At 40.1% G+C, this 53,350-nt stretch carries 42 protein-coding genes and 1 tRNA gene; 13 read left to right on the forward strand and 30 right to left on the reverse strand.

Annotation, left to right across the window (positions count from 1 at the left end):
- Nucleotides 1-677: 677 nt before the first annotated feature.
- The 3 genes from CXF60_RS08220 to CXF60_RS08230 are packed head-to-tail and all read right to left on the reverse strand — an operon-like array spanning nucleotide 678 to nucleotide 2,447.
- A complete protein-coding gene (locus tag CXF60_RS08220; protein ID WP_101205274.1) occupies nucleotides 678-971 on the reverse strand; it encodes a hypothetical protein in 294 nt (97 codons plus the stop codon).
- Complete coding sequence (locus tag CXF60_RS08225; protein ID WP_101205273.1) at nucleotides 968-2,212, reverse strand: tyrosine-type recombinase/integrase; 1,245 nt, start codon at nucleotides 2,210-2,212, stop codon at nucleotides 968-970. Before CXF60_RS08225 ends, CXF60_RS08220 begins: the two co-directional genes overlap by 4 nt.
- 19 nt (nucleotides 2,213-2,231) lie before the next feature.
- Complete coding sequence (locus tag CXF60_RS08230; protein ID WP_011513303.1) at nucleotides 2,232-2,447, reverse strand: hypothetical protein; 216 nt, start codon at nucleotides 2,445-2,447, stop codon at nucleotides 2,232-2,234.
- Nucleotides 2,448-2,643: 196 nt separating this feature from the next.
- Here CXF60_RS08230 and CXF60_RS08235 point away from each other — a divergent pair, with 196 nt between their 5' ends.
- Nucleotides 2,644-2,868 carry a helix-turn-helix domain-containing protein gene (locus tag CXF60_RS08235; protein ID WP_062844818.1) on the forward strand — a complete coding sequence of 75 codons (225 nt, stop codon included), beginning with the start codon at nucleotides 2,644-2,646 and terminating at the stop codon, nucleotides 2,866-2,868.
- A gap of 426 nt (nucleotides 2,869-3,294) precedes the next feature.
- On the opposite strand, the gene CXF60_RS08240 is transcribed toward CXF60_RS08235, so the two are convergent.
- A tRNA-Gly gene (locus CXF60_RS08240) sits at nucleotides 3,295-3,369 on the reverse strand.
- Between the two features lie 260 nt (nucleotides 3,370-3,629).
- Between CXF60_RS08240 and CXF60_RS08245 the strand changes: the two genes are divergently transcribed.
- The 3 genes from CXF60_RS08245 to CXF60_RS08255 all read left to right on the forward strand — a co-directional run bounded on the left by CXF60_RS08245 (nucleotide 3,630) and on the right by CXF60_RS08255 (nucleotide 7,897).
- Entirely contained in the window at nucleotides 3,630-5,300 is a 1,671-nt protein-coding gene (locus CXF60_RS08245; RefSeq protein ID WP_102091550.1) for an alpha-keto acid decarboxylase family protein, read from the forward strand.
- 191 nt (nucleotides 5,301-5,491) lie between these two features.
- Nucleotides 5,492-5,827: a GlpM family protein gene (locus CXF60_RS08250; RefSeq protein ID WP_224737711.1), complete on the forward strand. Its 336-nt coding sequence runs from the start codon at nucleotides 5,492-5,494 to the stop codon at nucleotides 5,825-5,827.
- Between the two features lie 279 nt (nucleotides 5,828-6,106).
- Nucleotides 6,107-7,897 carry a potassium/proton antiporter gene (locus CXF60_RS08255; RefSeq protein WP_102091551.1) on the forward strand — a complete coding sequence of 597 codons (1,791 nt, stop codon included), beginning with the start codon at nucleotides 6,107-6,109 and terminating at the stop codon, nucleotides 7,895-7,897.
- 16 nt (nucleotides 7,898-7,913) lie between these two features.
- Here CXF60_RS08255 and CXF60_RS08260 read toward each other — a convergent pair whose 3' ends face one another.
- A complete protein-coding gene (locus tag CXF60_RS08260; protein ID WP_228707077.1) occupies nucleotides 7,914-8,816 on the reverse strand; it encodes a LysR family transcriptional regulator in 903 nt (300 codons plus the stop codon).
- Nucleotides 8,817-9,028: 212 nt separating this feature from the next.
- On the opposite strand from CXF60_RS08260, the gene speB reads away from it, so the two are divergent.
- The 9 genes from speB (at nucleotide 9,029) to CXF60_RS08305 (ending at nucleotide 20,673) form a co-directional block, all read left to right on the forward strand.
- Complete coding sequence (gene speB, locus CXF60_RS08265) at nucleotides 9,029-9,997, forward strand: agmatinase (RefSeq protein WP_057760617.1); 969 nt, start codon at nucleotides 9,029-9,031, stop codon at nucleotides 9,995-9,997.
- A gap of 139 nt (nucleotides 9,998-10,136) precedes the next feature.
- The gene (locus CXF60_RS08270) at nucleotides 10,137-11,483 is read left to right on the forward strand and encodes a purine-cytosine permease family protein (RefSeq protein WP_102091552.1); all 1,347 of its coding nucleotides are present in this window, start codon (nucleotides 10,137-10,139) and stop codon (nucleotides 11,481-11,483) included.
- Between the two features lie 5 nt (nucleotides 11,484-11,488).
- On the forward strand, nucleotides 11,489-12,280 hold the full coding sequence (locus tag CXF60_RS08275) for a carbon-nitrogen hydrolase family protein (protein WP_228707083.1): 792 nt from the start codon (nucleotides 11,489-11,491) through the stop codon (nucleotides 12,278-12,280).
- A complete protein-coding gene (locus CXF60_RS08280; protein WP_102091554.1) occupies nucleotides 12,277-13,020 on the forward strand; it encodes an MBL fold metallo-hydrolase in 744 nt (247 codons plus the stop codon). The genes CXF60_RS08275 and CXF60_RS08280 overlap by 4 nt, the downstream gene beginning before the upstream one ends.
- 92 nt (nucleotides 13,021-13,112) lie before the next feature.
- Nucleotides 13,113-14,834, forward strand: coding sequence for a 5-guanidino-2-oxopentanoate decarboxylase (locus CXF60_RS08285; RefSeq protein ID WP_102091555.1), 1,722 nt, complete (start codon nucleotides 13,113-13,115; stop codon nucleotides 14,832-14,834).
- Nucleotides 14,835-14,939: 105 nt separating this feature from the next.
- Nucleotides 14,940-16,778, forward strand: coding sequence for a D-lactate dehydrogenase (dld, locus tag CXF60_RS08290; RefSeq protein ID WP_102091556.1), 1,839 nt, complete (start codon nucleotides 14,940-14,942; stop codon nucleotides 16,776-16,778).
- Nucleotides 16,759-18,165: a YjiH family protein gene (locus CXF60_RS08295; RefSeq protein ID WP_102091557.1), complete on the forward strand. Its 1,407-nt coding sequence runs from the start codon at nucleotides 16,759-16,761 to the stop codon at nucleotides 18,163-18,165. Before dld ends, CXF60_RS08295 begins: the two co-directional genes overlap by 20 nt.
- Nucleotides 18,166-18,311: 146 nt before the next feature.
- Nucleotides 18,312-19,838 (forward strand): aldehyde dehydrogenase family protein, encoded by a 1,527-nt coding sequence (locus CXF60_RS08300; RefSeq protein ID WP_228707078.1) that lies wholly within the window; start codon nucleotides 18,312-18,314, stop codon nucleotides 19,836-19,838.
- Between the two features lie 223 nt (nucleotides 19,839-20,061).
- Nucleotides 20,062-20,673: a TetR/AcrR family transcriptional regulator gene (locus tag CXF60_RS08305; RefSeq protein ID WP_102091558.1), complete on the forward strand. Its 612-nt coding sequence runs from the start codon at nucleotides 20,062-20,064 to the stop codon at nucleotides 20,671-20,673.
- Nucleotides 20,674-20,717: 44 nt separating this feature from the next.
- Here the strand turns inward: CXF60_RS08305 and CXF60_RS08310 are convergent, their stop codons facing one another.
- From CXF60_RS08310 to CXF60_RS08430, 25 genes are all read right to left on the reverse strand, one after another.
- On the reverse strand, nucleotides 20,718-21,344 hold the full coding sequence (locus CXF60_RS08310; RefSeq protein WP_102091559.1) for a CDP-alcohol phosphatidyltransferase family protein: 627 nt from the start codon (nucleotides 21,342-21,344) through the stop codon (nucleotides 20,718-20,720).
- Between the two features lie 244 nt (nucleotides 21,345-21,588).
- Nucleotides 21,589-22,230, reverse strand: a complete 642-nt coding sequence (locus tag CXF60_RS08315) for an ATP-binding cassette domain-containing protein (protein WP_102091560.1) — start codon at nucleotides 22,228-22,230, stop codon at nucleotides 21,589-21,591.
- Between the two features lie 132 nt (nucleotides 22,231-22,362).
- On the reverse strand, nucleotides 22,363-24,126 hold the full coding sequence (locus tag CXF60_RS08320; RefSeq protein WP_102091561.1) for an ABC transporter permease: 1,764 nt from the start codon (nucleotides 24,124-24,126) through the stop codon (nucleotides 22,363-22,365).
- Nucleotides 24,123-25,421 (reverse strand): ABC transporter substrate-binding protein, encoded by a 1,299-nt coding sequence (locus tag CXF60_RS08325; RefSeq protein ID WP_102091562.1) that lies wholly within the window; start codon nucleotides 25,419-25,421, stop codon nucleotides 24,123-24,125. Before CXF60_RS08325 ends, CXF60_RS08320 begins: the two co-directional genes overlap by 4 nt.
- A 196-nt stretch (nucleotides 25,422-25,617) precedes the next feature.
- A complete protein-coding gene (locus CXF60_RS08330) occupies nucleotides 25,618-27,666 on the reverse strand; it encodes an FAD-dependent oxidoreductase (protein WP_228707079.1) in 2,049 nt (682 codons plus the stop codon).
- Nucleotides 27,667-28,028: 362 nt separating this feature from the next.
- Nucleotides 28,029-28,433, reverse strand: coding sequence for a hypothetical protein (locus CXF60_RS08335; RefSeq protein WP_102091564.1), 405 nt, complete (start codon nucleotides 28,431-28,433; stop codon nucleotides 28,029-28,031).
- 439 nt (nucleotides 28,434-28,872) lie between these two features.
- Nucleotides 28,873-30,345, reverse strand: a complete 1,473-nt coding sequence (locus CXF60_RS08340; protein WP_102091565.1) for a capsule assembly Wzi family protein — start codon at nucleotides 30,343-30,345, stop codon at nucleotides 28,873-28,875.
- A 59-nt stretch (nucleotides 30,346-30,404) separates the two neighbouring features.
- Nucleotides 30,405-31,670 (reverse strand): sugar transferase, encoded by a 1,266-nt coding sequence (locus CXF60_RS08345; RefSeq protein ID WP_228707081.1) that lies wholly within the window; start codon nucleotides 31,668-31,670, stop codon nucleotides 30,405-30,407.
- 122 nt (nucleotides 31,671-31,792) lie between these two features.
- Entirely contained in the window at nucleotides 31,793-32,953 is a 1,161-nt protein-coding gene (locus CXF60_RS08350) for a glycosyltransferase family 4 protein (RefSeq protein ID WP_102091567.1), read from the reverse strand.
- Nucleotides 32,954-33,003: 50 nt separating this feature from the next.
- Nucleotides 33,004-34,197, reverse strand: coding sequence for a hypothetical protein (locus tag CXF60_RS08355; RefSeq protein ID WP_102091568.1), 1,194 nt, complete (start codon nucleotides 34,195-34,197; stop codon nucleotides 33,004-33,006).
- Between the two features lie 10 nt (nucleotides 34,198-34,207).
- Complete coding sequence (locus CXF60_RS08360) at nucleotides 34,208-35,560, reverse strand: phenylacetate--CoA ligase family protein (protein ID WP_102091569.1); 1,353 nt, start codon at nucleotides 35,558-35,560, stop codon at nucleotides 34,208-34,210.
- Nucleotides 35,561-35,634: 74 nt separating this feature from the next.
- Nucleotides 35,635-36,717, reverse strand: a complete 1,083-nt coding sequence (locus CXF60_RS08365) for a glycosyltransferase (protein ID WP_102091570.1) — start codon at nucleotides 36,715-36,717, stop codon at nucleotides 35,635-35,637.
- Between the two features lie 80 nt (nucleotides 36,718-36,797).
- The gene (locus CXF60_RS08370; protein WP_180958119.1) at nucleotides 36,798-37,931 is read right to left on the reverse strand and encodes a CDP-glycerol glycerophosphotransferase family protein; all 1,134 of its coding nucleotides are present in this window, start codon (nucleotides 37,929-37,931) and stop codon (nucleotides 36,798-36,800) included.
- Nucleotides 37,932-37,962: 31 nt separating this feature from the next.
- Entirely contained in the window at nucleotides 37,963-38,352 is a 390-nt protein-coding gene (tagD, locus tag CXF60_RS08375; RefSeq protein ID WP_102091572.1) for a glycerol-3-phosphate cytidylyltransferase, read from the reverse strand.
- Nucleotides 38,353-38,900: 548 nt separating this feature from the next.
- Nucleotides 38,901-39,974 carry a glycosyltransferase family 4 protein gene (locus tag CXF60_RS08380; protein ID WP_228707082.1) on the reverse strand — a complete coding sequence of 358 codons (1,074 nt, stop codon included), beginning with the start codon at nucleotides 39,972-39,974 and terminating at the stop codon, nucleotides 38,901-38,903.
- A gap of 327 nt (nucleotides 39,975-40,301) precedes the next feature.
- Nucleotides 40,302-41,294, reverse strand: a complete 993-nt coding sequence (locus tag CXF60_RS08385) for a glycosyltransferase (protein ID WP_102091574.1) — start codon at nucleotides 41,292-41,294, stop codon at nucleotides 40,302-40,304.
- A 52-nt stretch (nucleotides 41,295-41,346) separates the two neighbouring features.
- Nucleotides 41,347-42,489, reverse strand: coding sequence for a polysaccharide pyruvyl transferase family protein (locus CXF60_RS08390; RefSeq protein ID WP_219621827.1), 1,143 nt, complete (start codon nucleotides 42,487-42,489; stop codon nucleotides 41,347-41,349).
- An 8-nt stretch (nucleotides 42,490-42,497) separates the two neighbouring features.
- Nucleotides 42,498-44,234, reverse strand: a complete 1,737-nt coding sequence (locus tag CXF60_RS08395; protein WP_102091575.1) for a thiamine pyrophosphate-binding protein — start codon at nucleotides 44,232-44,234, stop codon at nucleotides 42,498-42,500.
- Nucleotides 44,235-44,250: 16 nt separating this feature from the next.
- The gene (locus CXF60_RS08400; protein ID WP_102091576.1) at nucleotides 44,251-45,321 is read right to left on the reverse strand and encodes an NAD-dependent epimerase/dehydratase family protein; all 1,071 of its coding nucleotides are present in this window, start codon (nucleotides 45,319-45,321) and stop codon (nucleotides 44,251-44,253) included.
- Nucleotides 45,318-46,847, reverse strand: a complete 1,530-nt coding sequence (locus tag CXF60_RS08405; RefSeq protein ID WP_102091577.1) for a lipopolysaccharide biosynthesis protein — start codon at nucleotides 46,845-46,847, stop codon at nucleotides 45,318-45,320. The genes CXF60_RS08400 and CXF60_RS08405 overlap by 4 nt, the downstream gene beginning before the upstream one ends.
- 114 nt (nucleotides 46,848-46,961) lie before the next feature.
- Nucleotides 46,962-47,993, reverse strand: coding sequence for an NAD-dependent epimerase/dehydratase family protein (locus CXF60_RS08410; protein WP_102091584.1), 1,032 nt, complete (start codon nucleotides 47,991-47,993; stop codon nucleotides 46,962-46,964).
- 75 nt (nucleotides 47,994-48,068) lie between these two features.
- Nucleotides 48,069-49,346 (reverse strand): Vi polysaccharide biosynthesis UDP-N-acetylglucosamine C-6 dehydrogenase TviB, encoded by a 1,278-nt coding sequence (gene tviB / locus CXF60_RS08415; RefSeq protein WP_102091578.1) that lies wholly within the window; start codon nucleotides 49,344-49,346, stop codon nucleotides 48,069-48,071.
- Nucleotides 49,347-49,459: 113 nt separating this feature from the next.
- On the reverse strand, nucleotides 49,460-51,691 hold the full coding sequence (locus tag CXF60_RS08420; protein ID WP_102091579.1) for a polysaccharide biosynthesis tyrosine autokinase: 2,232 nt from the start codon (nucleotides 51,689-51,691) through the stop codon (nucleotides 49,460-49,462).
- Between the two features lie 13 nt (nucleotides 51,692-51,704).
- Nucleotides 51,705-52,148, reverse strand: coding sequence for an arsenate reductase/protein-tyrosine-phosphatase family protein (locus CXF60_RS08425; RefSeq protein ID WP_102091580.1), 444 nt, complete (start codon nucleotides 52,146-52,148; stop codon nucleotides 51,705-51,707).
- 14 nt (nucleotides 52,149-52,162) lie between these two features.
- Entirely contained in the window at nucleotides 52,163-53,251 is a 1,089-nt protein-coding gene (locus CXF60_RS08430) for a polysaccharide biosynthesis/export family protein (RefSeq protein WP_180958120.1), read from the reverse strand.
- Nucleotides 53,252-53,350 lie beyond the last annotated feature (99 nt).

Raw genomic sequence — 53,350 nt, forward strand, 5'->3', positions numbered from 1 at the left:
GTAGTTTACTAATTTCATCTAATAAACGAATAGTAGCTGCTTCGTCATTCATAACTTCGTTCTTTTGCCTATTCCATTTGGCAAAGCAGTAACTACATTTATAATTGCAAGCCTCGGTAATGTGCCAGTTTACGACCAGCTCTCTTTTAGGTTGGTTTTTATTATTCATGGATATTTCCACTTGAAGTGATTAGAATTAAGATAATGACAGTACTTACTCTAAAGTTTTATAGAAGCCGAATCTCCCCCGAAAAGACGAATTTTGATAATTATTTATATTGATATATGTTTAACCATCAAAAAAGCCAGACAATTTAAGCTGTCTGGCTTTTTTGATAGTTAACATTTATTTATTTTCTTTATCTGTCCGCCATAAAGCATGTTCACATATTGCGCATAACCAACTATCTTTTGCGCACATATAACGAATATCAGCAGGTACTTCAATTGGACAAGCATAACCGCAGTACTCACACACAACATCGTCCAAGTAGGCATAACATTGAGCAACTGTCTCAAAGAGTACTTGAGGATTTACCTCATATTTCTCACAAAGCGTCTTCACATGTTTAATAAAGCCGCTCTGATTATCATATGCCCAGTAATCCTCACATATTTTGATATCATATGGGCTATGCGTCATATTAGGCTGAAGTTACACACTCATAATATTCTCCTCAGTAGCTTCCATAATCAGAGTGCGGTAATAGCTCATAAAGCTCGCTTTGAAGCTGACTGCTCATATCTTTTATAAAGTACCCATCTTGAGCATCCAAGCGCTTCTGCACCCATACCCGCATCGCCATATCGTTATTAAAGCACCGTTTCACTCCCAAGAAGCGAGCGAGGTTATGACCCGATGGAACGTACAACTCTCGCATCAATGCATTGGCGATCAGATTTGCATCTACACTGATTGCACCGTCAGGTTTAAACTCACCAAACAGCTCCTCATAATTGATGATTTTCATTGTGACGTCTCCTTGTCAGTTTTTGCATTCGTGATTAGTGCTTCAGTGTCAGAGCTATTCGATGCGCTGGTTAACTTCTCCTTACTCGCTAAGAGCAAGTTATCCATCGCTGAGCCATCTTGACGGGTGATATCAGGCACATAACGGCTATACACACGAAACAGCATCTCCGTACTACTGTGACCCATCTGACGAGCTATCCACTCAGGATTCTCACCAGCAGCGAGCCAAAGCGTCGCTGCGGTATGCCGAGTCTGATAAGCACGCCTGTGCTTAAGTCCGAGTAGGGCAAGTGTGGGTTTCCATACCCGTCTATTCACATTACGATACTCCAGTGGATTGCCTTGTGAATTGCAAAACACAAACTCTGACTTGCCAAAGGTGCGTGCCTTCTGGTCTTGCAGTGCGTCATACACTAACTGTGACATCGCAATATCACGTTGTGAGCCTAATGTCTTAGTCGGACCCATCTCACCATTAACTAATGCCTCTCTTATACTAATCTCACGGCGATCAAAATTAATGCAATCCCACTTCAGCCCATCTATTTCACTGGTACGCATTCCTGTAAAGAAGCGAATAGTGTAGTAGGGCTTATAATCAGCTCGAACATGCTTTAAAATCAGCCATACCTCACTCAATGTAAACGGGTTTACATCCGGACGAGCTTGTTTGAGATGCTTAATATTTTTATAAGGCATCTCAAACTCATGGCGATCTGATGCTTCTTCTAGTATCATACGAAGAAGTATCATGATCTGGTTGATCCGTGCTACTGACAGACTTGACTGACCATCTTTACCGTAACAAACTTTGGCGAGGGAGCTACGGAAGGTCAGCAAGTCTGGTTTTTTTATGGCATGTACCGCTTTACCACCAAACTCAGGTAATAAATACTTATTCAAAATAATCTTTATTTTTTGCCGATAGCTCGGTCGCCATTCAATCTTCCTCTCCTCAAAAAATGTTTCCGAAAACTCCTTAAAGGTCGGATTACGACTGATACAAGCTTCGGCTCTATCAGCCAATGCCGTCATCTCCTGGGCTCGTTCACTCTTTGGGAAGTAAGCAGCATAGTCAAAGATGCCTAAAGTTATTTCTGCTTCCATTTTTTTCATGACTTGCGCTAATTTTTTACGATTAGCTGGGTTGTCTTCTAAACTGGTCTTTTCTCGACAGCGCTTACCTAAGTAGCGGAAGTCAACGACCAGCTTACCAAACCGTCCTCGCATAGTAGCCATAGTAAATCTCCTTATTTTTTTATTGAAGTGCCATACCGTTGATAGCGCTCATAACCGGCTTGCACATGTCTTCCTCGATACGCTCCCATACGTACAAAATCTTACGACCACCAAAAGGGCGTATGTAGTGAATGTTTTCAATCAAAACGGTATCTTTCATTTGATTGCGGATAGTACGTGCGTCGTACTTGATGCGTTCGGCTAACTCATCAGTTGTTAAATAAGTATTACTCATGGTGTTTACCTCTTTTCAGTTATTAAGTCATTGCATTAAGTGATAGAATAAAAATTATTTTATCAACCTGTAAAAATGCATCTTGAAGGAATCAGTTATAATTTACCCGCTTAAAGGTAATTAGTAACCGATTTGTGTAATATATTACCTTTTTACTGCAATGTAAAGCATTTTTACCCGAAAAGAGGTAATTTTTATGATTGTGTCTAAACTTCCTGTTATTTTGGCAGAGAAAAAATTGCGTGTAGCGGATGTTGTAAGAGCAACAGGTATGAGTAAATCAACACTTCATAAGCTATACAATGAAGAGTCATCAAGAATTGACTTCAATACCATCGACCAGTTATGTGAGTTTTTAGATGTGCAGGTGGGTGACTTATTTATTTATAAGCCAAATAATAAAGATGATGAAGAGTCTTGAGGACCTACAAAATTGAAAAAGATGCGCAGAGGAATAAGTGGTAAAGCCTTATATATGACGTTTCAAGGCCTAAAATTAAGGTTGGGGTTATTTTTAAAACTTAATTTTTCATGATTTGGTCACGTTTTGGTCACGCTATGAGCTCAATATACAAAAGCAGTAAAAAAGGAAAAGCGATGTTAAAAAAATATTTCTTAGCATCACTTTTTATAAATATAAGAATAATAAGTTGGGGTCAATTACGAAATCAGTGTTTATAGCGTGGGCACGAAATGGTCACGTTTTGGTCACGGTACTGATTTTTGAGCTTTTAATATATTAGATAAACTTAGCAATTAGACTGAATAGCTAATACTGAAAAACTCTGTAGCCCTTAAAAATTGGACAAAAAAAAGCCTCACTGTTAAGTGAGGCTTTCTTAATATTTGGAGCGGGAAAAGAGATTCGAACTCTCGACCCCAACCTTGGCAAGGTTATGCTCTACCACTGAGCTATTCCCGCTAATTATCAATTAACTATCGTCAGTTGATGAAGGCGTATTATACGCAGTTTTTTTTAGGTGTCAACACCTATGACGAAAAAAATTGAAGTTATTAAAATAGGCGTGTCTTCTGGCCATAGATATATGTTATAACGGTTTATTATAATATGTATTCCAAAAGCTTTGTAGTACATAAATAAGCTGGGACGCACTTTATAATTTAATCGTAATCACATTCACAATTATCAATACTTACCAAGATAAGTCATAAGGATAAAAAATGAGTCAACAATATACCATCGCTGATTATTTGTTTGATCGTGTCGCAGAAGCGGGTGCCTCTGAGATATTTGGCGTACCTGGTGATTTTAACTTAACTTTTTTGGATAACGTTCTCGCCTCTGACAAGCTACGCTGGGTGGGTAACACCAATGAGCTAAATGCTGGCTATGCTGCCGATGGCTATGCACGCGAGCGTGGATTTGCCGCCATGGTGACGACTTTTGGCGTGGGCGAGCTGTCAGCGATTAACGCGACCGCAGGTTCTTTTGCTGAGTACGCACCGGTATTGCATATCGTCGGTGCACCAAGCACAGCGCTACAAGATTCAAAGCGCCGTATTCATCATTCGCTTGGTGATGGCGTATTCAATCATTTTATTAAGATGGTCGAGCCTGTGACGGTAGCACGAGCGCAACTCACTCCTGAAAATGCTGCTTCAGAAATTGATCGAGTGATTCGCTTAATTCTCAAAAAGCATCGCCCAGGTTACTTACTATTATCACCAGATGTTGCTCGTCAGCCTATCTATCCACCAACGACCAAGCTGATCGATAGCCAAGAAGACATTACTAGCCAAGCGGCATTATCAGATTTCAAGCAAGCACTAACCGAGTTTTTGCCAAATAAGACCACGACACTGATGGCAGATTTGATGGTGCATCGTTTGGGCTTACAGTCACAGCTCAAAGCACTGATTGCTGATACAGATATTCCTTATACCACGCTATCTTGGGGCAAGACGCTGCTTGATGAAAATAGCGATCGTTGGGCAGGCACTTATGCGGGTGTTGCTTCGCGTCCAATTGTGAAAGATGCGGTAGAAAACTGCGAATGCCTCATCAAAGTAGGCGTGCAATATACTGATACTACTACCGCAGGGTTTAGCCAAGATATCAATGAAGATGTGGTCGTAGACTTGCATTATGAGCGTGCTTCTATCAGTGGTAAGAACTTTGCACCGATTGCGCTAAAAGATGCGTTGCAAGCACTGCATGAAGTGATGACTTCTGGCATTAATATCGTGCCAAAACCTTTCTGTGAAGAAGTTAAGCCGCACGAACAAAAAGGCAAAGACAGTGAGGCTATCCGCCAAGATGATTTATGGCATATTATCGCTGACCGCTTAGATCACAATAACTTGGTGTTTTCTGAACAAGGCACGGCTTATTTTGGTATCAGTGATGTGCGTCTGCCAGAAGGGGTGACGTCATATGGGCAGCCGATGTGGGGATCAATTGGCTACACGTTACCTGCCAGCTTGGGCGCCGCAATCGCATCGCCAGATAAACGTAGCGTGTTATTGATTGGGGATGGTTCAGCATTGCTAACGATCCAAGAGTTGGCGGTCATGATTCAAGAGCGTATCAATCCTGTAATCGTTTTAATCAACAATGACGGTTATACGGTAGAGCGCGCGATTCGTGGCGAAAACCAGTACTATAACGATATTCCTAAATGCGATTGGCAAATCATGCCGCGAGCTTTCGGCGCGACAGAAGAAAATAGCGTATTACTCAAAGCAGAGACAGCAGGCGAGCTAAAATCTGCTTTCGACAAAGCTGCTGCGACTACCGATAAGCTTATAATGATTGAGGTAATTGCAGACAAGCATGATATCCCACCATTGCTAGCAGACATCAGCGCGGCACTAAAACCGAAAAAAGATTAAGTAATTCGTAAAAGCTTACTCAATAGAAGTGAATAGCCCCATTTAGCGAAATAGCTAGATGGGGTTTTTGCATTTTTTTTATCATACGAATTAATTAATCAGTGATTGCTCTTATGTCAGTTTGCAGACTTTAGTATCATGGCGGATTGGGCTACGTTCAGCCTTTATACTCAACAGGAGATGGACCCGTCGTGATTTGGTTAAAAATGCTTATCGGCGCATTGATGGTACTGGCGATTCAAATGTTCGCCCAAACCCGATTTTTCTATTTGGCGGCACTTGCGCCACTATTCCCCACCTTTACGTTAATCAGTCACTTTATCGTTGGTACTGAGCGCAGTCCTGCTGATTTAAAGGTCGCGTTGATATTCAGTATGCTTGGCGTCATACCGCATTTAATTTATACCTTTGTGGTGTTTTTTAGCATCAGTTATATGAGCTTATATAAGGCATTGCTATTAGGCGTAGTCGCTTGGACGGTTGCGGCTGCGATTCTGGTACTGACATGGCAATACATTCAAGGTTAAGTAATATTAAGACGTAAACTCTTTTAGCATAGCAATATTGTTTTGCAGGCTTCACTTTAATATTTGAGCGTTTTTTATTGAAGTATTTTTTATTGACTTTGTATTGGCTGCTAGTTCTGACGATGATGCTAATATCGCCATAAATAATGGTCATTCATATTTTGAATAATGGCCGCTTATGATAGGCTCACTGGTGTAATATCTACTAACAGCAAGATAACGAAAACCCCATCGCAATCAATTACTATTCTTAATAATAAAAAATAGGGCTCAAAAAAAATGGATACCTTAAATATCCTGTATCTCGTAGGCGCAGTACTAATTTTCGCCAGTATCATGGCGAGTACATTATCGGCGCGCTTAGGCGTACCATTGTTGTTGCTGTTTTTGATAGTGGGTATGTTGGCAGGCGAGCAGGGTATCTTGGGTATTGAGTTCTCTCAATATGCGCTAGCCAATTTCGTTGGGCAGGCCGCATTAGCCTGTATCTTGCTAGATGGTGGTTTACGTACGTCCTTTAAATCGTTCCGAGTAGGGCTAAAACCTGCGATTACGCTGGCCACGTGGGGCGTGTTGGTCACGGTCATGGTGCTAGGGGTCTTTGTCACTTGGCTACTTGATGTCGATTGGCGCTTTGGTCTACTGATGGCAGCGATTGTCGGCTCAACCGATGCAGCAGCGGTATTTTCTCTATTACGTAATGGCGGCGTCAAGCTTAATGACCGTGTACAAGCCACGCTTGAACTTGAGTCTGGTGCCAACGATCCCTTGGCTATTTTATTAGTCACTGGTTTAATTGCCTTAAATGTTGATCCTGATGGTCAGACAGTATTTGGCTTTTTAGTTTTATTGTTACAGCAGCTGAGCTTTGGGCTAGGTATGGGCTTATTGTTCGGTTATTTTCTATCCCGATTATTGCCCAAGGTGCATTTGGCAGAAGGCATGTACGCCATTTTGATTCTCTCTGCTGGCTTGGCTGTGTTCGCTGCGACCAACCTTATTGGCGGCAGTGGATTTTTGGCGGTATACCTCACTGGTGTGTTAATCGGTAACCACAAGGTGCGCTCGACAGAGCATGTCATGCGAGTGATGGACAGCTTTGCTTGGCTGTCTCAGGCCGTACTGTTTGTGGTATTGGGACTATTGGTCACTCCGTCAAACGTCCTCAATGTCTGGCATTATTCGGTTGCAATCGCGCTCTTTATGATCTTTGTCGCGCGTCCTATTGCCGTCTATACCAGCGTAAAACCTTTCAAATTTAAAGACAGAGAGATTGGGTTTATCTCTTGGGTTGGTCTACGCGGTGCAGTACCTATTACGCTTGCTATCTTGCCAGTCATGGCGGGGATAGATAACGCTTTTATGTTGTTTGATATTGCCTTTGGCGTCGTAGTACTATCGCTAATTTTGCAAGGTACGACCATCCCGACGATGGCAAATCTATTTAAAGTACGTATCCCAACTAATAAAGACCCCAAAGAAGAGCATGAAGTCTGGGTATCCGATAAGGCCAGTATCACGCTGTATGAGTTTGAGGCAAAGTCGGGCGCATTTGCCATTGGGCGTCATCCTATGGGTATCTCCAAAGGCATCAATCCAGATGAAATCAGTGTCTTTGCGCTAGTCCGTAACCAGCAAATCGTAGTAGTCGATGACAATACAAAGCTAAAATTCGGCGACAGTGTCTGGTATGCGATGAGAGGTAATCACGCTAGCAAAATTGCCAAGATTTTTAATGACACGACATTAGATCGCAAAGCTATCGATGATTTCTATGGCGATTGGTTGCTATCACCGAGTGTTAAGCTTGGTGATTTGCCGTTTTTTACAGGAATCATGGCATCTGAGACATTGGTAAAAACACTGAAAACGTCCGATGAAGACAGCGCAAAAAACATGTGGGAGCAGACGGTGGCCGAGTACGTGAAATCACATTTAGGTACAGCGCCAGTGTCAGGCGATATCGTTGTAATAAGTGATGAATGGTCGCTCGTTATTAAGGAAGTCGATGACAAAGGGAAGCTAAGAACCATCGGTCTAAAGTACCAACAACCGTCTGTAGTATTGTAATAAATCTAGTGGTATCCTATAGCAAGTTCATCATCTTATTCAAAAAGTCAGCCGCTTGTTTAGGCTGATTTTCCCGATATGCCCAATGGTGCTCGACATCATAGCTTGCTTCATCAGGCAGTAGTATTTTCATCAGTCCCATACCCTCATAACGCTTCGCTAAATCACGCGGCAAGTAGCCAACATGGTGGCCTGCAAGGATAAGCTGCGCTGTCGCCTCCATATGATAAGTAGTCGCGCTTAACGTCTTGGGGCGAATATGATTGATATGATGCTCGACCACATAGCCTCTTTTTATCCACGGATAGTTCTGTTCTAAATCCTCAAAAGTTAATCCTTCTGAGTTGTAAAACAATCTATGCTCGCGACCACAACAGACCACTTGCTTTTCAACAAATGCCGGCTTAAAAGTCAGTAAAGGTGGAAAGCTGCCAAAATAACCCACGCCAATGTCACTCTCGTTACTTAAGAGCTTTTCTAACATGCTCTCAGGACTTTGTACGTCGATAGAAAAGTGTATTAACGGGTTATTACGGTAGCTGTTGGCTAGACGTTGTCTAAGTGCGTCATAAAAAAACTTGGGCATCTGATCAATCAAGCAAAGCCTAATGTGCCCGCCGTGGACTGAGTCTAGTTGTCTAATATAATGCAGCTGATGTTGAAAGCTGGCGACCGATTCGGTAAAGCCCAAACAAGCCTCGTAAACAGCAGCACCATCTTCTGTCAGTTTAAATCCTGCTCGACCACGGTGACATAGTGTCATCCCTAAGCGGTCTTCTAAGTGGGTTAAATGCCCACTAATGACAGAGGTTGTGACATTTAAACGCGACTGGGCAGCAGTTACGCCTTGACACTCTACAATAGCCATAAAGCTGCGTAGCGTTTTGATGTCTATTTTTATCAGTTCATCCAATATCAAAAGTGGCTCCTTATTCACTCAATCAACATTATCTCTTTTTGAATCGACATTGCGTTTCCTAAACTTCTGATAATAACTTATAAGCGCATTTTACTACGAAAAAATAGAAGTTTACTTCTAAATTTTACCATGGTTCCTTCTCTTATATTTATGTATTGTCAATGACATGTAGCAAATTGTGTACTTAAACCAAATAAGCAAGGAAGTAACCTATGACATTTAATCAACCATTAAGCGGCAATGACATGCCAAGATTTGGTGGCTTCGCTTCTATGATGCGCTTGCCGACTCAAGCTGATGCTGAAGGGTTAGATGTGGCATTTGTTGGTGTCCCTTTAGATATCGGTGCATCCAACCGTAGCGGGGCTAGATTGGGTCCTAGACAGATTCGTGATGAGTCAAGAATGATTCGTCCTTACAATGTGGCCACTCGTGCTGCGCCTTTTGAATCATTACAAGTCGCTGATATCGGTGATGTGCCTATCAACACATTCAACCTGCTAAAAAGCGTTGATATCATCGAAAAATTCTATACCGATAAAATCGTCAAACACGGCGCGATTCCTCTAACACTAGGCGGCGATCATACTATCGCGTTACCTATCCTACGTGCACTTGCCAAAAAACATGGTCCTGTCGGCATGGTACATATCGATGCTCATGCTGATATCAATGATGATATGTTTGGCGAAAAAATCGCTCATGGTACGCCGTTCCGCCGCGCTGTTGAAGAAAACCTAATTGATGGCAATCGTGTGGTACAGATTGGTCTACGTGGTACAGGCTATAGCGCAGAAGAGTTTGACTGGTCAACTGAACAGGGATTCCGCGTGGTACCTGCTGAGGAGTGCTGGTACAAATCGCTAACACCGCTCATGGCTGAAGTACGTGAAAAGCTAGGTGATGGTCCTGTCTACTTGAGCTTCGATATCGACGGTATTGATCCTGCATTTGCCCCAGGTACGGGCACTGCTGAAATCGGTGGTCTGACCTCTACTCAAGGTATCGAAATCATTCGCGGTATGCGTGGCCTAGACGTGGTAGGTGGGGACTTAGTTGAAGTATCACCACCGTATGATCCATTCGGTAATACCTCGGTATTGGCGGCGAATTTATTGTTTGAGATGCTATGTATCCTGCCGGGCGTACGCTATGACGACAAGGTTAAGGCGGTTTACTAGTCGTTATATCTCAACATGATAACCGTGAAAGGAATGGGTTATTAACAGTCTTTTATTGGTTAGATGTGGAGCATAAAGTAGCTTTATCGGCACCAGTGCAATGACTGGTATTAATATAACTCGGTTAAGGAAGACACTAATGAGTAAACCTTCTTCATTTTTTGGTCAAGATACGCTTTCTCCAAATGAAGCTGGACACAGTTTGGGTTCAATTGGTACGTTTGCACTGTGGTTTGGTGCCAATATCGTAGTCACGACCATCTTAACTGGGATGTTGTTGGTACCAGATCTACGATTTACCACTGCTATAACGACTGTACTCATTGGTTCTTTAATCGGTGCAATTCCACTGCTTTTGGTTGGCTTGATGGGCCAGCGTACCGGCCTACCATCGATGGCGCTGACACGTAGAGCTTATGGACCACTTGGTAGCCAGTTGATTTCACTGGTAAACATGGGTGTGCTCATTGCGTGGAGCTGTATTCAGGCGCTGCTCGCTGGCATGAGTCTGAATTACGCGATTGAGGCTACCACGGGTTATAGCAACCTACCACTATTTGTGATCTTGTGTGAGACAGTCGTGGTGCTAATTGTGCTACGCGGTCACCTCGGTATTGAGCTTGTCGAACGCTGGGCGGCACTAGCCATGGCAGGTCTTACGGTCGTCGTGCTTTATCAGCTAAACCAACATTATGATGTATCGACACTGTTTGAGATGCCAGTTGAATCACGTAATGGTATTACGCTAGGTATCGCATTTGATATCGTCATTGCCACTGCGTTCTCTTGGATGTCTTCGGCAGCTGATTACAACCGTAACTGTAAGACTTCAAAGATTGCCGTATGGGGTACTTACTTTGGCTACATCATGGCGGCTATTGTTGCTATGGGTTTGGGTGCGACGATATCAGGGCTTTCTATCTTAAACGGTATGGAACAGACTTACGATCCGACTCGTCTGCTTGCTGACTTTGGTTTTGGTTTGCCAGCTGCGCTAGTTATCTTCTTTTCAGTTATGACCACCAATGTAATGGCAGTCTATAGCGCAACGCTATCCTGCATGAACATCGCTCCTAACATGAGCTTTTGGAAACCTGCACTTATCATTGGTTTGGTCACTATCTTTGGGGCGCTGATACCAGGTATTTTAGACCAATTCCAAAACTTCTTATTGATCGTAGGTGCACTATTTATCCCAGCATTTTCAGTCATGATTGTCGATTATTACCTTGTTGGTCAAGAAGGCTATACCGCAAAGCTGCTTGACTCTACCAAACAGTTAGGCCGTCCTACTGCAAAGATTGCTATCGCAGCATATCTAATCGGTGCAGCGCTTGCCGCATACTGGACTTTGATAGCGCCTCCATCTTTCGGTGCTTCATTACCTGTCTTTATTATTACTGGTGGACTTTATTGGTTAGGTGCGACTCTGTTTACTCGTCCTAATAGCGCTGTCACTTCAGCTCAAAAGGAGCCCTCATTGTGAAATTGATGATTGCTCAAACCAGCCCTTTACTGGCTGAAGCGCCTGCCAATCTAGAAGCTTTAGAGTCGCTTTGCCGCTTAGCAGTAGAGGCAAAAGTAGATCTGATCGCGTTGCCAGAGCTTGCATTCACAGGCTACAACATCTTTGAGCATCTTGATCGCTTAGCGCAAACTATCGATGGTCCAATTGTCACTGAGGCAGCGAGACTTGCTGATAAATATAACTTGCATCTATTGTTTGGTCTCGCTGAGCGCCAGTCTAATGGGGAGTTAAGCAACTCTGCCATACTGCTAGATGACAATGGGCAACACCTTGCGACTGATAACAAGCGTCATTTATGGGATCGTGAAAACGAGTTCTTTACAGCAGGTAAAAAGTCCTGCGTGGTTGACACTCGATTCGGTAAATTAGGATTGATGATTTGCTACGATAATGAGTTCCCAGAAGTGGCAAGAGAACTGGCACAAGCAGGGGCAGAGGTCATACTGTCACCGACAGCAAATATGTTGCCAAATGCCGAACGTCAGGTACTTCAAATAAGCGCTCGTGCCATGGACAATCAATGCTTTGTTGCTTGTATCAACCGCTCAGGCGTAGAAGACACCCTTCATTACTGTGGTAATAGTATCGTCGCTGGTCCCGATGGCGAAGTAATCGGAAGGCTTGGTTTGTCCGCTGGCACGATGATAGTAGATATTGATCTTGCCTGTATTGACGAGAGTCGCATGCACCAAAATTATCTTAAGGACCTGCGTGTTCTTAAAGATACTCATGTCGTTAATGGAGCTGACTTATGAGTGAGCAGTCATTACCTCGAATCAAACCAGAAAATTGGTATCGAACCACCACGCTCAGTGACGGAATCACACTTATTGACGAGCCATGGATTAAGCCGTTTTTCCGCTGCAATCTGTGGCACGTACGGGGTAGCGAACGTGATTTATTAGTAGATTTTGGGTTAGGTGCTGTACCATTGCGCCGCCATGTTGCTTTGCTCGCTGATCGCGATATTGTTGGTGTTGCCAGTCACACCCATTTTGACCATATTGGCGCAGCAAATGAATTTGACTGCTGTCATGTCCATTCTGCTGAAGCACACATCTTAGCTGAACCAGATAATGCTCGTACTTTGGCAGATATGTTTGTTAACGATGAGATGTTTGACGCGCTACCGCCTGAACCTTATGCCCATTGCGGTTATAAAATTGCTGCACCAGCGAAAATTATGCAGCTTGAAGATGGTGACGTGATTGATTTGGGCAATCGTCAATTTGAAGTGATTCATACGCCAGGCCATTCTCCAGGTGGTATCGCCTTGTGGGAAGCTGCTAGCGAAACACTGATTTCTGGTGACCTTATCTATGATGGCCCATTAATTGAAGATACGTGGCACAGCAACATGGCTGACTACGCCAAGAGTATGCGCCGTTTAAATGCACTGCCGGTGCGTGTCGTTCATGGTGGTCATTTCCCTAGCTTTTCAGGTAAACGCTTAAACATCATGATTGATGATTGGTTACGGCACCATGACTTGTAATGAATAGCATTTAATAACGATTAAAAATAAATTATTAGCCAATATAAAAATTTTAACTTAATACTAATTATATTTTTTAGGATGACTGACCCATGACCCAATTGACGCAAACGCCTTCTTCTTTGTCTGACACATCATCATTGACCTGCGGTGAGCTATTGGTGCAGTGGCTAGAGTATTATGGTGTAGAGACCGTTTTTGGTATCCCTGGTGTACACACGGTAGAGCTATATCGCGGTCTGCCAAATACCAATATTCGTCATGTGACACCGCGTCATGAACAAGGTGCTGGGTTTATGGCAGACGGCTATTATCGTGCCTCTGGCAAGATTGGCGTATGTTTCATCATTACTGGCCCTGGCATGACCAACATTATGACGGCGATGGCGCAGGCACTGGCTGATTCGATACCGATGCTAGTGATTTCTAGTGTCAATAAAGTCAAAGACACGGGTAGTGGCGAAGGGCATTTGCATGAGTTGCATGATCAGCAAGGCATGATTAGTAAAGTAGCATTGACGAGTAAGACCATTTGGCAACCTGAATCGCTACCGAAAGTCATTGCAGAAGCTTTTGCTTTATTTAACGGTGCACGTCCGGGGCCAGTACATATTCAGCTACCTATTGATGTCATCACTGCTGATGCTAGCCATGTTGCTAAGCCATCTAGTTTAAATGCTGTAGCAAATAGCGAAGTTGGTACAAATAGTGTGATCCTACCGCAGGTCACAAGACCATTGCCGAATCCTACGCAATTAGACCTAATTGTACAGTCATTACAAACCGCGAAAAATCCTGTAATACTTTATGGAGGCGGCTGCGTCGATGTCGATCACGATGCACAGCGATTGGCAGAGTTGATAGATGCGCCAACGTTTTTGACAATTAATGCCAAAGGCTTGCTGCCACCTGGTCATCCACTAAGTTTGGGTAGCAACCAGTCATTAGACGCAGGCCGAGCCGTGATTACCGAGGCCGACTGGGTGTTAGCGATTGGTACTGAGCTTGGCGAAACTGACTATGATGTGTTCTTTAATGGTGAGTTTAAGATAAATGGCACGCTAGTACGTATCGACTGTGATACCCAGCAATTGCAGCGTCCATTTAGAGCAGACATTGCGGTACTGTCTGACGCACAGATGGCGATTAGTGGTTTATGTGATCGCTTAGAAGGTCAGACATTCGATCATCAAGCACTGTCACGTGTCAATGAGGCAAAACAAGCCATCTTGAAGGATGTAACGACAGACTTTGCGGGTCAGAATGCATTACTAAAGCTGATTAGAGACGAGGTAGAAGACGTCATTTTCGTTGGTGATTCAACGCAGCCTGTCTATAGTGGCAACCTTGGTCTTGAAGCCTTTGCGACGCGTAAATGGTTTAATTCTTCAACAGGTTTTGGCACATTAGGCTATGGTTTGCCTGCTGCTATTGGGGCCATGGTTGGCTCAAACCTACCTGTCGTCAGTCTAATGGGTGATGGCGGTATTCAGTTTACGATTGCCGAGCTCATCTGCGCAGCCGAGCTTGAGCTACCATTGATCGTTTTATTATGGAACAACCAAGGCTACGGTGAGATTCGTCGTTACATGGAAGAGGGCGGTTTACCACTGATTGGCGTCAATATCAAAACGCCAAACTTTGAGCCACTAGCAGCAGGGTTTGGCGCTGGCTATCGTAGAATTACTGATAAGCAGCAATTGCTAGACGCATTAAAGACAGACACGAAGGGTAAACAGCCAATCATTTATGAGATTGATGAAGCAGACGACTTTCTAAAAGAAATGGCCAAGACAGTGACTTATTTTAGTTAATAGTAATATTGGCGCTAATGCCACGGATAATAACGAAACTGATAGTCACAGTTCTAAAAAACGACAAAAAAATGACAAACGCTGGTGACGCAAGGAAGCACGTCCATGACGCCAAATGCTAGAGAAATGTCAGAAAGTAGACATAAGCAAATGCTGCGTTTGTTGACGGCGCTTGCTGCTGTCGTTGGTACGACCAATGTATTGACAAAACTTAGCCAACAGCAGTCTTATGTGCAAGGTGCGATTGAGGCTGTCACAGACGCTACCATCGCAGTTGTGATACCGCACTCTCTTGTGGCACTATGGCGCGTCATTAATATCTGTGCCACTTTTGATGTGATTATCATTGCTCAAGCGGCCAATACAGGCCTAACAGGTGGCTCAACACCGAATGGAGAGTATGACAGGCCGCTAGTCGTAATCTCTATGCAGTTATTGGGCGGCGTGCATTTACTTAATGATGCAGCAGAACTGGTTGCTTTGCCAGCCGCTACTTTGCAGCAATTAGAGTCCACACTTGCGCCATTAGGGCGTGAGCCGCATTCAGTACTGGGCTCTAGTTGTGTGGGAGCATCGGTGATAGGCGGCATCTGTAACAGTTCAGGCGGGATGTTGGTGCAGCGTGGACCTGCCTATACTGAAATGGCATTATTTGCCAGACGCAATGACTCAGGAGTGTTTGAGTTAATCAATCACTTAGGACTGGATTTGGGGTCGCATCCAGAGGAAATGCTAGAGAACCTGCAAGCTGGCACGTTTAATAAAGCTTCAAATAGCACGAGCAACAGTAACGCCTGCACCAACCATCATTATCAACACAAAGTCCGTGATTGTGAGGCAGAGACACCTGCTAGATTTAACAACGATCCCAGCGGTCTGTACGAAGCATCTGGTTCGGCTGGCAAGGTCATCGTGTTTGCAGTGAGAGTGGCGACCTTTGTCAAACCCAAGCGAGAGCAAACATTTTATATCTCGACCAACGACGCTGATACCTTGACCACACTTAGAAAACAATGGTTACAAAGCGAGTTGAAATTGCCTGTGTCGGCTGAGTATATGCATAAAGACTATAACGACATTACTATGCACTATGGCCGAGACACTTGCTTGAGTATGCGTAAGCTCCCTGCCAGCAAGATAGGGTCGCTATATCGACTGCAAGCAAAGGTTGGCTACTATTTGGATAAGTGGCATCTTCCAAAAACGCTGCTAGATCGGATATTACAGATGACATCTAGGTTTATGCCGCCGTCATTACCAGCCACTTTGACCACGCAGGCATGCTCATATAAATACCATTTGATTATAAAAGTCGCAGATGGTTTTGATAACGACTCTAATAATGGCACCAATAAAAATTCAGATAAAGATTCTAATAAAACTGATGGCAACAATATCGCCGCTGCGCAGGATTTTTTGCAAAATCATCTACAGCAATATCAAGGTGCGCTGCATGTGTGTACAGAGCTTGAATCGCAATCACTGTTGGTATTTCGCAGTGCCGCGACCGCTGCCATGTTTCGTTATCATAATTTAAATCAAGATAAGTTTGGCGAGCTGCTATCGACCGATATTGCTTTACCTAGAAATGCTGTAGATTGGGACGAGACTCTACCTGAACATTTACAAGAACAAGTCAGTAAAACCTTTTATCTGGGGCATTTTTTCTGTCATGTCATGCACCAAGACTATTTATTGAAACCTAAGACCAATGCCAAGCAATTCAAGGAAGACCTGCTGGAATTTTATGACCAACGTCATATTGAGTATCCTGCCGAACACAATGTGGGGCATGTGTATCCTGCTAAAACTGAGCTACATTATTTTTATAAAAAACTGGATCCAACCAATTCGCTCAACCCAGGTATTGGTCAGACAGAGAAATGGAAAAACTGGCAATCATCGCCCATTAAGGAGAAATTAAATGACGAGTTACATGGATAAGTCGCAGCAGCCGATTTTAGGGAATAATACGGTTGATCCAGAAACGCCAAAGGCAGGACAGTGGCGTGCAGCAATGTGGAAGTTCCTATTGTTTTCAGCACTAGGTATCGCGCTGTTTATCATACCGTTTGAGTGGGATGGTAAAGTCACGATCTTATTGGGTGTGTTGACCGATACGCTACAAACCGTGTTAGGTGGATTTGTAGCCTATATTGCGATGGCGATAGTGACTATCTCCGCTCTTGGTGCACTGGCAGTCAAAGCGTTAAAGCCCAATTTGCATGAAGATTCATTGGTAAAAAAGCTCTTTGATATTGATTGGTTTTGGCTGTCCACGCGGTTTTTAGGTATGTTGTTTGTTTGGATGATTTTCCTACAAGTCGGCCCCGAGTTTATTATCAATCGTAATACGGGCGGCGTCATTTTCGAAGATTTGATTCCTATTCTGATTCCGTTGTTTTTCTTTGCCATTTTATCGCTACCATTTTTGACTGATTTTGGCTTGATGGAATTTTTGGGTACCTTAGCCAGTAAAGTGTTTATCAAACTTTTCAAACTACCTGGTCGTTCTGCGGTTGATGCAATGTCTTCTTGGTTTGGTGCAGCGTCTATCGGCTTGCTAGTCACTATGCAAGAGTATGACAAAAGCTTCTACAGTCAGCGTGAAGCCGCCATTATTGCGACTACATTTTCAGTCACTTCTATCGCCTTTACCTATGTGGTTGCCAAAACCATCGGTGTAGACAATAACTTCGTCTTCTTTTATCTGACCATTGCGCTAACCGGTTTCATCGCTGCGATTATTATGCCGCGTATACCACCATTATCACTTAAGCCTGATACGTATCACTCTGGCAAAAGCATGCTAGATGAAGGTATTCCTGCTGAATATACAACGTATCAATGGGCAGTTAATCGTGCGGTTACTCGCGCGCATTCTATGCCAAGCTTAGGTAAAGTGTTCAAACGCAGCGTACACAATCTGTTTGATATCTACTTTGGACTGATTCCTGTTATCTTTGCTATCGGTACCATCGGCCTTGGCTTAGCAGAGTACACGCCTGTCTTTAATTGGCTTGCGACACCACTTGTACCACTACTTGAATGGTTACAGATTCCAGAGGCGGCAAAGGCTGCACCTGCCATGATTATGGGCTTTGCAGATATGTACTTGCCAGCATTGGTCGGCAAAAGCATTGAAAGTGAGATGACACGTTTCATCGTTGGTGCTGCCTCAATTACTCAGATTATCTATATGTCTGAAGTGGGTGCGCTGATTTTGAAATCAAATATTAAGCTAAATGTATTAGAGCTATTTTTAATCTTTATCCTTCGTACGCTTATCAGCTTGGTAGTAATTACGTCTGTGGCGCATCTACTGTATTAGTGGCGTGTCTAGTATTCACAAGGCATCTAGCCTGACGATAATATACAAATGGTCGGTTTTTCTGTAGTCAGTTAAACCGACCATTTAGCCAATGACGTTACGCACATAAAGACAATTTGATCAAAAATATAAGGCGATTGACCATTATGGAAATGCTGAACTCTACAGATTTAACCAGAGAAACTGCCATACAAACGGCTCAAAACGAAGTTGTATTAAATGCCGCTTATATCAATGGTGACTGGGTTACGATTGAAGCCCTCGCGACTGACGGTAATAATGCAAGCTTTGATAATAGAAATAACCATGCGTTGTATGATCCAAATTCAGGTGAGGAGATTGCAACGACACGTCTGTGCACCAGTGCCCATGTAGAGCAGGCAGTCGAAGCGGCTGATGAAGCCTTTGCTAGCTGGTCACAGACTAGTGTAAGTGAGCGTGCCCGCTATCTAAATGCAATTGCAGAGTCTATGGAGCAGCAATTCGATAAGTTGGTTGGACTGTCTGTATTAAACAACGGCAAACCAATTGAAGAGGCGAAGATAGACGTAGGGGACGCCATTGCCTGCTATCGCTACTATGCCAATCTCATCACAGAGCAGGCAATATGGTCTAAGGTATCAACGCTTGAATCGGGTATTCGTTTGTTAAAGACATACTCGCCAGTGGGTGTTTGTGCGCTGATTACCCCTTGGAATTTTCCAATGGTGACGACTTCTTGGAAGCTGGCACCTGCGCTAGCGGCAGGTTGTACCGTGCTATTGAAACCGTCTGAGGTGACATTATTACCAGAGCTTATGCTAGGTAATATCTTGTCTGAGATAGGTTTGCCAAAAGGGGTGGTTAATATCTTACCAGGTGCTGCCGAAGTGGGCACTGCTATGACCAGTCATCCACTGATTGACAAAGTATCGTTTACTGGTAGTAATATAGTCGGTGAAAAGGTGATGATCCAAGCAGCAAAAGGTATCAAAGACATTAGCCTAGAGCTTGGCGGTAAGTCTGCTATTGTGATCTGTGCAGATGCTGATATTGACTACGCTTGTGACTTAATCATTGGCGGTATATTTACCAATGCAGGTCAGATATGCTCGGCCACGTCGCGTTTGGTTGTACATCAAGACATCGCTGAACAGCTTTTTGAGACGTTAAAAGTAAAAACGGAAAGTTTGCAAATAGGTGATGGTTTCGCGACAGATACGCAAATGGGTCCATTGGTGAGCGAGCAGCAGCTGAATCAAGTTAAGAAGTTCTTTGATATTGCCGCTGACGAACATCTTGCTTGTTTGACTGGTGGCGAGATAGTTACTGGTTCAGGATATTTTGCAACCCCAACGATTTATACAGACGTACCAACGACCAGCCAATTATGGATGGAGGAAGTGTTTGGGCCTGTATTAGTCAGTACAACCTTTATCGACAATGCAGAGGCTATTCGCCTAGCTAATGATAGCAAGTTTGCTCTAGCAGCTACCATCGTGAGCGCCGATGAGACTGCTGCGCTTGAGATGGCGCTACAAATAAAAGCCGGGCATATCTGGATTAACGAGCAACAAATCGTACTGCCAGAAGCAGGATGGGGCGGATTTAAGCAAAGCGGTATCGGCCGTGAGTTGGGCGGTGATGGTTTGTCTGCTTATCAGAAAAGCAAGCACGTATTACTGACTCATTAACTAGATTTTCACGTTTCTCGCTAGCCGTCATAAAGATTTGCACCTAGCTATTAACAGGATTGTTGATAGCTAAGTCGTGCTGTAGCATTACGTTTGTTTACCAGACCGTTTCTTATATTAACTTTACTGTCGCACCCATTCAGGATAAAATTGAGCAATCATTCAAGTTTTATAGCCGTGCCCATTTCTATATGAGGTCACGGCTTTTTAAATGGGGCACATTATGTCACGCACCGCACTTTACAACCGTCATGATGCCTTGGAGCGTGCGCTACAGCTTTTTTGGCAAAAGGGTTTTCATGCTACTTCTCTAAAAGACATCGAGCAAGCACTTGATATGCGCCCAGGCAGTATCTACGCAGCTTTTGGCAATAAAGAGGGACTGTTTCAAGAAGCACTAGAATATTATGCGCGTCTAGGATTGACTGAACTTGAGCGAGTATTGAGCCATCATAAAACGCCTTTATTAGGCCTTGCGGCTTACATACGTCAGCTTGGCGGGATTCGTGATAAAGCGTTACCGAGCCGTGCTTGTATGTTGGTCAAAAGCTTACTAGAGCTTGGTGCGCGTGAACAAACAGCGTTAACCAAGGTGGAAATGCTGCTGGCAGGTATGGAGACACGCTTTATAGAATGCTTTAAAGAAGCGCAGAATGTAGGTGAAATGAATAGTCAGCTGGATGCGGTTCGACTTGGCCGTCGCCTACAGGCAGAAGTCATGGGTCTGCGTGCTTTTGCACAGCGTGATGTAGAAAGCTCGACAGTACACGCCCTTGCTGAAGATATGGCCTTATCTATAGAAGCGTTGCGACTCGATAACTCAGTAAACGCTTAGAATGTCATAATCGGGTGTTCAAGACGGCATATATCTTCAGACGCTTACTTAGAAGATTCTAGCTGTTTAAGAGTATGATACCCACCATGTATACGGGTAAAAATAGTAATAGCACAGGCAGTAGCAAAGATACCAGCAAGTAGCACAAACTGCTGTGGCCAAATACAGAGAGCAATAAACAGAGCAATAGTCTCGGTGCCCTCGGTGAGGCCGTTGAGATAATAAAAGCTTTTATACTTAAACTGAGGCTTGTCTAATTGAAACTTTTCAGCAGAAATCGCAAACGCCAAAAAGCTCGAACCTGTCCCAATAAATGCTGCTAATAACAACGCGCCTGCAATAGCGTTTTGTGCAGGGTTAGTCAAAATGAACCCAAGTGGCACAGCAGCATAAAACAAAAAATCGAGGGTAATATCTAAGTAGCCGCCTGCGCTTGTGCTTTGCTGTGCGTAGCGTGCCATTGCGCCGTCCAGCCCATCAAAGATACGATTCAATATTATCACTGCCAGCGCGCCATACCATAGCTCAAACGCGAGTAGTGGTAATGCTAACATACCAACCAAGAATCCAGCTACCGTAAGCTGATCAGCCGTAATACCGAGCTTATGCAATGTCGCTACTATTGGAGTTAGCAGTGGCTTGATCACGGGCGTAATAAACTTGTCTAACATGCGAGCTGCCTTTTGTATTTTGCTTATTTTGGTACTTTGATTGGGTATTTAGCGTTGATATTTGACTCTGATATCCAAAACTATTGTCCTAGGGACGTGTCATCATTTAGATTGTGGAGCTTACAATGAGAAAAATTGCAGTCAAACAAGGAAGAATTCGCCGTAAATATGGATATATTGACAAGATTTCTGACGATGTTTGACAAAATTTAGCCATTTTAAGGCCACTAAATGTATCAATGTGCTAATTGATGATACGGCCTAGATAAATAATTTTACCGTTAGCTGCTTCAGCGTCGCTTTGGTCGTGCGTGACCATAATAGCAGGCAACTTATGAGTACGAATCTGATCGAATACCAATTGCCGTGTATCCATTCTCAATTGAGTATCAAGTTTGCTAAACGGCTCATCAAGTAGTATCGCTTTGGGCTCACTCAGCAGCGTGCGTAGTAGGGCAACACGTGCTTGTTGACCACCTGATAGGTTATCAGGGTGACGATCTCCCATCCCTTCTAAGCCCACTTGGGCTAAAGACTGCGCTATTTTTTCAACTCGCTGTTTTTTATTTCCTTTTGGCATGGCAAAAGCAATGTTACCCGCGACGGATAGGTGCGAAAACAGCAGTGCATCTTGGTACAGCACACCAATCCGGCGCAAATGCGCTGGCAAGTGCGTCACGTTCTCATCGTTTAACCAGACAGTACCCGTCGCGGTAAAATCGCTAGCCAAAGTGCCTGTTAGCCAGTTCAGTAAGCTGGACTTACCACTACCAGAAGGGCCCATCACGGTTAGGATGTCGCCACCAGCGATGTGCTCATTGATAATTAATAACTGCTCGTTTTGACGAAACAGCTGTAAGTCTTTTATCTGTAGAGATGATGGCATCAGGATCCCTTTATTTGTGTTTTTCACGACTGATTATTTTAGTATTTGGTATTTTTAGCAGCTAGTTTTTTCATAACGGCTGTTTTCGATAGCTGATGCTTTTCACAACTTTTCTTATGCGTGGTCAGCCTGCTACCGAGCGCCACTTCTAAAAAAGTATTTGGGTAGCACCCAAGCCACTATAAAACCGATGAGCGGTAGCGCCATTTGCATAATCGCATAGACGGCACTGGTACGCCTACTGGCACCATTTGCCAGTGTCACCGCTTCAGTCGTGATAGTAGCAATACGTCCGCCACCCGCCAATAAAGTTGGCAAGTACTGACCAAAGCTGATCGCTAGACCGAGTGCTATAGCAATTAAAATAGGGGCAAATAACTGCGGCAGTTTTATCTGAAAAAACACTTTAATGGGTGCAGCACCAAGGCTGGCGGCCACATGAGCAAAACGAGGGTCTAGGCGTCGATAGCTACTGGCCAGTGATAAAAACACGTACGGCAGCACGAATAAAAGATGAGCAAAGGCCACATTAAAAAATTCTGATTGATGATTGGCCAACTGCTGTAACCATACCAAGCCAAATAAAAACGCGATACTTGGTACCAGTAGCGGTAAGTAAATAATAAAACTGGTGAAGTGTGACAATGGCTTAGCACTCAGTTGCTCAGCTTCCAAGCATAGCAGAGTCAGAAAAACAGCAAAGGCAGTACTGACGGCCCCAATGCTAAGTGTATTGACCAACGGTGTGCTCATTTGGGTAAAGGCACTTTGAAAGTGTAATAATACGAATTGCTCTGGTAGCATCGCTGGAAACCGCCAAAATCCTGCAAATGCCCATAATACAAGGCCAGCGAGTGACATGAGCATAAAGCCAATCACACCTACGGTAAGTATAGCGGTGACTTTTTGCCAGATAGTATCTGCATAATGACGTTTGCCATTGACTGACGAAACACTAAATATTGCCTTGATAGTTTTTTCGCTGCCCAGCCAAAAGCCGACTAAACCTGCTGTCAGTACGAGCTGCAATAATGCGCCTGCTGATGCCTTGATACGCAATGTCAGGTCAACATCGTTAAACCATTGTATGATAGAGACAGCAAGCGTTGGCGGTGTGTTAGGACCCAATATCAACGGCATCTCTACACTCGCACTGGCATAGGCCAACACGGCCAAAATTGGTAAACGTAGAAAAGGATATAACAGGGGCAAGACCGCCTTAAAAAAGGCAGTAATTGGGTAATAACCTAAATTGAGCGCAACAGTATATTGTTGGCGCAGTTTTTTGCCAAGCTCAGGCTGAGCAAGCGCGCCCAGTGCCATTAATAATAAAAACGGCAGCTCTTTTAAGGTTAAACCCAAGATGATACTGATACCGTATGGATCATGCGGAAACATACCATCGGGTGCCATCTCCCAACCAGTTAGCCACGGGGAGATGAGCCGTGCAAACATGCCTGATGGCGCAATCAAAAACCCAACGGCAATGGCTGCAGCTGCATGAGGAATAACCAAGATAGGGCTTAATAAATGCTCAATACGCTGCAACCAAACACTGTTAAAAAACGCCGCCAATATCATCAGGGCAATGACAAAAGCGAGTAAGGTGCTGATAAGTCCTGTAGCAAGACTTAATGCAGCCATCTGCGTGATACCAGGCGTTTGCCATAGATCTATAAACCCTTGCAGATTCAAGGTTGTTTTTTCAAGGGCAGGAACCCAGCTCAGGGCAGGCAACAGTACACAGATGAGGCCACAGAGTACAGGTAGTATTAATATGAGAATTAAGAGTTTGGGACTAAAAGACACGATACGCGTAAACAGGTCTTTTTTCTCAAGCGTAGTAGGTCTAGGTTTATCACCTTTTTTCGTTATTTTGTCAAAACCTTGGCTCATGGACTCACCCCATAACGTGCTTGCCAGCCTTGCTGGATGGCCTCTACCCAACTTGGATGCGGCTCGCTTACCGTGCGTTTGACACTATCAAAGGGCAGGGCGCTTGGATGGGGCTGCTTGGTTTTGAATAATGCTTGTTGTGCAGGGCTAAGTGTAGATTGAACCAGTACGCTTTTGTCACCCCATACCGAAGGGGTTTGTTTTTTTGCTTGGGCTTCTGGACTCATTAAGAAGTTGGCTACTAATTGTGCCGCCTGAGGATGGCTAGCGTTATAAGGGATAGCGACAAAATGAGTATTGCTTAAGCTGCCGTCACTCATGGCATAGCTGCGAATGCTCTGGGGTAAGTCATAGCGCTGCACGGCCGCAGGAACTTCTGGTGCTGAAAAGGTAAACGCGAGACTCAGCTCCGTATCATCGACCAAGCGCCGCATCTGCGCGCCTGTCTGTACAAACTGCTCGCCCTTACGCCATAAGGTTGGATGAAAGTCATCCAAAAACGCCCATAGCGGATCTAATATGAGCGCGGTGTTTTGTTCAGTGGCAGGCAAGTTGAGCTGTACGCTAGTGTTTTTACCCGTTTGAGCGTCTTTTTGTTCATGCAGCATAACTAAGACGTATTTTAAGAAACTCATACCCAAAAAATCAGGTGGCTGTGGGTAGCTAAAACGGCCAGGGTTTTGTGCTGTCCAAGCGGTTAGCTCAGTTAGCGTTGTTGGCGGTTTACTGGTCGACAGGCTGTCGTAATAAAACGTCAAAGAGGCTTGTCCCCATGGTGCTTCCATACCGTTGGTCGGCACACCAAAGTCGAAATTTACAGTTGGATTATTCTCTGGGTCAGTTAGCGCAAAATTGGGTAGCTTGTTTGCCCACTGTTTAAGTAATAACGAATTTTCACTCATGGTGGCAAAGTTAGCACCATTAATCCAGACCAAATCAACACTGCCTTGATCGTCATTGTGAGCGGATTTTTCTGCGAGTACACGACTGACTGCTTCACTGGTGTCGCTCAATTTAACATGGACTAAGTTGATGTTATATTTATCATCGACTTGATCGGCGACCCATTGTAGATAAGCGTTAATCTGTGGATCACCGCCCCATGCATAGAAATAAACGTCTTGATTGCTGCCTTTGGCTTCTATCTGCTGCCAAGGTGATAGGTCTTGGTTAATATTGGCAGTAGTTGGCGATGCTGTGCTTGCTGATATACCAATACAAATGCTCATCACCATAGCGTAGGTGCTATATCGCGTAAGACGTTTGAGCATCGGTAAAGCGGTAATAACGCGCATTCAAGTTTCCGTTATAATTTAAATGTTAGTAAAGCTGGTAAAGATTTCATAGTCTGCCATGTCAAACCAAACAGATATCACAAAATCTAAACCAGCTTTATTGGAGTCTTTTAACACTTTGCTACCAATCGCTTCATTTAATGACGTTGATCAGCAAACTGTTCTTAATTAACTGATATTAACTAACTATCATTAACTAACCGCGACGCCACGTATGGTATTTTTCTAACCAACTTAATACGGTCTCAGGGGCGTGAGCACGTTTCCACTCACCAGCGGCGTATTTGTTACCTTCAGCCCAAGTCGGGTAGCTATGAATGGTGCCCAATATTTTATTAAGACCCAGACCATGTTTCATTGCTAATACAAACTCAGCGATTAGGTCGCCTGCATGTTCAGACACTACTGTAACACCCAGTATTTTGTCTTTGCCTTTTGGCGTAATGACTTTGATAAAGCCTTTAGCCGCGCTATCCGTAATGGCGCGATCGAGCTCTTCAAACTCAAAACGAGTAATCTCGTAATCGATGCCTTTATCAATGGCTTCTTGCTCGTTGATACCGACACGAGCGACTTCTGGGTCGATAAACGTCACCCAAGGAATGACGCGATAATCTACTTTAAACTTTTTCAGATTGCCAAATAAACCATTCACTGCGGCATACCAGCCTTGATGAGCTGCGACATGAGTAAACTGGTATGGGCCAACGATATCGCCTGCGGCAAAAATATTGGGATATAACGTCTCGAGATATTCATTGGTTACGATAGTACGATTGGTTTCGATACCTAGCGCCTCTAAACCATAACCTTCAAGGCGTGCGCTACGACCGACGGCACAAAGTAGCTCATCATACTCGATATCGATTTCTGTTTCATTGTGTTTGACAATAATGTATTTTTTGCCATCACGTATCTCGCAGCGCATTGCTTGATGTGAGGTCAAAATATTGACACCGCTTTCAGTGAGCGACTGATGAGCAAAGGTAGACACTTCAAGGTCTTCTTTACCCATAATGCGATCGCTCATCTCAATTTGCGTCACATTAGAACCCAGTCGAGCAAAGCTTTGTGCAAGCTCGCTACCGATTGGGCCACCGCCCAGTACTACTAGCTTCTTAGGGGCTTCTTCTAGCTCAGCAAACTTAGTCCATAGCGTGTCACTGGTTACGTAACCTGTTTCTTCTATACCTGGCAGAGGTGGTACAAATGGACGAGCGCCCGTGGCAATGACGATGGTGCGCGCTGTTAGGGTCTGCATGCCGCCGTCATTTAGCTGAATTTCTACTGTCCACGGGTCAACTAATTTGGCATAGCCTTTGACCACATCGACGCCCAGATTGGTATAACGTTCAACGCTGTCGTGCGGTGCGATATCAGCCACTACTTGCTGTACGCGTGCCATGACTTTTTTGAACGAAAACTGCGGTACAGTGTTCTCTAGACCGTAGTTTTCCCCATGACGAATTTGGTCAGCGATTTTTGCGCTCTTAATGATGGCCTTACTAGGTACACAGCCATAATTTAGACAATCACCGCCCATCTCACCTGCTTCAATCAGTGTGACTTTCGCTTTTACCGCGGCGGCAATGTAGCTTGTGACCAATCCGCCAGCGCCAGCGCCAATCACAATCATATTGCGATCGAACTTTTTAGGTTTGGTGTGGTTTTTATAAACACGGCGTTTTTTAAACATATTCAACACTCCTTTTGCTATTAAGGGGAAGAAACCTAATAACGCAAACGAGACAATTAAGTTGAAAGATAAAATACCCGATAAGCTGTCTATCTGTGCCAGCTGTGTCCCTGCATTGACGAAGACAAAGGTCCCAGCCAGCATACCGATTTGACTGACCCAGTAGTAAGTCCATGTTTTAATAGACGTTACACCCATCAATAGGTTAATCAAAAAGAATGGAAATATAGGTACCAGACGTAAGGTAAATAAATAAAACCCACCTTCTTTTTCGACACCTGCATCAATAGCTGCCAACCGCTCAGGAAAGCGCTGTTTGATGGTGTCACGCAGTAAATAACGCGATGCCAAGAAGGCAATGGTAGCGCCAATGCTCGATGCAAATGAGGCAACGAGTAAGCCTTGTACCAAACCAAATAGCGCACCAGCGGCTAGCGTCAAAATCGCAGCGCCTGGTAAGGAGAGGGCAGTGACGACGACATATAGTAAGAAAAACCCACCGATAATCAATAGCGGTGACTGCGCTTTATAGTCATTAAATTGCGCCATCGACCCTTTTAAGCCATCAAGCGTCAATAATTGATTTAGGTCAAAATAAAAAAAGCTTGCCGCTAATATCAATATTAATAGTATTAAAAATATTCTTTTAATCATGAAAAATCCGGCCAAATAAGGGAGCGAAGGCTAAAATCGTAGTTGTTACTCAAACTGTAGAATACTCATCATCTGAATAACTAAACTTAAGTAACAATACCTAAGTAACTATAGTTGAGTAACGTGGCGATCAAATCGAATTTTCTGAATCGCTTAACTACGATAAAAAATTTAAGTTGGCAGTCTTAATAGTATATAAATTATGTCTTGCTGTCTGACATTTATACGACTGGAGCAATAAGCACTGCTATCGACGTTTATACTGGGAGATTATTTTTACCCAAGGTCAAGGTGTCATAATCTCTCATTAAGAAAAGCGCTATACAAGCCGCCAACATCGGCCAAGCGGCAAAAAACAGTAAGTTGTCAAAAGGCGTTAGGTAAAGACCAAAAGATACAAAAGTAGAGGCGGCATGTAGTAATAAAATGATGCCGTACGTCCATTTTTTGAATAAACCCATGACAAACGAGAAGATAAGAATGATTTGCAAGCTACCAATCAGGTAAACAATAGTGATGCCCAAGTTTTCTAGTGCATAAAATTTAGCAAACACATTGGCGGCATGATCAGGATTTACGAATTTGTCGAGTGTCCAGAAGAAAAATACGATGAAAACACCAAGGCGAAGAAACAGTAGTGAGAGTGGTAAATGTTTTGGCATGAATTATCTCTTTCTGAGAAAAGGTAAAAGTGAATTGGAACAAATTAAGCAAATAAAACGGGCACGATGGCACCGAACTATAAGGTAACAAACATAGGTAAAATATGAACAATGTTGAGTGATTACTCAAAAATAAACAAAGTATTACCACCAGAAGTGCTAAAAACGCATTGTAGTGGTTATTGAATAACTGTTCAAGTTGATTATATCCATATTCTAGCAATTATAGCGCTAGGTTACTTTCTTTAACCAAACCAGCAATGTTAGGTTAAAAAAGCTCGATTTGTGTACGTTTGATTGAGTCTGTCGACACATTTGACGTTTATCTTGCGCTATAAAGATTTGCCTAACCTGTATAAATGCAAAAAGCCCTTTATAGAACGTAAATTCTATAAAGGGCTCTAAACCGGCGTCTTTTTATTAAACTATAATTTTTACACTAAAAATTGGTAAACTCAAGACCAATACCAGCACCTACATCAGTTGACTGTTTGTTCGAATCTAGTGCCCAGACTCGGCTAGAAATGAGCGTTTTTGGATTCATTTGATGCTCCCAAGCTATATCAGCTACTTTCAAAGTTTCTGGCTCAGGAAAAGCTTGGTTGTCACTCTCATTCGATTGATTAACCTTAGCATATTGTAGCTTAGTAGAGATAAAGTTTTGGTTATCTACCCAAAGCTTACCACCAAGCGCCACACTTTCGGCGTCACCACCCAATCCATATCCTAGCGGATAACCATGTTGATAATAACCATCTGTATAGAGAAAGTGATCATAGGATATGCCGCGTGCTTCACCGCTAGAACGAGTATCAGTATATTCAGCATATAATTGATAAGGCAGCGCATTTATACTTGAAGCATAGTCTATACCTGCTAAATACATATTTTTGGCAGGTAAGCCACCAGCTTCATCTTCACCGATATACTGTGCATAAATACCAGTCGGTACACCTACTAGTGGCATTAAGTTAACGCGAGCATCAAACCCTCCTAGTTGGTTGGCAGGATCTTGATCAGTATTACCAGAAGTAGTATCGTTGTCTCTTGTTCCTAACAGAGCATCACCAAATGAGCTAAAGCTCTCAGGCCGTCCTTCTCCCCCCCACATAAAAGTACGAGAAGCTCCGACTTCTAACCAAGGCCATGGACTAGCAGTAAGACGCGCACCAAAAAGTTTAGCATCTGGTACCGCTTCATAATCGTCCAACTGGCCTGCAAATAATTGATACTGCCAAGGACCTACCCAAGATAAATAGGGAGAGGTTGGCACATTTTGCTCATCACGCTGTATAGTCAAACCTACGATAGGAAGACTTGCATCTCCCCGAATCAGGCTACCATCATGTCCAGGGCCCCACCAAGTTGGAATTTGTCCAGCTATTAGCCATTGATTAGCAAATTTACCTGCTATATAAGAGCCTTCAAAACTCACATCGTCATTATTTATTAGGTCATCATTTTTAAGGTTGGCCTGTAGATTGAGTTCCCAATCTTCCTCACTAATACCAGCTTGTAAACTAGCCTGTACTGTAGACATTTTATTATCAGCAAAAGTTTGTGGTAAACGTTGTCTATCAGTTTGAGCGTATAGACCAACTTGTGCGTTAACAAGCGATTTAGGTTTTTGCCCTAATGTAAGTTGTATTGACTGTATTATTTGCTGTTGTTCTGAAGTTTTTACTTTAGCTAGACTAAGTACGCGCTTGATCTCATTTGCAGTTAATGGCCATGTACTAGTACTTATTTGAATGACACCTTGTGAGTTCAACCAGTTCAGTTCTGATTTTAGGCTCATATCGTTGGCGTATATGTTTTGAGCAGTAGCGTATGTACTTACTATGCCAAAACTCAATAAAATGCTTATTACTTTTAAATTATGTAAGCGGTGGTAGGGCAGTTGTTTTGTCATAGTAGTTTACTCATAATCTATAGTGTTAGCGAAACAGATGATTAATTAATTTCATGGCCTTACCGTGAACCGAAACCTGTAAGCGTGGTATGAATGGTTCTAAAGAAAATTAGCAAATCCAATGTAAATGATATGTGCTTTATATAATAAAAGTCATATTCGATTTTTAATTTAGTTTCTTCGGCACCAGTCGCATATCCTTGATTGACTTGAGCCCAACCAGATATGCCAGGTTTTACAATATGACGATAATTAAAGAAGGGAACTTGCTGTTCAAGTTTGAGAGCAAAATCAATAAACTCAGCCCTAGGACCAATCAAGCTCATCTCACCTTTGAGGACATTAATAAACTGAGGAAGCTCATCAATTCTCGTTCTACGGAGAAAATGACCAACTTTGGTAATACGGTCATCGTTATCAACGGTCAGGACTTCTTTAGCTTTCTCACGCATACTACGAAATTTATAGACTTTGATACTCTTACCTCGATGACCAACGCGTAACTGGGTATAAAAAACCTTGCCATTGTCTTCGAGTTTTATTGCTATCGCAGTGAATAGAAAAATGATGAGAGTCATCGGTAATAGCGCTAAGATGATTAGAAAGTCAAAACAATATTTGACCATCATATAGTTTTCACAAGGTAGCAATGAGCCGAGCTCGTTTTCATACATATGGTTGATTTTAACTCTACCAGTGAGTGATTCACGAATATGACGATGATGGTATACCGGAATGCCTTGCAAAGTCTGATGAGCGATGAACTCTTGCCAATCATCAGTCAAATCGTAACTATGAAGATCTGTTACTATGCCATTTACATGCTGACCTAAGTTGGTTGTATCTAGCTTTAACCAATCTGCAGAAGGCACTTGTTCTGGCATATTTATCGCTCTACCCACTGGAATATAAGCAAGAGTTTGAACGGTATAACGACGATTGATTATATCAATAATGAAAAGATAGCTGAGTAGGCATATGCCGCTGATGCAATAATAAATCAAAGAAAAAGAATACTTGGTCAATTCAGCAGGCACAAAAACTAAAGCAAACCAAAAAATAAATACGGGCAGTATGTATGAACTCGAATTAATACCTGGAAACTGACGTATCAAGTTCAAAGTAAATAAAGTTAACGAAGTAAGCATACCACTTATGAGAATATTAAACGTGCTTGTCGTATTGAACCCTTGGTCTAAATAGCTCCAATCCAAGAACAAGTATGGGATCCAAGTGCATAGTAATAGTCCGATGAGTAGCTGAACAGGTAAAAACTTCAAAGACGCTAATATTCTTTTATTGAACATAAATGAATTCTTATTCATAGAGTGCTAAAAACAGTGAAAAACTCGACAAGTATAACTTATTATAGAAATAAAGAAACTGTAATTATTCAGTAACCTAAATCAGATGCTGAAGAGTAACTTCAAGGAAAATGAGAATAAGTCTAACTTGAATGGTTTAAATCTACCAAACCCATTTCTTCCATCATTGAAGCGTTCACTTTATGAACATCGTAGATATCTTCCGTTAATTTACGAGACTCTTTACCCATAGTAGTAATCAGCTCAGGATTTACCACAAACTTCTCCATAGCGGACGATAATTCATTCACGGTTTTAATAGGTACTAAGTAACCATTTAAGCCTTCAGTCACTGTCTCACGACAGCCTGGCGCATCCGTAGTAATAATAGGCCGACCCATAGCCATCGCTTCTAATACAGATCGCGATGTACCTTCTCTATATGAGGGCAGTACGTATACAGAACTGGCAGCAATAGCAGGTCTAACGTCGTCGAGTTTGCCCCAGTAGTTGATGATGCCGCTTGCTATCCATTCATCTAGCTGCGTCTGCTCAATTGCTGCTGGGTTTTCATCTATCCATCCCACTAAATGAAACTGGGCTGAAGGATATTGCTCTTTTATAATTTTGGCAGCCTCAATATACTCAACGATACCTTTATCTTTGAGAAGGCGGGCGATAAGTAAAAAAGAAGGTATGATATTTCCGGATTCATTTGTAGGGAAGGGCAGTACATTAAAGTCGGCCACATCTACTCCTGAACCATTGACTATCACAGCAGGTATACTAGGTTTTAGTATCTGAAGTTTTTTAAATAGGTTTAAGTCGTCAGGATTTTGAAAAAATACTTTAGTCGATCTAGATAAGGCCTGCTGGTATAGACCATGTACTAACTTTTGGAATCCACTGCGTTTTCCAGACTCTTCAACTTCTTGAAAAGTATAACCAAGGCCTGATAACAGAACAAAACGCTTAGGTACTTTGGCAAGCCATGCTGCTAGAGTGCCATATATGATAGGTTTGATAGTGTAAGAAAGCATATAATCAGGCTGTATATCACATAATAGTCGATAGGTGACTATCAGTGTCTTCATGTCAGCAATAGGATTTGTACCAGTACGCTGCATAGGTACAGCATGTACAGCATACCCTAAGTTAAGTAATGTATTATGATCCTTGGTATGTGACTCTAGATCCGGTGCTAAGACATGTACCTCGTAGCCTAGTTTGGCTATTGTTTCTAGTAGCTTACCTCTAAAGTTCAGAACATGGGGTAAGTAGTTTGCACATATTAAAAATTTCATAGTCAGTACGCATTGTGGGAAGTATAAATAATAAAAATATGAAGGCGCAGCTATTTAGCTTGCTGCCTTAGATTGTTTACAGGTGGGGTATGTCTTTTAGTTGTTTTCTTACTACGAAGTTGAGTAATATTGCAGTCTGCACAGACAAACAATACATACATTACAACAAATGCGTAGCGATACCTTACCGCAGTCCCATAATTGGCTACGACTAGTCCATAAACAGACATCGACAAGGCCAAAAACAATAGCCAAAAAGCCAGTCTGTCTGGACTTTTTCTCCAAGCTTGGCGGGTGATTAAAAAAAGAATACCTAAAACAGCCAAATTTTCAAATGACTGTATAAATTGCAAGGCACTGGATGCTTCCCAAGGTAAGGGTTTAGATAAAAAGTAAAAACCGGAGGTCAGACCCTGAATAACAAAGTCACCTGCTCCCGATATTAGCTTAATATTATTTGGATCTCCACCATCTTCAACAAACATAGCGACCCTGAATTTGTTAACCAATGGTAGTGCAATAGGAGCAGAAACTAATAATGAGATTAAACCAATAACGCCAATGATAAGTGCCTTAGTCAAACCCATGCCTTTTTTTGCAACATTGAACACAAAATAAAGCAAAACCACTGGACCAACAATATAAAAGTTTTGAAACTTGATCAAATAGATCGGTACCATACAAAGAATGCTTTTGAGTATTTTTGATTCTCTCGCATATACTACTGCTAAGATCATAAAAAATAGTATCAAGGTCTCTCTAAGACTCAGTGCTGTATATAACGCCATACTTGGAAATAGTAAATAAAACCAAAGAGAAACCTTAGTAAAAATACTCTTAGCATATAATATAAAAAATAAAATTATATAGATAAAAGTATTATAAAACCCTAAGCTAATAACTGAGACAGGTGTAGGAAAAGGTATTGATGCCAAAAAAATACTGGCTTGATTAACGTTTCCAATACCTGCTAATGCTTCTAGTACGCCTAGCTGTCCACTTCTTAAAGAATTAACAGCACGCCAATACTTAAATTGGTCGGGCATATATGAAGCACTAAATAGAACATCGTTTAAGATAAAAGGTAGAAAACAATGTAAAACTAATACTATTTGGTATTGTTGCTTTATCTTAAACTTATAGCCAAGTAAAGAGACAAGTAGTAAGCATATCAGTAAACTAGGCAAATCAAAAAGCCTAACACCTAAAAAACCATAGCTGTTGATCCAACTTAAATCTGACATTCAGTTATCTCTATGATTTAATATTATTTTTGACGACTCTAAATTTACCACTTTTTTCTTTAGGTATGCTATCAACTACTTGTATACTGATCAATACATCTACACCAAAACGTTGAGATAGCGCATGATAGAATTTTTCTTGTTGTTTTTTATCGAAGTGATTATTTGTAACAATTAGAACTTCCACTTTCTCCAACTCGTTTTGGATCACCTGAAACTGAATAATACCTGCAACGCCTTTAGTACTATTGGTAATGTTTACGTAGTTGATTTTACCATTTGTAGGAGTGGAGATATAGTCAGTAGAACGTCCTTCAATAGCTTTTACTACTGGAAATACCGAGCCACAAGCACAACTGTATTCTTTTGGAGCAAGCGCTATGCGATCTCCAATGCGATAGCGTATCAAAGGAGTGCCTTCAGTCGTAAATGATGTGACCAAAATTTCACCTGCTTGTGTCGACTGCATATTATCATTTATTATTTCAAATACACCAGTCAATGGATGAATATGTAGACTACCTTCTATGCATTCTAAAATAAATGGAGCCCCTTCTGAAGATGCGTACTGATCTGCAATTTTACAACCTAACACGGATTGAATAACCTCGCGATGTATAGGTAGTAGCGTCTCAGCAGTCGGAAAAAAAGCGCTTACTTTACTTTCAATTTTTAAATTTCGATTTGCAGCCATTGCACATAGTTCGTAAACACTAGATGGGAAACCCACTATGTACTCAGGCGAAAACTTACAAAACGCTGTCCAGTACACATCAAAATTGGCGTCGGTAATATGAAACGTAGAAAAAAAACGGATACGATTGACATAGTCATCTTTGTGACAAATGCCCTTTTTTAGATCTCTTTCAGTAATTATGTTTTTACCACTGAACCATGCACATCTTTTACCAAGTTTATAGCCATACTGCGCTCTAAAATGATCTAATAATGCATTACGCTCTTGAACATTATCTTTTGTATAAAGCACCTTCATAGAGGCACCAGTGGTACCACCTGTGAAGTTTACAACAGCATCTTTTTCTTTTACGGTAACAATTGTGCCTAAGTTTTCAATAATGTCCTTTTTATATAGCAATGGAAAATCTTTCAAGGACTGGTAATCCTTGTAAGGGCTATACCATTTAGATCTAACAACACTTTTATTTAAAAAACTTTCTAAGCGATTACTTTGCTCTGACTCGATTTCAGATAGTGAGGCGTCTGAGAATTTTGAAAAGTACTCTCGATACTTCTGATAGTTGCCTCCATGTCGGACTCTATACTGGTAGGTATTAAAAACACTAATGGCTATATTCTGTAACAAATGTGGACTACGACGTCCCAGATCTTCTTTTAAAGACATTTATAGTCCCCATATATTATTAATATTATTATTACATTCAAGCTTGAAAAGTTTATAAATTTATATAAATGAATTTACGAAAGCATTGACTGGTACAAGTCAATATGTAAATCTGCAGCCTTACTTATTGAGTACTCATCAACGTTATCAACAGCATTCTTGGACATTTGCTCTATTAAAGATTTATCTTTAACTAGGCTATTTATTGCATCAGCAAGTGCTTGAGGATTACGTGGCTCTACTACTGTCCCATTATTACTACGCTTGATAATCTCAGAACAACCGCCCACATCGGTAACAATACAAGGTAATCCTGAAATTGCAGCCTCTGTCAATGCAATAGGTAACCCTTCCCATGCTGAACTCATAACGAATACATCTGAATTATATAAAAACTGAGGAATGTTACTCGTTACACCAACGAGGTGTACAATTTTTTGTAAGTTATACTTCTCAATATAATTTGATAACACATTCTCATACTCTTTTTCGCCTTCTCCAGCGATTGATACTGAGATTTGCTCCTTTACATTGTCATCCAATAAAGATAAAGCTTGAAACATGTTTATATAGTCTTTTTGAGGACACAAACGTCCAACCATAGCTATATTGGTGTGATCTTTGGGTGCCCGTATGCGAATATATCCCTCAAATTTATCTAGTGTCACCGCATTAGCTATGGTATTTACTCTTTTACCTGTGTATTTGCTTAGGGCTAGGGCACATATCTCTGATATACCTACATACTCATTAACCAATGTATTAAAAATACTATAAACCCTACTGTTCCACCTTGGCTTTATAGTATGATGAGTATAGATAACTGGTATTTTAGATAGTGCAGAGAATACTATACCGTAGGCAAGATGAGTATGCATAATATCTATGTTGTGGTTTTTGATATACCTTCTAATTCTAAGTGCACCAAGCCACGGCTTCTTACGTGTCTCATTACCTATGACATAAGTTGTTACGCCAGCATGCTCCAAGTCTTTTAGAAAGTTTTTTTCATATTCTATATCTCGACCTGCATCAGCGGCTGAGCTCAAAAATGCTACATGTATATTATGTTTATGAGCTAAATGTTTTGCTAGATCTTTTACATAAACTTCAGCTCCTCCTGATGCGGGTGAGGATATAATATGGAGGATGTTCATAGCAATTGTCCAAAAGATATATAAGAAGTATAAACTCAGTTATAACTGATATACGTATAACCTGCATAACAAAAATCAGATTAATTATTATAGTTTATACTTTTGCATTTATTAAAGAGATCGTCGTTATTCAAATTTTTTTTTGAAAAAAACATATTTAGTATTTTACTTCTACTTTCAGCAAACTCTGACGGTTTATTACCTTTAAATATCTCAGCTAAAGAGTTTTGGATTTCATTCCAACTCTTCGCTTTATATCCTGGTGTGACGTCTTCATAGTTATATAATAAGCCCCTGTTGGATTCTTGGTAGTACCACTCATAGTCAGGTATAAAAAATATGATCTCTCTATCTAGATTTAGATAGTCAAAGTAAATAGAGGAGTAATCAGTAATCAGTACAGATGCCTTGCTCAGTGCATCTTGAACGTCTTCAAAAGCGGGAATAATATTGATATTAGAATAATTAGTTAAACTAGGGAAACTAGCATCTACATACGGGTGCATCTTTATTAAAAAATGATAGTCAAATTTAACTAGCATCTCGTTTAAATTCTCAAGCTCATTAGTACTGGGAAAAATATTTTTATCATAATAATCTTGTCCCATACCATCTCTAAAAGTCGGTGCATATAGAATTGTGTTATTATCTTCTGCTCTAGATATAAGATTATTAACTCTAGGATAAGTACCAATAAAAAATTTATCAATACTGATATGATATAACTCACTAAAGAGTTCAGCATCTTTAACAGAAGTGACTAGGAACAAATCAGGAGTGTTTTTTATATTTAAATAATTAAGATACTTTCTCTGTGAGGCTTTACCCATTTTTTTGAGTGGAATACCGTGCCAAAGCGTAATCAATACCTTGCTTTTATTTATAAATTTATATATATCGTTGCCAGTATGGCTATGCGTACATACGATATATTTAGCTTTGGCTATTGATAGAATATTTTTTATATCGTAAAAATAAAGGACTGGTAGCTCTTTTGATAATAAATCTTTATAGATTTCTTTGTCTTTTGTCACCCAAAAGCATTGTTCTTGCTCATGGTTGTCCAAAATCCATTCAAAGAAATATTTTGCATTATCTGAATAGCTATAGCCACCCTGAGCACCGAACAACCATGACTCATTATTATTTGCAGCAAGAGAGGCTACAAAAATTGCACTAGAGTAAGCTATATCTATAATTTTTTTAAAATCCAAAATTAAAACCTCAGCGCTGTTTGAAGAAGTACTACTTCTTCATATCTGCTTTTATTTTTGTAGTTGATATCTCAGGTGTCCGTGCTAGATAGACGACCTCACAATGCTCTTTTAGGAAGTCAAAGTGCCCTACCCAATCGTCACCCATGACAAATTTATCAATATGATAAAGCTCTATGTCTGTAGATTTTTGTTCCCAGTTATCTTCTGGAATAACCAAATCTACAAATCGAATCGCCTCTAATAGAGCTTTTCGCTTTTCATAGCTAAAATAGCAAACTTTGTCTTTTGAGTCTTTGTTAAACTTATCAGTTGATAAGGCTACAACGAGATAGTCGCCTTGTTGCTTAGCTCGGCGAAGTAGATTTATGTGACCATAATGCAATAGATCGAATGTACCGTAGGTTATAATACGCTTCATTAGCTGCTACCTAATATAAACTTATGTTTATGTAAAAATCACAATTTGTTCAAATGACTTGATAACAAGATTATGAACCAATTGAAACAGAAATGTATGATAACTATATATCAAAGAGTAAGAATAACAGCGTTAAACAGTAAAGTTATCTTATCGTATATATAGTCGAAAGCGATTGTGAAACTGATAAAATTCACTCTTAAGGCTGCATAACAATTGGCAAACACTGTGTTTACAAATAAAACTGATAAGAAAAAGAGTATACTGGTTTCATTGATATCATCAATGAGAAGTGTTGTTTGCACCTGCTAACAAAATGCATGATAATTTTATTTAGTATCGACTATAAAATAAATAGTCCTAAACTTTTTAAAAAATGTACTCAAAAAAATATTTAATAGAAAGTTATATAATGTAAACTAATGCTTTATTAAGAAACAATAGTATGAATTAGTAAAATTACTACATTAAGTCTATATAAAAAACGTTTAATTATTCAAATTGCTTTATTGATTATTTGAATGTTACTTAAAGGGGGAGCTTTTAAATTAATTAAAACTTTCAAGTAAATCCACCCATTGGTTTATTATCTTTTCAGGTTGATATTCCTCAGCTTTTTTCTTATTTTTCAAACTAATGGTCTTGCGGTGTTCGTCATTACTCATTAATTCAATTAAAGAGGCCGAAAGCTGAGAAATATCATTTGGAGGAACCAAAATAGAGTTTGTGCCTTTCAGAACCTCAGCTGGGCCTGACTCACAATCAAAGCTAATTATAGGTAAACCAAATGCCAAAGCTTCGGTTAGCACCATACCAAATCCTTCAAAACGGGAAGTCAGACAAAATATCTCAGCTTGTTCGTAATACTTACCTACATCATTAGTGCTTCCAACTAGCTCTACACTGTCATCTAGTTTATTTTCTTTGATAAAATTTGTTAGCTTGACTCTATCTTCACCTTCGCCAACTATTTTTAACGTCCACCCCTGAACAGATACATTTACCTGTAACCAAGCTTCAAGTAGCATATCAAAACCTTTAATATGTGATAGGCGACCTACAGCTAATACTATTTTTGTATTTTCTTCTTTAATATATTCTTGAACTGGAAACGGGCAAAAGTTTGCTATTGCTGTTATTTGTTCTTTGTGCTGAGTACCTTGTAACCAATAGCTTTTATCTTTCTCAGTTAAAGTAACAACTGCATCGCAATATCGTGCAGCTAGTTGTCTAGTTTTATGCCTTTTTTTCGATCCTAAATAACTATTAAAGTTAAAATTTTCCCAACACACGTGGTTTACTGTTAATCCTAAAATAGCAGGCAGGGTAAACTGAACACATAATGCATCTACTGCTATTAATGTATCAACATTTTTTTCTTTTAAGAGCTTTCTTATTTTATAAATAGTATTAGGAATACGACATAATCTACTGTTTGGAAAACTTAGTAAAGATAATAGTTCAATTTCTTTATTTATAGTGTAGAAAGGATTATCGATACGCGAAATGCTAGCTAAGGTTATTTTATAACCAGCTTCTGACAGACTGTTAGCGAGAATAGAACCTACTCGTTCTGTACCACCTGCCTTATTAAGGCTAGCCATTACTATTAAAACTTTCAAATTCTTTACCTCATACCATTATATATAATATATAACTATTGTATTAAAGATATGTACAATAGATCTCTTGCAAAAGTACCAATTTACTAACTTACACGAACGCAATCATAAGGGCTAGCGATAATTTATGCAAGAGGTCTAATATCATTTTGCTTTTAGTTATGAGCTCAAAAAAAGCGATATCAAAGTTCTTATTAAATTCAAATTCATTATTCCTAGTAAAGTTAAAACACTTTATGAGGGTAATACTTAAGTAAAAACATATCATTCACTTATCTATGGATAAAATAATAAAGGTTTAACAGACTTTAATTTTAATTAATTAGTTTAATAAGCATTAAAGTTCAATCCCATTTTAGCTAAGCCTTTATGATACAGTGATTTTATAGCAACTCTTCCTCCAACGGATATTGAAGGCTTGCATGATGGCAGTAGAGCAAGAGCCAAAGGATTATAACTATATATAAGTTCCACCGCCTCCTTCAAAAGATATTTATCAGTATCGTTTAAATTGTAAACATAATACTCGCCTTTAGAAAACTGCATTTGATACATTTCAATAATCTGTATAGTATATTGGTCACTCATATTAGAAAAAAGGCTCATAGCTAGTGCAAATGCCCTATAGGTTTCTATATAAGCATCGGAATTATTTGTAGTAGAGGTAATACTTTTATCATTGACTACATAGTCATAAAGAATATCATCTAATATATACACACGTTCAGCTTTTGAAAAACATCCTATATTTAATAATAAGTCTTCATCAATATCTTGACGCCAAATATAATGCAAATCAAAAAAAGGTTCAATAATTTCTCGTTTATATAGCTTATTCCAAAGCATTCCTATACCAAATTCAAATCTACAAAACTTTGCAAAAATATCATTTTCAACCTTAATAGATCTTTTAAACTTCAATTTTTGGCTAACAAAATTCCTATGCTCATCAACTCGCTCACAGCTACATACAACGATATCAGCATTACTTTTTTTAGCAGCAGTCAATAATGTAGAATACATATTAGGCCGTGCAAAATCATCAGCATCCATAAATCCAACCCAAGGAGCTGATGATTTTTTAAGTCCAGCTAGCCTAGCTTCATGGACACCTTTATTTTTGTCTAAATGAACAGACACTATATTAGTATGTTTTTTCACGAGATTTTCGATTACATTTTCAGTAGTGTCATTAGACCCATCGTTAACAATAATTATTTCAATATTTTTTAGACTTTGAGTAAGCAATGAATCTATATGAGGTACTAGTGCTTTACCTGAATTAAAAACGGGAACAATAACACTTACTGAAGGATTCATATTGTTTGCACCAATATTTTATAATAATTGACATATAACTAAAGCAGAAAATTTAAATTTTTTTATCTAAACTTTCCGCTATGAAATATAAGGAACTCTTTTTTAAACTTAGTAACTTTGTAGAACTAAAAGATTCCGTATTTTTTGTATCTTTCAATCCATTTATAATTTCCAACGGATCATTTACTAAGTAGTCCAAACCATCAAGTTTGTTTAACAAAGATTTGAAGCGTGCAGAACCACGCTTTTCATTTACAATCACTAAAAATGGTTTGCCAAATACTATTGAAAATACCATTCCATGGAACGAATCAGTTAATACAAACTCTGCATTAGCAAACGAAGCCAACCAATCCTGCACAGCGGGCAATTTATAATCTTCTAGATTATTACTGCTTAAATCACCTAAACTATGTTTTGCTTGACAGCTATATACATGGGTGCTTATTTCTTGTGCTATATGTTCTGCAGCTTTATTTTTATCTGCATTTTTATCTAAGAAATAAGTAAAGACACCTTCATTTTTTCCCTGTTTATATCTACTACCTATCAATGACAAGTAGTCTTCTTTCTCTAATAACAACGTTGGGTCTAGAACAAGCTCACTATCAACACCTAAATACTCTTTGCATAAATCAACTCCTGACTGCTCACGAACTGATATTGCATCAAATAATTTAGCCAGTTTAGTACATTTTTTAGTTTCTTCTACTGAGTACTCCCAATTATCAACACCAAATGATGACGCATAAGCTATTCGTTTAATGTTTTTTTTACCTTTCAAAAATTGTAGGTAAAAATTGTAAATATTGGGTGAATACTTTGGTCGCCAAGTCTGATCGCTACCAACAATTACAGCATCATAGCGGTTCTTTTTAAAATGTTTTTTTAAATTTTTGTCATTATCTATATATTCAGACTGTAATATATGTTTATCAATAAACTTACGATTACCCTCTGTTAATTGATTAATTTGGTTCTCAAGGTTTATCGGTGCTTTTCTTTTACCAGCCATTTTCTTAGCTGAGCGATAAGCAAGTCTAGCTTTACTATATACATATTTAGGTGACTTATGATTATAATCAATAGTGATAACTTCATAACCTTTATCTTTTAAAACTTTTTGCAACGCAAACGCTTGCATAATACCACCATAGTTTTTACCTAGTGGCTGTGTCATTATTGCTATTTTCATAATGTAACCTATCTTTTAATCAAACGTTTAATTGTACTACTTCCTGATTCACCAAGCACTTTCTTTGCCAAGTTTTTAATTTGTCTGTCTGGGGAAGATACTAAGTTTTGGATAATTTCTAATGCTTGACTTTCCATAGTACTATCTGTAAATACTTCAAACACTATTGGTTTATCTGAAACTTTTGAACTTATAAATTTTTTATAACAAGCTTCAAATTCCTTTTTAGATGAAGCTGCCATGTATTCATAACCGAGGTCAATAGTAAAATTCTTAACTAATGCAGGAGATTGATTGCCAAAATGGCCAGCGGCAGCGACATACTCATCTGCAGACTCGCCAAAATAAGCAGCATGATGATTATATTGTCTAAATTCAGTACCTTTACCATTGTTTACGAGTAATATCCTTAAGTTATTACCAGTATGTCGATTACCTAATACGTTGATGTCATAGAAGAAAGCTAGGTCACCAATTACAGCATAAAACAGTTTATTGTTATCTGCTAAGGAGGCACCTATTAAAGAGGACAATCCGCCATCTATACCAAAACCACCCACATTGGAAGATGTGATAACTGAATCAGGTAATTCAAAAAAGTTCCAAGATCTTAGGCTATTTAGTATACCAAAATGAACAATAGAGCCTTGAGGAATTTGAGGTGCTAATTTTGAGGCTAGCCAAATGTTAGAATATGGCAGCTCCGGTATTTTTTTTCTGATCGACTCTAAACGCTTATGACAGCTTTTGAAGTATTTATTTCCTGCAGGCTGCTTAGTAGTATAGTGTTCAAAAAAAGACTGCTCAGACATTTCAAAGACATAACGTAGTCGTCTAAAGGTATCTCTTATTTCACCATCTTGATTAACTCGCCAAACTTGTTTACCTGCCATCTTAAGAGTCGCGTAATCACCAGTGATTTCGCCGATATGAATAGTCAAGTCAGGGCGGTAATTAGTCTGGTCTAGCTGGCTTTGAGCAGCTGCTAATGAATAAAGTAATCGGTTCTTGCCATAATATCCACTGGTATGATCACAGAAAACTACTGCATTATTACTTTCACAAAAGTTTTCCAAGGCTTGAGTTTCTGCATTACTCCATTTCTTATGCGAGCCAATTAGTACGGCTACCTTACCTGAAAGCTCTGGGAAATCGTTATCTGTAGTGATTCTATCTATGACTCGATACGTTGGTAACTTTTTAGTTGTATAGGGTTTAGTATAAGTAGTCGGCAAATTGATATGGACTGGACCACCACCCGCACGTTTTAACTCTAATATGGCTTGGTTTACTTTCATCTCACATTCCCACACGTCCTCACTATCTTTTACAATAGGTAATGAAACGCTTAATTTTACAGTATCTTTGGGCATAGAGCTTCGGTCTATGGTTTGTGCTACAAGATGACCAACCTTATTAAGTGCTTGCATAGAAGTAATAGCTAGTACAGGGAGTTTTCTATAGTAAGCTTCTGTCAAACCTGGTAAATAATTTCTAGAGGCAGTGGCACCAGTACAACTGATGACTACTGGCTTTCCTAGCTCTGCAGCTAGACCACAAGCCATATAAGCGGCAGAGCGCTCGTCAACCGATGAATACATTGTAAAATATGGATCTTGCTGCATACTAGATACCAGTGCAGTATTGGTAGTTCCAGGCGAAGCTATTACATGCCTAATATTATGAGCTTTAAGCAAATAAAGAATAACCTGTGCATTCTTTTCATTGGTGTAAGAGTAATCCATAAGGCAATCCAATTAGTTACTTTAATAATTTAGAATATCTGTAAATAGAGTATTTTATTATTGTCTTAAAGTTCGGTAATTCTGTTAAAGATACCTTTTCACCTTGAAACTTATCTTTCATAGCTTCTTCTTTCCAATTAATATGTTTAAACTTTGGATTTCTTGAATCTACAAATTGCTCTAAACATTGTTTCAAACCGATTTCAGGATTTACAAACTCTGATGTATCTATAAATTTATTTATTTTGCTATTATCGAACTGACGATTATACAATCTATCATAGATTACTTGATATTTATTCGAGCGCCATTTTAAGAAACCACCTAAATTCTGTAGAGATACTTTAGGGCGTTGTGATAGTTTTGACTCAAGCACATTTAAATAAGTATCTAAAACTCCATTCCAGCTTATAGTCTGACTTGAAGTAATATGAAAAGCTTCACCATGAGCATCAATTTTACTTAGTATTGCAACAATTCCTCTAGCAACATCTCTACCCCTAGTTACTGTTGTCATTTTAGAGTTAATTTCATCTGAGAAAACAATGGATCGGCCTTTCATAGCACGATATAGCCAATCTTCTTTTTCTAAAACACCTAATTGCAGTCTTTCTTCATCATAAGTGATATAAGGTCTAATAATCGTCCAGTTCTTTTTAGAACTAGAAAATAATAGGTCTTCTTGACGTGCTTTGGTTAATGCATATTCATCTGTAGCGAGATAGTCTTGATCTTTTGAGACATCCAGTAATCGTGGTGAACTTTCTATAAGAGGCTGATCTGAATCAGCGTATACACGAGATGAACTTAAATAAATGTAGTGGTTAGTCGCTTTTAGAAGCTTTTCATATCTATCCTGAAATTCACTTGTTTTATATACCATAAAGTCAACAATAACGTCCCATCTCTGAACTAGCAATTCATCTATGAACGTCTCTTCTTTTGCATTACCTACCTTGTACTCAATATTTTTATCGCGACCAGACTTTGTACGTGATGTCACTACAATATGATTAGATTCATCAGCTAATAGACTAACTAAATGTTTCCCCATAGCTCCAGTACCGCCAAGAACTAATATATTCATCTTTTCTTTCCAAATTTTAGTAAACGACTTGCAAGTACCTGCTTAACCTTTACACGCCAACTTTTGTCTAATCCAATAAAGTACATACTAATAGTAGCAGATATTACGCTCACTAGTATAACAAGCGTCGATGAAAAAATTCCGTTTGGCAGTAAGTATCGTGCAGCCATACTAGGTAACGCTGATAAAAAGATTACCAGCATTACTGGAAATAAAACACTTTTATAATAGGGAGTTAGCGGCAGATCAACCAGCTTATTAACAATAATTAGTCTCACTTGAAACATTATAATATTTGCTATTATAGCTACGATAAATACTGACGCTGCTGAATATCCAAGTTTAAGAACGAGCCAAGAAAATATAAATATTAGTATTTGAATACTTCCTAATGAAAGCTCATATAACTTCATCTTACCAGGTGCTCTAGCAGCTGTTGCTATGGGGAGACTAATTGAGAGAATAAGAGATTCTATAAGCGCTAACTGAGTAAATAATAATGCTTCGGGTGGCGGTGTTTTCAACCAAATACTTAATATAGTATTCATCTCTAACAGCATAGGTAGTGCAAAAACCCACATAAGAAAAAAGGTGAGCTTAGAGCCATTAGATATAAGATTCAGCATGTCTTCTTTTTGACCTGCTGCATATGTCTTAATTATAGGTGGATATAAACCAGTATTGAGGTTACTAGAAAATACCATAACCTGACTAGCTACTGTTAAGGCAATGGTGCGAGCAGCGACAGTTGCAGGGTTAAACAACTGATTGATGAGCACAGTTACCGCTTGATTCCTAAATACTGTACTGAGCTGACCCATTAGAGTCCAGCCAGTAAAACCAATAATTTCTTTGAGAAGTACCTTATTCCAATAGATTTTTTTGAATTGACATTCAGTATATTTTTTTAGACAGACAATGATATATATACTAGTAGTGATAGCTGCTGTCGTTAACAAAAACAGACCGTATAATTCTAATACATCACCAGCTATATGATTCAATAATAATGCTGCAGTTAGTTTAAGAGCCGCATCTACGACCGATATAAAAGCAAAAAGATGCATGTCTTCATGTGCAATGATGATAGCAATAAATGGTGATGAAAAAATGGAAAATACAAAACTGATCACTACCATTTTATATAAGCTTATAGCGGCGCCGTACCTATCATCAGGTATCTTCAGATGCTCTGTTACAAACCATAGACCAACAGTGTATAGAATAATCAAAGCAAATATAGCAATTCCAGCATACATCAGCCAGTTTACACTGAATGTTTGCTTAAGCTTTAAATCATCTTTTTGACCCATAGCAAACGAAAAAAATCGCTGGGTCGCTGAAGCCATAGTGCCTGGTAAAAAAGCTAATAGAGCTACAAACCCAGCTACTACGCTATATATACCATAGTTCTCAATACCTAATGCGTTTAGCACTACACGAACGGTATATAAACTAATTAATACAATAATTATCTGACGAGTATAAAGAGCCAGTGTATTCTTTAAAATTTTATTATTGCTCATGATTCAGTAAAACCTAAGTTAAAATTCAAATAATATAGGTTTAAACTAAAACCTTTAAAATAATAAAAACACCTCACAATTCAAAAGTGCACCTTTTACTATCCATATCAGCTACTAGTTGGTATAAATACTATTTACATACCAAGGCATCGCCTCTTCAATGCCTTGAATAATATCGAACTCTGGCGCGTAACCTAATGCGTTTTTAATCTTACTAATATCAGCCTGACTATGGCGCACATCGCCTTCTCTAAAGTCTCTGTATACAGGCTCTTGAGTGTACTCTACGCCATTGTTAGCTAAATTCTCTTTTAGTGCCGTAAATAGCGTATTGAGTGTGGTACGACCACCTACTGCGACATTGTAGACCTCATTCTTAGCCTCATCATTGGTAGTCGCGGCTAAGATATTGGCCTGTACCGCATTTTCGATGAAATTAAAGTCGCGGCTGGTGTCACCATCACCATTGATGAATACCTCATCGCCTGTGATCATAGCTGCCGTCCACTTAGGGATCACGGCCGCATACGCACCATCAGGCGTTTGACGTTTGCCAAAGATATTGAAGTAACGCAGACCGATAGTATTAAAGCCATGAGTGCGAGCAAACACATCTGCATACAGCTCATTGACGTACTTAGTCACTGCATAAGGGGATAGGGGATTACCAATATTGTCTTCTATTTTAGGCAGAGCAGGGTGGTCGCCATACGTTGAGCTACTAGCAGCATAAGTGAAACTAGCAACCTTGGCATCACGAGCAGCAACCAGCATATTTAAGAAACCAGAGATATTGGTATCATTGGTCGCGATAGGGTCAGCGATAGAGCGTGGTACTGATCCCAGTGCGGCTTGATGAAGGATGTAGTCTACGTCTATACAGGCGGTATAGCAGTCGTCTAGCTTACGGATATCACCTTCTATAAAGCTAAAGTTTTGCCATTGCTCAGCCGTTACCAGTGATTGCACCTCATCTAAGTTATGCTGAAAGCCGGTTGCAAAGTTATCTAAACCAACGACCTTTTGATTAAGTAGTAGCAAGGTTTCGAGTAAGTTAGAACCTATAAAACCGGCGACGCCAGTCACTAGCCATGTCTTTGGTACGCTTACCAGCTCTTGCTTTACTTTATCATATGTTGTCTGCATTGGTACCGAACTCTCTGCTTTTAAATTCATAGGGCTTCTCTTACTATTTAAGGCTCTTATTTATGATTAACCAGCTTACAAGCGGATATCAGTCTCATATCTAGCAAAGACATATTTGAGATCATAAAGCACATGATCGTCTTTACCTAGAGCACGAATACTGTCTACACCCATTTGGACAAACTGATGATGGGCAACAGCTAAGATAATACCATCATACTGATTGGCGATAGGCTCATTAACTGGCGTAATATTGTATTCACGCTGGGCTTCCTGGTTGTCTACCCAAGGGTCGTAGACATCGACGTCGATATTATACTCTTGTAGTTCATGAACAATGTCGATAACTTTGGTATTACGTACGTCAGGGCAGTTCTCTTTAAAGCTAAGCCCGAGGATCAATACTTTTGCGCCTTCAACTTGGATTCGCTTTTTAATCATTGTTTTGACCAGCTGCGTTACCACATACTCACCCATACTGTCATTTAAGCGGCGACCAGCCAATATAATCTCAGGGTTGTAGCCTATGGCTTGAGCTTTATGGGTTAGGTAGTAAGGATCAACACCGATACAGTGACCACCGACTAGGCCAGGGCGAAAGGGTAAAAAGTTCCACTTAGTACCGGCAGCGGTCAATACAGCTTCAGTATCGATATTCATCTTATTAAAGATAACAGCCAGCTCATTAATCAAGGCGATATTGACATCTCGTTGCGTATTTTCGATGACTTTTGCCGCTTCTGCTACTTTGATACTCGGAGCTTTATGCGTACCTGCGGTAATGATTAAGTTATATACCTCATCGACAAAATCAGCCACCTCTGGCGTAGAGCCTGCGGTGACCTTCAAGATATTAGTCACTCGATGCTCTTTGTCGCCTGGGTTGATACGCTCAGGGCTATACCCTGCAAAAAAGTCCTGATTGAAGGTAAGTCCAGAGATATTCTCTAGTACAGGAATACACACTTCCTCAGTCGCACCAGGGTATACCGTAGACTCATAGACTACGATATCATTTTTGTTAAGCAAGCCACCTATAGCTGTAGATGCTTTCACTAATGGAGTAAGGTCTGGTTGCTTATACGCATCGATAGGGGTTGGTACTGTTACAATGTAAAAGTTACAGTCTTGCAGCTCAGTGATGTCTGAGCTAAAGCTCAAATGCGCGGCTTGAGCCAACTCTTCCTTGCTAACTTCTAACGTATGATCTACACCTGATATTAGATCAGCAATACGTTTACTATTAATATCAAAACCTATTGTAGTAACTTTTCTACCAAACTCGACTGCAAGTGGTAAGCCAACATAGCCAAGACCAATAATGGCTATTTTAATATCATTAATGTTTATCATAGTGCCTTTTTAAACCATGTTGTTTTGAGTGCCAGTCTTCTAATCAGCATGTTTTTACATGATGCTTATTTAAATAGAAGGCTACTGGTTAAAACTTATAATCAGTGTGGTAACTATTTATTATTACCATAAGCGTAGCTATAGTGATAACTGTATTTGTTCATCACACCTTGTTGTACATCATTCATAATAATTCCATCAACACGCACATGATCTTTAGTCAACTGGCCTATTGCATAGACTAGCTGTCTCTCTACTGAATGATCATATCTAGTCACCATCAATAGTTTATCAGCATACTCTGACAAGATAATAGCATCTGATGCCGCTAGTATTGGTGGAGAGTCGATTATAATATAATCGTAATGCTGATTTAGATTTGACATCAGATCACTCAGCTTTTTACTAGCGAGGAGAGTAGTTGGCTGTGTTGGAAGTTGACCTCTAGGTATAAAATCAATATTGTCCATGCCAGTAAGCTGCACGAAGTTAGCAAGTCTATCACTTGTTTGCTCTGTATTATCTTTATTTGACAGATAATCAGCTAAACCGAAGTCCCCTTCTATATTAAAGGTTCTATGCAGCTCACCCATACGCATGTCAGCATCTATAATCAAAACCTTTTTATCAAGTTGTGCAAATACTTCTGATAAATTGGCAGATATAAAGGATTTTCCAACACCAGGGCTTTCGCCTGAAATGAGTATAACTTTAGCTCGTTTGCCCGTTTTCCCTTGTTCAGGCATACCAAACATGAGATGAGTTCGTAAGCTTTTTATAGCCTCATAACTCAAGCTGTTACGATCAGCATAGGCCAGTAAACGATTAGGTGCTTTTTTGTTTTTAGCTAGTCTTGTCAATAAAGGAGAACGTGGAATAGTGGCAATCACAGGCACACCAGTTTTAGACTCCAAACGATCTGGATCCTTAACCGTATTTTTAAGCAAGCTTCTAAGGAATACTACCATGATCCCTAGTAAAATACCCGACAGTATTGAGAGCATTATAATTAGCTGCTTCTTCGGTGCAATAGTGCGATAAGTACTAATAGGCATGTCGACAATACGTGCAAAACCTATCTGGCCTGCTTTTACGATTTTTAACTGCTCATAGTTTTTGAGCATAGTGAGATAAATCTCTCTATTGATCTCCGTATCTGCGGATAATTTCAAAAACTCTCTTTGGGTTCCAGGAAGCTTTGCAATATCATTTTTAATTTCTTGCTTTCTATTATTAAGAACCTTAAGTTGATCATTTATTTGAAGAACTAATGGATGCTCTTCAGTATAGTAAGTGGTTAAATCTGCTTTCTTTAATCTCAATTCATTAATCTGTGAGTCAATTTGAGAGTTTTCTGCTACTAGTAGACCAGACTCTTGACTAATATCAATACTACCAGACCTTTCACGGAAGTCATTGAATATAGCTTCAGACGCTTCTAGCTTTTGCTTAAGCAATGGTATTTGTGTTTCCATGAAACTAAGTGTCTTAGTCGTTTCTTCAGATCCACGAGATTTATTTTTAGCAATATAAGAGTCAATAATTTTTTTAAGTATCAAAGTGATTTGTTCTTGGTTTGAACCAATCATAGATAGTTGAATGATACCAGTTTTACTGCCGAGTTCAGCGACTGTCAGAGCACCACTTATGGCGTCTGTTGTATTCTGAAGGGACTGCTTAGCGATAGTTATAGGGTGATTATCATCAGGTAAATCATTAACAGTGATTTGAATAATACCGTCTGTACCTCTGAAATAGTTTACCTTATTTAATTGACCTTTAAATTCATCAAAACCATTACTAAGCGTAAAGCTATTATTAGTATCGGATTTGAGTAAGGTAAAAGACTTATCTAAGTAAGCTTGTGAGACATCGAACTGACTAATCTTTACCTGCCCATCAGCAGTTTTCAGCTCTACACCTTCTACCGTATTCACTTGAGTATGAGTTTGATTACTTTTTATCCTGTCTAAAGAGTTTATCGAAGGATCACTCAAGCGAATACTCAAATGAAGCAAGTCGACTACTGGCTTCAATATCATACGCGACTTAATTAATAACGCCTCTGTTTGAGCTGGACTTACCTCAGTTGAAACGAGGTCAGAGATATTTGTACCGAGTGCCGAAACACCTTGTGATGCAGTATCGATCTGAACGAGAGCATCTGATTTATAAGTAGGATTTTCATATCTGCTATATAGTACTCCTATGATTAACCCTAATACTGCAAAAAAAAGCAAGGTTTTCCAGCCTCGTAGCACAACGAAAACTAAAGCTAGTAAGTCGATATCATTACTATCTTTTTCGGCAGTAGACTTTGATAAGTTGTTTGAATCTGTATTCATAAGTATTCACTATTTAACTAATTTTATTAAACCATGGACTCAAACTGTCAATAATATCTTGTTTGGCAGCCTCAAATGCTAACTTATCATGTCCATAGGGGTCAGCAATATCTTTATCAATCCAGTAACCAATTCTGAATGTTTTTCCACGACAGTGCGGCCATTTGTCTTCAATCCATTTGCTTTGACTGGTTGACATGGTCAAGATCAAATCTGCTTTCACTGTCAATTCTTCAGTAATTTTTTTGGCAATATGTTTGTTCATGTGCATATTAATGACTGAATTAAATGCAGACATAGCATCTAACGCCTTTGTATCAGCACCATGACCAACGACTGCCGATAGCCCTGCTGAATCAATGTGCTTATCTGGATATTTGTCCATTAAAAGAGCCGCAGCTATCGGGCTACGACATATATTGCCCACACAAAGTACTAAAATATTATTAAATTCCATAATGCTGACGCCTTTTATAAACCTGAAACAGATCTAATTGCCGATGAGGAAGGCAGTAAAGAGCTGATAACACGATTCCAGCGAGTCAAGCCAGTAGGATCAACGTAGACAATATCATTAGGAAGCATTTCAAAACGATTAGCCAAAGAGAAGCTCGTAATTGATCGCATATCGACATAGTAGATATTGGTCATCGGGTAATTAGTATTGTCACGAACAACATATACTTTAGCTGCATCCGCAGTGTTAGAGTTCAGACCATTGGACTCACCTAATACTTGCGCTAAACTTATGCCTTGCTCCTGTATAGGGACAGGTTCTACTTTGCCAAACTCACCTAAGACATATATCTTATTACGGCTCTGACTATTTACATGAATTGAATCACCGTCTTTTATGTATATTTGATTGGCTGATGACCCCATTTCTTGTAATGTTTGTAAACCGATATTGTAGCTAACGCCGTTACGATTTAATACTATGCTGTTAGAGTCACCAGTTGGCGTTGCTCCGCCCGCCATAGAAATAGCGCTATATAAAGAAACAGGTGTATCTGCAATGCTAAATTGACCAGGCTTACTTACTTCACCGTCAATAAAAAATTTGTTGCCAAGATAATCAGTAACTTTTACTTGCGGGTCTGGATATTTGAGATAACGCTGTAATTGGCTACTTAGATTCGCAGTAAATTGTGGCACACTCATGCCACTGGCTTTAATACGCCCTATTAATGGAAACTGAATGAATCCTTGCTGATCAACCGGATAGCCTGTAGACCCTGCAGCAGTAATATCAGGATATTCGACCAAGGTAATACTTAAGACATCTGCTTGAGCTATACGATAGTCTGATCGGCTAGAGCTTCTAATTAATTGTGATAGATTATTATCAGGGCGACTTATAATCTGTTTAGAAGGTAAGTTTGCCAAACTGAGTGGCTGAATATCAAACTGAATACCATTATCCGCTTGGAAGACACCACTAGGAGGTAAGTCGCCAGCTTGCAGACCAGTGTTTATGCTCGTGCAACCAGTAGTTAACCCGATGATAAACGTTAAGGCAACAGTAATAGACAGTGATTGCCGAGTTTTCGAAAGAATCATGACAATTTTTACCTTGATTAAATAGTGATGCAACGAACATTTGAATTTTTAAAATTAAAAGTCAGCAGTCTAGCACACTAAGCTATCTATTTAGTAGCT

The sequence above is a fragment of the Psychrobacter sp. 4Bb genome, from assembly GCF_002836735.1.
Classification (GTDB): domain Bacteria; phylum Pseudomonadota; class Gammaproteobacteria; order Pseudomonadales; family Moraxellaceae; genus Psychrobacter.

Coding starts and splice junctions, on each gene's coding strand:
- CXF60_RS08245 (WP_102091550.1), top strand. CDS start 3,630: ATGAGTCAACAATATACCATCGCTGATTATTTGTTTGATCGTGTCGCA.
- CXF60_RS08360 (WP_102091569.1), bottom strand. CDS start 35,560: ATGTCTTTAAAAGAAGATCTGGGACGTCGTAGTCCACATTTGTTACAG.
- speB (WP_057760617.1), top strand. CDS start 9,029: ATGACATTTAATCAACCATTAAGCGGCAATGACATGCCAAGATTTGGT.
- CXF60_RS08430 (WP_180958120.1), bottom strand. CDS start 53,251: ATGATTCTTTCGAAAACTCGGCAATCACTGTCTATTACTGTTGCCTTA.
- CXF60_RS08310 (WP_102091559.1), bottom strand. CDS start 21,344: ATGTTAGACAAGTTTATTACGCCCGTGATCAAGCCACTGCTAACTCCA.
- CXF60_RS08405 (WP_102091577.1), bottom strand. CDS start 46,847: ATGAGCAATAATAAAATTTTAAAGAATACACTGGCTCTTTATACTCGT.
- dld (WP_102091556.1), top strand. CDS start 14,940: ATGACGCCAAATGCTAGAGAAATGTCAGAAAGTAGACATAAGCAAATG.
- tviB (WP_102091578.1), bottom strand. CDS start 49,346: ATGATAAACATTAATGATATTAAAATAGCCATTATTGGTCTTGGCTAT.
- CXF60_RS08280 (WP_102091554.1), top strand. CDS start 12,277: ATGAGTGAGCAGTCATTACCTCGAATCAAACCAGAAAATTGGTATCGA.
- CXF60_RS08320 (WP_102091561.1), bottom strand. CDS start 24,126: ATGAGCCAAGGTTTTGACAAAATAACGAAAAAAGGTGATAAACCTAGA.
- CXF60_RS08270 (WP_102091552.1), top strand. CDS start 10,137: ATGAGTAAACCTTCTTCATTTTTTGGTCAAGATACGCTTTCTCCAAAT.
- CXF60_RS08315 (WP_102091560.1), bottom strand. CDS start 22,230: ATGCCATCATCTCTACAGATAAAAGACTTACAGCTGTTTCGTCAAAAC.
- CXF60_RS08220 (WP_101205274.1), bottom strand. CDS start 971: ATGAAAATCATCAATTATGAGGAGCTGTTTGGTGAGTTTAAACCTGAC.
- CXF60_RS08275 (WP_228707083.1), top strand. CDS start 11,489: ATGATTGCTCAAACCAGCCCTTTACTGGCTGAAGCGCCTGCCAATCTA.
- CXF60_RS08300 (WP_228707078.1), top strand. CDS start 18,312: ATGGAAATGCTGAACTCTACAGATTTAACCAGAGAAACTGCCATACAA.
- CXF60_RS08355 (WP_102091568.1), bottom strand. CDS start 34,197: ATGTCAGATTTAAGTTGGATCAACAGCTATGGTTTTTTAGGTGTTAGG.
- CXF60_RS08255 (WP_102091551.1), top strand. CDS start 6,107: ATGGATACCTTAAATATCCTGTATCTCGTAGGCGCAGTACTAATTTTC.
- CXF60_RS08225 (WP_101205273.1), bottom strand. CDS start 2,212: ATGGCTACTATGCGAGGACGGTTTGGTAAGCTGGTCGTTGACTTCCGC.
- CXF60_RS08350 (WP_102091567.1), bottom strand. CDS start 32,953: ATGAAATTTTTAATATGTGCAAACTACTTACCCCATGTTCTGAACTTT.
- CXF60_RS08325 (WP_102091562.1), bottom strand. CDS start 25,421: ATGCGCGTTATTACCGCTTTACCGATGCTCAAACGTCTTACGCGATAT.
- CXF60_RS08330 (WP_228707079.1), bottom strand. CDS start 27,666: ATGGCGCAATTTAATGACTATAAAGCGCAGTCACCGCTATTGATTATC.
- tagD (WP_102091572.1), bottom strand. CDS start 38,352: ATGAAGCGTATTATAACCTACGGTACATTCGATCTATTGCATTATGGT.
- CXF60_RS08425 (WP_102091580.1), bottom strand. CDS start 52,148: ATGGAATTTAATAATATTTTAGTACTTTGTGTGGGCAATATATGTCGT.
- CXF60_RS08390 (WP_219621827.1), bottom strand. CDS start 42,489: ATGAAAATAGCAATAATGACACAGCCACTAGGTAAAAACTATGGTGGT.
- CXF60_RS08295 (WP_102091557.1), top strand. CDS start 16,759: ATGACGAGTTACATGGATAAGTCGCAGCAGCCGATTTTAGGGAATAAT.
- CXF60_RS08420 (WP_102091579.1), bottom strand. CDS start 51,691: ATGAATACAGATTCAAACAACTTATCAAAGTCTACTGCCGAAAAAGAT.
- CXF60_RS08410 (WP_102091584.1), bottom strand. CDS start 47,993: ATGCAGACAACATATGATAAAGTAAAGCAAGAGCTGGTAAGCGTACCA.
- CXF60_RS08305 (WP_102091558.1), top strand. CDS start 20,062: ATGTCACGCACCGCACTTTACAACCGTCATGATGCCTTGGAGCGTGCG.
- CXF60_RS08395 (WP_102091575.1), bottom strand. CDS start 44,234: ATGGATTACTCTTACACCAATGAAAAGAATGCACAGGTTATTCTTTAT.
- CXF60_RS08385 (WP_102091574.1), bottom strand. CDS start 41,294: ATGAATCCTTCAGTAAGTGTTATTGTTCCCGTTTTTAATTCAGGTAAA.
- CXF60_RS08230 (WP_011513303.1), bottom strand. CDS start 2,447: ATGAGTAATACTTATTTAACAACTGATGAGTTAGCCGAACGCATCAAG.
- CXF60_RS08285 (WP_102091555.1), top strand. CDS start 13,113: ATGACCCAATTGACGCAAACGCCTTCTTCTTTGTCTGACACATCATCA.
- CXF60_RS08235 (WP_062844818.1), top strand. CDS start 2,644: ATGATTGTGTCTAAACTTCCTGTTATTTTGGCAGAGAAAAAATTGCGT.
- CXF60_RS08365 (WP_102091570.1), bottom strand. CDS start 36,717: ATGAACATCCTCCATATTATATCCTCACCCGCATCAGGAGGAGCTGAA.
- CXF60_RS08340 (WP_102091565.1), bottom strand. CDS start 30,345: ATGACAAAACAACTGCCCTACCACCGCTTACATAATTTAAAAGTAATA.
- CXF60_RS08345 (WP_228707081.1), bottom strand. CDS start 31,670: ATGAATAAGAATTCATTTATGTTCAATAAAAGAATATTAGCGTCTTTG.
- CXF60_RS08400 (WP_102091576.1), bottom strand. CDS start 45,321: ATGAATATATTAGTTCTTGGCGGTACTGGAGCTATGGGGAAACATTTA.
- CXF60_RS08335 (WP_102091564.1), bottom strand. CDS start 28,433: ATGCCAAAACATTTACCACTCTCACTACTGTTTCTTCGCCTTGGTGTT.